Source organism: Bacillus sp. N12A5 (assembly GCF_026790125.1).
GTDB lineage: Bacteria > Bacillota > Bacilli > Bacillales > Bacillaceae > Bacillus.
In genome coordinates this window covers 1-57,671 of sequence record NZ_JALAMR010000017.1, presented here as the reverse complement: position 1 = coordinate 57,671, position 57,671 = coordinate 1, and the positions used below count along the sequence as shown (strand labels likewise).

Sequence of the window (57,671 nt, the reverse complement as noted above, 5' to 3'; positions counted from 1 at the left end):
TCCCTGTACTTACAGTAGCTTTAGCACTTTTATCATTTGATCGTTTGTTCGGTGCTCACTTTTTCACATTGGAAGCAGGCGGTATGCCGATGCTTTGGGCTAACTTGTTCTGGATTTGGGGACATCCTGAAGTATATATCGTTATTCTTCCGGCATTCGGTATTTTCTCTGAGATTATCTCAAGCTTTGCAAGAAAACAATTGTTTGGTTACACAGCGATGGTTGGTTCTATTATCGCCATCTCCGTATTGAGTTTCCTAGTTTGGACTCACCACTTCTTCACAATGGGGAACAGTGCGTCCGTTAACTCTTTCTTCTCAATTACGACAATGGCTATCTCGATTCCGACCGGGGTTAAAATCTTTAACTGGCTCTTTACCATGTATAAAGGCCGAATCAGCTTTACAACGCCTATGCTGTGGGCGCTTGCGTTCATTCCTAACTTCGTAATCGGCGGGGTTACAGGGGTTATGCTTGCGATGGCAGCAGCGGATTATCAATACCATAATACGTACTTCCTGGTATCTCACTTCCACTATGTGCTGATCGCAGGTACTGTATTTGCTTGTTTTGCCGGATTTATTTTCTGGTATCCAAAAATGTTCGGCCACAAGCTGAACGAAAGAATCGGAAAATGGTTCTTCTGGATCTTTATGATCGGGTTCAATATTTGTTTCTTCCCGCAATATTTCTTGGGGCTTCAAGGCATGCCTCGCCGTATTTACACATACGGACCGAATGACGGCTGGACAACATTGAACTTTATTTCAACTGTCGGAGCTTTCATGATGGGTGTAGGATTCTTGATCCTTTGCTATAACATCTACTACAGCTTCCGCTACTCTACTCGTGAAATCAGCGGAGATTCATGGGGTGTGGGACGCAGTCTTGATTGGGCGACTTCTTCTGCGATTCCGCCGCATTATAACTTTGCGGTGCTTCCTGAAGTCAAATCTAAAGATGCATTCCATCATATGAAAGAAGAAAAAACCGAGTTATACCCTGAAAGCAAATTCAAGAAAATCCATATGCCAAGCAACTCTGGCAGACCGTTCTTTATGTCTGTTGCCTTCGGTATTGCCGGCTTTGGACTTGTCTTTGAATGGTACTGGATGGGCGTAGTCGGATTGATCGGAGTCCTGCTCTGCATGGTTCTGCGTTCATTCGAATACGACAACGGCTATTACATTAGTGTTGATGAAATAAAAGAGACGGAAAGAAAGATTTCCGAATAAGGAGGCGTGAGTTATGGAACATGCAGAACACGGCAATTCTAACGCGCCTATGGAATATCAATCTGAAACCGGCAGACTTAATATTCTCGGGTTTTGGATCTTTTTAGGGGCAGAAATTGTGTTGTTCTCAACACTATTTGCAACCTTCTTCGTTCTTCAAAACAGAACAGCAGGAGGTGTCTTACCGGACGAACTATTTGAAGTGAATCTGGTAATGATTATGACGTTCTTGCTGCTTATCAGCAGCTTTACCTGCGGGATCGCTGTTCATGAAATGCGCCGCGGAAGTTTAAAAGGCGTAGTCATTTGGACAATTATTACTCTTCTTCTTGGCGCCGGCTTCGTCGGTTGCGAGATCAACGAGTTTGTCCACTATGTACATGAAGGAGCATCTCTCGGTACAAGTGCGTTCTGGTCTGGATTCTTTGTTTTACTTGGAACTCACGGAACTCACGTAACAATCGGTATTTTCTGGATTACAGGAATTCTGATTCAGTTGAAGAAACGCGGCTTAACTCCGCAAACTTCATCTAAAATCTTTATCTCAAGCTTGTACTGGCACTTCTTAGATGTTGTATGGATTTTCATCTTTACAGGTGTCTATCTCATGGGATTGGGGGGTCTGTAAAATGGCAAACAAATCTGCTGAACACAGTCACTTTCCATGGAAGCACATTGTAGGTTTTGCACTGTCTATCGTTTTGACCCTGCTGGCTCTATGGGTTGCAGTGTATACTGACCTAAGCTCATCAGCAAAACTTTGGATCATTTTCGGCTTTGCCTTCATTCAGGCGGCGCTGCAGCTTCTCATGTTCATGCACATGACAGAGAGCGAAAACGGCGGTATCCAAGTCGGAAACACGCTGTTCGGATTCTTTGGCGCGATCGTTATCGTGCTTGGATCCATCTGGATTTTTGCGGCTCACTATCACCATGGTGACCATATGGATGGAAATCCTCCTGGAGGCGCTGGACACTCAGAGCATTCAGGCCACAACGAATAATACAAAAACCCTCTTCGTTAGAAGAGGGTTTTTATTATTAGCAAAATCCCAAAACGAAATTTTTTTGGGATTTTATCATTTGTTCAGCGTGATTGAAAACCCTTGAAGTCTAGGAAGGACGAGCATTGGAGCACAGCGAATGCAGCAATTCGTGAGCACCAACGCGCAGGACTGACAACGAATGCGAGGGTTTGTCGACACGCTGAAACCCTCTTCGTTAGAAGAGGGTTTTTTGCTGTCCTCAGCTGCTTCGCTTTCTGCGAAGATACGGAAGACCGTAAATGATAAATGCAGCGATATGAGCGACAATGACGTTGACGGCAAACAAGATAATCATGAGAGTATGTCCTAGTGGAGAAAGGCTTTCTGTTGCGTAAAAGTAGAAGAAGACCCACATTAAGATGATTGGCGGAATAGCTGAGAGTGCGACTTTTTTGTTATCAAGCCAAATAAAGAGAGGAGTTGCGCTGGCAACCAATAAGTAAGCAAAAAACATGTCCATCATACCCGTCTCCTTTCATTTTGTGATAACGTTTACAAAAATGAAATAGAGGAACTGAGTTGTGTCTGTTTTGTGGTTGTTTTGTGAACATTCTGTTACAATTATTATACCATGTTTTCCAGAAATTGATACACGTTTTTGAAAAAATGAGTTAGACCTATCGTCTTATTTTTAAACGCTGTAAGATAGGAGAATGTACGGAGCTTTCTTTTTAAAAAAAGGAGGATGCAGATGTATCAGGTAATAAAGCTTGAAAGAGAAGATTGGCGAGAAGTGATCCGCATGTCTGAATATGCTTTTCAGATAGAACTCAGTGATGAGGAACGAGAAGAGAAAGTAAAAGCTTTAGAGAACCATTACATCATCGGAATGAAGGAACAAGAGAAACTCTTCTCTAAGCTTCACATTATTCCCTTTTCTGTCATGCTTGAGGAGCAGGAGATGAAGATGGGAGGTATTGCTGGGGTGGCAACCTGGCCTGAATACAGAAGAAAAGGAACAGTAAAGGAACTTATTCGGAACGCTCTCACGGTCATGAAGAAAGAAAACCAAACCATCAGCTTTTTGCATCCGTTCCTAATCTCCTTTTACCGCAAATTTGGCTGGGAACTTTGTTTCTATCAAAAACGTCTGACTTACCTTAAAGAACAATTGCAAAAGCTAGGTGATACCTCTGGATACATGAGGAGGCTTCAAGAGAATGAAACAGATGCAGTGAATGCCATTTATAATCAGTATAGAACGAAGCATAATGGGCTAATGAAACGTTCAAAGGAGCACTGGACAGAGAAGATCGATGGTATGAAGGCTATGTATATCTCTGAAGGTGGAGTGTTTTGTGGATATCTTGTGTATGACATTAAAAATAAAACGATGCGAGTTAAAGAATTTGTTTATTTGAACAGGGAGGCCCAGAGAGGCTTGTGGAATTTTATTTGCCAGCATGATTCGATGCTAAATGAAGTAGAACTGACTGTACAAATGGAGGAAGATCTTGATTTTTTAACTGCCGAACCCCGGGTCAAACAAGAGATATATCCTTATAGTATGGCGCGCATCGTTGACGTTGAAGGTTTTTTACGGGAATATCCAAAATCTCGGCTGACAGCTCCCTTTGACTTTAAGGTGACGGATCAATGGGCCCCGTGGAATCGACAGACTTTCCGTGTCGAGTCCCAGCAGGTGCAGATCATTCCGGAAGAGTCATCTGACCATCTAATAGAATGCAGCATATCTTCTTTAACCGCTTTCTTCCTAGGTGCCAGGAGTGCTCGTTTCCTTTTTGAAACAGGCATGATAAAAGGACCGGTATCGGAAATCAAACGGCTTGATGACGAATTTCAATTAAAACCTCCATTTCTTATGAATTTCTTTTAACCCCTTTTATAGTGGGGTTTTTTTCATTTGAAAAGTTTTGTGTCATTCGAAACGTTTTGGTTTATGATACGTCATATTTCGTGTAGCTGAAAAAGCGCTGTAGATGCGCAAAAAACATAAAAGGAAACGAGCTTCACGTGTCATCTTGATCGAGGTTCATGTATAATAAACATTAGTGATTTTCCGATGAAAATGTAAGGCGGGATAGAATGGGTCGATATAAGAAACAGCAAAGCCCCTTTTACCAGGGGGATTTGATTTTTATATTTGGTGTGTTTTTTATTATAAGCGTAGTATCAATTTATGCTGCTGGTCAATTTGGACAGTACGGGAACACGGATTGGATACAGCAAATTGTGTTTTATTTATTGGGAGCTGTTGCCATCACAGTCCTTTTGTACTTTGATTTAGAACAGCTTGAAAAATTAAGTTTATATATTTTTATCATTGGTATTTTATCTTTGATTATTCTTAAGATTAGTCCTGAGTCCATCGCACCTGTCATTAAAGGCGCAAAAAGTTGGTTTAGGTTTGGGAGAATAACCATACAGCCGTCAGAGTTCATGAAGGTTGGTTTGATTATGATGCTAGCTTCAGTCATCGGAAAAGCCAATCCTAAAGGAGTCCGGACGCTTAGAGATGATATTCACCTGTTATTAAAGATTGCGGGTGTCGCAGTTATCCCTGTTGGTCTTATCCTGATGCAGGATGCTGGGACTGCGGGAATATGTATGTTTATCGTTCTTGTAATGGTTTTTATGTCAGGGATCAATTGGAAACTGATAACAATCATTGCTGGTTCAGGTATCTTACTCATTTCATTAATTTTATTAGTAATGATAAACTTTCCCGACGCTGCTAAATCAGTCGGAATACAGGAATATCAAATTAAGAGGGTTACTTCTTGGGTTTCTGATTCAAATGACACACAGAATGATGATAGCGGGTGGCAAGTTGATCAAGCTATCATGGCTATAGGATCTGGTGGCATTTTAGGAAATGGCATTTCTGATTTAAAGGTTTATGTTCCAGAAAGTACAACTGACTTCATCTTCTCTATCATAGGTGAATCCTTTGGATTTTTAGGCTGTGCCTTTGTCGTCATCATGTTCTTCTTCTTAATCTACAGGCTTGTCGTTCTGATTGACAAAATACATCCGTTTAACCGTTTCGCTTCTTTCTTTTGCGTTGGCTATACAGCATTAATTGTGATACACACATTCCAGAATATCGGAATGAACATCGGTATTATGCCTGTTACCGGGATTCCGCTGCTGTTTGTCAGCTACGGGGGAAGCTCTACACTTTCCACGCTGATTGGCTTCGGGATTGTGTATAATGCAAGTGTGCAGCTGACGAAATACAGAAGCTATCTCTTTAATTCTTAAGATAAAGACAGCCTTTAGAGGCTGTCTTTTTTTGTTTAGAGCATTTCGCTTTTGAGTTCACTTTTTTTCGGATATGATAAAAACAGATAAGGAGGTTCTTGTGATGAATAACACAATTGAAACCATTTTGAATCATCGGTCCATCCGGTCTTTTACAGATCAGCTTTTGACTGCTGAGGAAATTGATACATTAGTGAAAAGTGCACAGGCTGCGTCAACGTCCAGCTACGTACAGGCATATTCAATTATCGGGGTTTCCGATCCTGAGAAAAAACGCGAGCTGTCTGTGCTTGCCGGAAATCAGCCTTACGTTGAGAAGAACGGGCACTTTTTTGTGTTTTGTGCGGATTTGTACCGCCATCAAAAACTGGCTGAGGAAAAAGGCGAACATATTTCTGAGCTGCTCGAAAATACGGAAATGTTTATGGTGAGCTTGATTGATGCGGCGCTGGCAGCGCAAAATATGAGCATTGCTGCTGAATCTATGGGGCTGGGCATTTGCTATATCGGTGGTATTCGAAACGAACTGGACAAGGTGACAGAGGTGCTGCAAACGCCTGACCATGTGCTTCCGCTTTTCGGTCTGGCAGTGGGCCATCCTGCCAACCTATCCGGCAAAAAACCGAGATTGCCAAAACAGGCGGTCTATCATGAGAATACGTATAATGTGAACACAGACGATTTCCGCAATACGATGGATGCGTATGATCAAACCATTTCTGATTATTATAGAGAAAGAACAAACGGCCAGCGTGTGGAAACGTGGTCTGACCAGATTCTGAACTTTATGAAGCAGAAGCCGCGTACGTATTTAAATGACTATGTGAAAGAAAAAGGTTTTAATAAGAACTAAAGCAAACCTCTCCGGTTCGGAGAGGTTTTCATGTTTCACGTGTAACATATTCCGACAAATAGAGACATGTTGTCACAAATAAATGGCGAATGATCGGGAGACAATGATAAGCATGTGAGCGGCTTTGGAGAAAAAATAGGGGATCAGTGATACGATGAGAATGAGGTGGTAGGGATGATTTCATTAAGTATATTAGATCAATCTCCGGTATCAGAAGGCAGCTCTGCAGAAACAGCATTGCAGCAAACCGTTGCGCTTGCGCAAGCTGCTGAGGACCTTGGATATAAGAGATTTTGGGTGTCTGAACACCATTTTTCAAAGCGGCTGGCAGGATCAAGCCCAGAAGTGCTGATTAGTCATATAGCGGCGAAAACGGATCGAATCCGTGTTGGGTCAGGCGGCGTCATGCTGCCGCACTACAGCGCTTATAAAGTAGCTGAGAATTTCCGTGTGCTGGAAGGGCTGGCACCGGGAAGAATTGATCTGGGGCTTGGCAGAGCACCAGGTGGAATGCCGATTGCATCATGGGCGCTGAATGACGGCGGGAAGCGGAATGCCGATCAGTATCCGCAGCAAATCGAGGAGCTGACCATGTATTTGCATGATTTGGCGGATGACAAACATCGTTTTCCGAATCTGACGGCAGCGCCGCATATTTCAACCGCACCTGATGTGTGGCTGCTTGGCTCATCTGGAGAAAGCGCGCTGCTTGCCGCTGATTCGGGTGCTGGCTATATGTTTGCCCACTTTATCAATGGGGAGGGCGGTGAGGATACAGTCAGGCAGTATAAAAGACGATTCAATCCGTCTGTATTAGGAGACACGCCCCGAGCGGCAGTCGCTGTTTTCGTTCTTTGTGCTGACACGGAGGAGAAGGCAGAGGAGCTTGCGGCTGTGCTTGATTTTACGCTTTTAGCAGGGGAGCAGGGCATTCCTTTAAAAGGTGTTCCTTCGTATGAAGCTGTTCGGAAAAATACGTACTCCCCTTATGAACAGAGACGTATTGCTGATAATCGAAATCGAATGATTGTCGGCACGAAAGAACAGGTGAAGGAGCAGCTGCTGGCTTTGAGTAAAGCGTATGGAACAGAGGAAATCATGGCGGTGACCATCACACACCATTTTGAAGATAAGCTCCATTCTTACCGCTTGCTGCAGGAGGCATTTGCGAATTAATAGCTGAAAAAGCCCCGCCGAATCGGCAGGGCTTCTTATTAATCAATGGTAAAAGGCTCTTCCGTCAGAACCTGGCTTGATTTGCCTTTGTTCGCGGCATAGGCGAGCAAGTAATATTCTCCGGCCGGAAGCTTTGTTCCGCCATTAATCGTGCCGTCCCAGTCAAAGTACTGATAGCCTTTATCTTGATTTTTATAGATGCCGGCTTGGCCCGCAAAATCAAGACTGCTGTCATAGACGAGGAACGCCAGCTCTTCTGCTCCCGCAGGAAGGTAGGTTTCAATTTGATAGGTGCCTTGTTCAGATCCTTCGCTGACGGAGACAGATGTTACCCTCGGATAATCAGGCTCTTTGACGATCAGCAATGTAGGCACCTTAGCAACGGTTTTTCCGCCTTCTCTGACGATAACCGTTCCTTCATAGGTGCCGGCTTTTGTTTTCTTTGTATTGACCTTTACTTTTGCAGTGGCTTTTCCGGATTTATGTGCCGGAATCACAACACGGCTTGTACCAGATGTGGAGATGCCGCTGCCTTCAAATGAGTATTCAAGTGTGTATGACTTTCTAATGGAAGATTGGTTTTCAATCGTAAAGGTTTCTTTTTTCGTTTCATTTCCGTTTTCCTTCATGAATGTGCCATATGAATAGCTTCCAGGTGAGACGAGTGAGTCAGCTTTGATTGCATTCATGATTCTCGCACTGCCTGCGCCTTGGGCATTATGCGGATACACTTCTCCGTCGCCATCCTTTAAGGTGACAGCGGTGTTCATGATGGCGGCTTTGATCTGTTCAACGCTCCACTTTGGTTTGGCTTGTTTGATAACGGCAACCGCTCCGGCAATATGAGGAGATGCCATGCTTGTTCCTTGTTTTGATCCGTAGCCGTAAGGGTGGCCAGGATCATGTGTCGGAATGGTGCTGACGATATTGACGCCCGGCGCGGAAATATCCGGCTTAATCATCCACGTATCCATTACAGGGCCGCGGGATGAAAAATCAGCTACTTGCTCACCAAGCGCTTTTGAGACCGTCAACTTGAATGTTGTTTTCGTCTCGCCTGCTTTCAGGGCGCTGACGAGTTTTTCGCCGTCTTCTAATGAAAGCTTAATCGTTGGGACAGACATGCCCGGCACATTGGCTTCAATTTCCCCAGTGAGGTTGTTATACACAACCATGCCGATGGCGCCGGCTTTTTTTGCATGATCCGCTTTATCCACAAACGCAATGCCGCCCCTTTTGACAACGGCGACTTTGCCTGTCAGGTCTTTTCCTTCAAAATCCTTTTCCTCGCCAATTCCTGCTTCAACAAGCTCAACTTCTTTGTTATTGAGCGCTTTGACATCGTCCTCTTTGTTATAGCCCATCACTTTTGCTGAAGAATAGGAGCCGAATGTGACGGCGTATTCATTGAGCGGCAGCTGAGTCGCACCGACAGAAATTGCTTCTCTTGAAGTGCCTGGTGATCCGACTGTCCAGCCGTTCGGTCCGCTGTTGCCGTTTGACGTTACTGCGACAACACCTTCTGACATGGCCCAGTCAAGCGCTGTGCTTGTCGCCCAGTCCGGGTTGTTTAATGAGTTTCCAAGAGACAGGTTCATCACATCTGCTCCGTCCTGTACAGCGCGTTCTACTCCGGCAATGACATTTTCCGTTGTGCCGCTTCCGCCAGGGCCAAGAACACGGTAAGCAAGAAGTGTGGCATCAGGCGCTACGCCTTTAATCGTTCCGTTTGCGGCAACAGTTCCGGCTACGTGTGTGCCATGGTCAGTTGCTCCGCCCCTCGGATCGCCTGTTGGTGTTTCTTTTGGATCGTAATCATTGTCTACGAAATCATATCCTTTATATTGTCCGAAATTTTTCTTCAAATCAGGGTGATTGTATTCAACCCCTGTATCAATAATTGCCACTTTGACTCCTTTTCCTGTGTAGCCTAAGTTCCATGCGTCGTTTGCTCCGATATACGGTGCGCTGTCATCCATTTGCGGTGATACGGCGTCCTCGGAGATTGTGACGTCTTTATCCTTCATATGATCTGTTTTATATGTGACGTTCGGGTATACTGCCTTTACGTCTTTTACCGCGAGAAGTTTTGGAATCTCATTAGCTGGGAGTTTCATAGAAAAGCCTGAGAATACCTGTTCATATTCCCGGTTTACTTTTCCGTTTTTCACCGCTTTAACGGCTTTGTTTTTTGCTTTGGTGCGGGCGGTTTTCAGCTTGCTTTTCGTTTGGCTTTCTCCCGCTTCCTTCGCCTCTGCCAAGGATTTTTCTTTTAATTCCACAATAACGGTTGTTTTTTTGCTTGTTGTCATATCGATATCACCGAATATCTCGGCTTTTTCCAGGTCAGCCGATGTTTTTGAAGAAGCCGGCGCTGCCTTGACGCCCGTCATACCTGTGGATAACGTAAAAAATAAAACAAAACTTACAAGCAGAAAGCGAATGATCCCTTTTTTCAATGTGTTTCCCCCTTTGTATTTAGAAAAATGGTGAAGATCTAGTATATATTTCTTGAAAATTCAAAAAAGTCCTTGTGTCATTTGGACCATTTATTGGATTTTGCTTGTGTATAACGAAGGAGTTATACACAGAACCCTGTGTATAAGTGAATAAACCTGTGTATATATATAGTTGGGAATGTATGTTCCTATACAAAATATAGAAGGGGTTTGTGGACATGTGGATATCTATTGTGATTAAGTTGTTCTTATCTTTGGGATAACCTGTGTATAAAGTTTTTAAAACAGTTCTCCAATTTTCATTTCAATTCTTTCAGCTTTCAACAAAACTTCTAAAAACTAGTTGGTTTTTTCACTCATATTGTGACAAAGAATTCTCTTCCCACGGTCTATCATAGAGTCATGAGTTTTGCTAGAGCCGCTAGTTTGCGAGAAAAGAAATCGGCCGTCTTTTCCCGCGGGCTCGGCTGAGAAAACGGGCTGCTAAAAAGGCTGCCTGCCAAAAAGAAGCGGAGGGATGTTTTTCTATGAAACGTTTGCTTGTATCTTTACGGGTGTGGATGGTCTTTTTGATGAACTGGGTGACGCCGGACAGAAAAACTGCGGCTGCCGCGGTCTATTCGGCTCAGCGTACATACCAAAGAAAAGCGGCGGTGCAGGCCGCAGGGCTTGTTTCGTTTTATGAATGGCGGATGGCTGTGAATGAGGAAGAAAAGCAGAAAGCAAAAGCCGCCGCGCTTTATAAAAGAAGATGTCTGCAAGCCTTCAAGGAATCGCCAAAACAGGAGAGAGCGGGCCCGCATCTTTACATGGCGGTCAAAAGGAGGTAAAATCCCAGTCAAAAGCAAATTGGCGGGAGAGATAGCCTCTTGAAAATCTATAAAGTATTAAACAACAATGCGGCTTTAATAAAAGAGGATGATCAGGAAAAAATTGTGATGGGACCTGGAATCGCTTTTCAAAAAAAGAAAAATGATCTCATCCCTATGAATAAAGTGGAAAAGATCTTTGTCGTGCACGACGAGAATGAAAAGTTCAAACAAATCCTGCAAACGCTGCCGGAGGAGCATATAGAAATAGCTGAGGATATCATCAGCTATGCGGAAGGAGAGCTCGCGGCGCCGCTGAGCGATCACATTCATATCGCGCTTTCTGACCATTTATCCTTTGCGATCGAAAGGGTTCAAAATGGGCTGCTTGTGCAGAATAAATTGCTGCATGAGATCAAGGCGCTCTATAAAAAAGAATATGAGATCGGCCTCTGGGCGATCGGACACGTAAAAGAGACATTGGGCGTGTCTCTTCCTGAAGATGAAGCGGGCTATATTGCCCTTCACATCCATACGGCGAAGATGGATGCGGAGAGCATGTATTCAGCGCTGAAGCATACGACCATGATTAAAGAAATGATAGAGAAAATAGAAAACTATTTTAATCGAAAGGTGGATGAAAACAGCATTTCCTATCAACGCCTTGTCACGCATTTGCGATACGCGGTCAGCCGGTTGGAATCAAATGAAGCGCTCCATCGTATGGACGAGGAGATGCTTTATTTCATCCAAAAAAAGTATTCATTTGCCTATCAATGTGCGCTGGAGCTGGCGGAGTTTTTGAAAAATGAATATCAATTACATTTGCCGGAGTCCGAGGCCGGCTATATCACGCTGCATGTCCAGCGTCTTCAAGATCTCTCGGAATAACCGCTTTGACTTGCAGGGAGTCTTCTCTGGAAGTTTTTTTTTATTGATCGGGATTCAGCGTATAGTACATCTAGCCCATCATTACCATTCCCGCGGTCAGATTGCCTAGCGTCACAGGAATTAAGTTTCTGACCGCTCCCAGCAGTGTCACCGTATCAGGATGATCGATCAAAAGTGAGATGGCGACTGTGCACATATTGGCAATGCTGTGCTCAAAACCAGAAATAAAGAAGCAGAAAATAAAAAGCATCATGGCAAACAGCTTTGCTCCTTCACCTTTGAGGGACATCGGAATGAAAAAGGCGAGGCACACAAGCCAATTGCACAGCATTCCTCTGAAAAACAGTTCAAAAGCGGGCGGCTCCATTTTATGCTCAGCCAGATGAATCAAAAAGGAATGTACAGAAGCCTCTTCAAAAAGTCCTGTTGCGCTGATCAGCATGGCAAACAGGAGGGCGCCAATCAAGTTGCCGGCATAGCTTGATATCCACAGGTACAGGGAGTCGCGCCAGCGGATTTTTTTTCGGAGCGCGGTATAGGTGAAATAAAAGGTGTTGCCGGTAAATAAATCTCCGCCTCCGTAAGCAATCAGCAGAATAGCGGCTCCGAATGTGACAGCTGCTGCCGGAAACCAAATGGAGAATCGGCCATAGAGAAATAGCTGCCTGTTTTGCTTGCGGCTGTAATGCCGAAACCGATAAACATGCTGGCCAAAATCGACCGAAGCAAATAACGGGTTTTGCTTGAATTGAATATATTTTGTTTTTTCAAAGCGTACTGTTCAACCTTTTGCAATGCTTGAGTCTCCATGGCCTTTTCCTGCTTTCTATTATGATTGAGCATAGTATAGCATGATATTGTGAATTGTTTCACAAGTAATTTTTACGAATTTTTGTCTACATGTTTTATCAAACTTTTTAACTAAAAAACAGTTGACGAAAACGCTGTCATGTTTTATGATGAAAGCGTATTCTCAATCTGAATAAGCGGGATTGTGACTGGTAAAGCAGGCAAGACCTAAAATTTGCGTAAATGAAAAAGGATCACTGTGTCCTTTATTCGTTGGCGAATTTTAGGTCTTTTTTGTTTTAATAAAAGGGGGAGAAAAAGATGGACTACAAAGAGACTGCAAAACGCCTCATTGAGCTTCTCGGGGGGAAAGAAAACATTATCAGCGCGGCTCATTGTGCAACAAGACTGCGTTTAGTGATTAAGGATGAATCAAAGATAGATCAAGCACAAGTAGAAAATCTTGATGGCGTCAAAGGCGCTTTCAGCAGCTCTGGCCAGTACCAAATCATTTTCGGAACAGGCCTTGTCAATAAGGTGTATGATGCTTTTTCGAAGGAAGCGGATATTGATCATGAAGAACATGTAAACCATCAGGATGCGGCAAAAGAGAAGCTAAATCCTGCTGCGAGATTTGCGAAAACGCTTTCTAATATATTTGTTCCAATCATACCGGCTATTGTAGCCAGCGGCCTATTAATGGGATTACTGGGTATGATCAATGCGTTCCATTGGATGAGCAAGGACTCAGCACTGCTGCAGCTGCTTGATATGTTTTCAAGTGCAGCATTCATTTTCTTGCCGATTCTCATTGGAGTAAGCGCTTCAAAAGAGTTTGGCAGCAACCCTTACTTGGGAGCAGTTATCGGGGGAATCATGATTCATCCGACTCTCTTGAATCCATGGGGGTTGGCGGAAGCAACACCTGATTATATGAATCTATTCGGATTCGATATCGCGCTTCTCGGCTATCAGGGTACGGTCATTCCTGTTCTGCTGGCGGTTTATGTGATGAGCAAGGTAGAGAAATGGACAAGAAAAGTGGTTCCTCACGCGGTTGATTTGCTTGTTACACCTTTTGTTACAGTGATTGTCACCGGGTTTGTCGCTTTTATCGCGATTGGCCCTCTGGGCAGAGCCCTTGGCTCCGGCATTACGGTTGCTTTAACGTATGTATATGACCATGCCGGTTTTGTTGCGGGGCTGATTTTTGGGGGCACGTATTCACTCATCGTGCTGACAGGCGTTCATCACAGCTTTCATGCGATTGAGGCAGGCCTTATTGCAGATATAGGCAAAAACTATCTGCTGCCGATCTGGTCTATGGCGAATGTTGCACAGGGCGGCGCCGGCCTTGCTGTCTTCTTTATGGCGAAGAAGGCAAAGACAAAAGAAATTGCGCTTCCGGCTGCATTTTCCGCTTTTCTCGGCATTACTGAGCCTGTCATATTCGGAGTCAATCTTCGCTACCGAAAACCGTTTATCGCCGCGATGATCGGAGGCGCATTGGGCGGTGCATACGTTGTCTTTACACATGTTGCCGCAAACGCTTACGGGTTAACGGGTATTCCGATGATTGCCATCGCGGCTCCGTTTGGCTTCGGCAACCTGGCCAACTATCTGATTGGAATGGCGATTGCGGCAGTATCAGCGTTCATTGCAGCGCTTATCATGAAGATTAACGAGGATGAGGAGAGGAAAAAATGACAGTACATGATCAGGAGCTTCGGCGCCGAGCTTATGAGGAAGTGGATAAAAAAGAGCCGATTGTTAGCAGCGATCCGTACCGCCAGCATTTTCATATCATGCCCCCGGTTGGCCTGCTGAATGACCCGAATGGCGTGATTTATTGGAAGGGCAGCTATCATGTGTTCTTTCAATGGCAGCCATTTCAGACGGGGCACGGCGCGAAATTTTGGGGCCATTATACGACACAGGATATGGTGAGTTGGAAGCGGGAAGAGATTGCGCTTGCCCCGAGTGATTGGTTCGATAAAAACGGCTGCTACTCGGGCAGCGCTGTCACAAAAGACGGTCGGCTCTATCTATTTTACACAGGAAATGTCAGGGACCAGGACGGGAACCGGGAAACGTATCAATGCCTTGCTGTGTCTGACGACGGACTGTCCTTTGAGAAAAAGGGTGTCGTCGCCCGCCTCCCGGAAGGATACACGGCGCATTTTCGTGATCCGAAAGTATGGGAGCATGAAGGAACATGGTATATGGTGATCGGTGCGCAAACGGAGAGTCTGCAGGGACACGCTGTGCTGTTTGCTTCTGATAACCTGACAGAGTGGAGATTTCTCGGCCCGATAGCTGGCGCGGGCTTTAACGGGTTGGACGATTTCGGATACATGTGGGAATGCCCTGATTTGTTTTCCCTTCAAGGGTCAGACGTGCTGATCGTCTCGCCTCAAGGGCTTGAGGCTGACGGTATCCGTTATCAAAATGTGTATCAATCAGGTTATTTTATCGGGCGTCTTGATTATAGCAAGCCTGAACTAAGGCATGGGGATTTTACGGAGCTTGACCAAGGTTTTGATTTTTACGCACCCCAAACACTTGAAGACGATCAGGGAAGGCGGATTATGTTTGCATGGATGGCTGTGCCTGATCAGGATGAAGGGTCCCATCCGACGATTGACTATCACTGGATTCACTGTATGACGCTGCCGAGACAGCTGACGCTATCAGGACAAAAGCTGATTCAGCAGCCGCTGCCTGAGCTGAAAGCCATGCGCAGGAATGAGAAAAAAATACACATCAACATGCATGGATCATCTGGCACGCTGCCAGTTGAAAACCCTGAAAGAGCTGAGATCTTGCTTGAAGACATTGACACGGAGACTGGTTTTTCAATCAGTATTCGCGGAACAGCTGCGTTTTCCTTTCATAAGGACGAGGGGATTGTGACACTGGAGCGGACGAGCTTCGATGGAAAAGGAACAGAAGCGAGACATTGCCGCATCAAGGATTTGCATACCGTGCACATGTTTATCGACGCGTCATCTGTGGAAGTCTTTATCAACAACGGAGAAGAGGTCTTCAGTGCGAGATATTTTCCTTTCCCGGGAAATCATGAAGTGACAGCCAGTTCCACCGGCAAAACTGAAATGAACGTCGGAATTTGGACCCTTATGTAGAAAATCCTTCTATTTTCTTATGTGAAATCTGTGCCATCTGTGCTATTCTTCAACGATAACCTACTATTTTTTTCTGTAAAAGGAGTTGTTTTCTTGAATATACATGAACAGAAGATAACACCGGAATGTTTAGAAAAGGCTGCGGACCAAGTTGAAGATAAGCGGGAAGAATATAAGGATGTGCTGCTTCAGCTGAAAAAAATGCTTGGCGGAACAACGCCGCACAGTGAAACGGCGGAAATTCTTGCCCGGGCATATGAGCAAATGAAGGAATATGCACTTTTTGTTCAGTCGATAGAAGCATTTTTGAGGCAATCTGCGAACAATTTAAAAATCAAATAAACAGGCTGCCGACCGGATCGGCAGTTTTTTTCTGTGAAAGTTTTCAGTCATATAAAAAAGGCTGTCCTGCTGGGACAGCCTTTTTTGATTATGTTTATAATTGTTTATTCAGGCGCAGGGCAGAATGCTTCGTAGGTCCGACATACTGGTTTAGCGGGAAGGATTCTTTAATGGCAGCAGTAATGAATTCTTTCGCTGCGTAAATGGCTTCTTTGACTTCCGCACCTTTGGCGAGCTCCGCTGTCACGGCTGCTGAGAACGTACAGCCAGCTCCGTGTGTATAAGGCGTATCAATCATTTCACTTTCAAGAACTTCCGCTGTTTCTCCGTCATAGAGAACATCAACCGCTTTTTCATGTTTGAGTTTGCCTCCGCCTGTAATGACGACATATTGAGCGCCGAGCTCATGAATTTTTTTCGCTGCTTCGATCATATCGTCAACTGTTTTTAATTCATCCATGCCGCTGAGCTGGCTGGCTTCAAACAGATTCGGCGTAATGACAGTGGCAAGGGGCGCTAATTGTTCACGCAGGGCTTGGGCGTGCTCTGGATAAAGAACCTCATTAGCTCCTTTGCAAACCATAACCGGGTCAATTACCACATTTTTCAATTGTTTTTCTTTGATCGTTTTTGCCGCAAGCTCGATAATGTCAACGGTTGGCAGCATTCCTGTTTTCATGGCGTCCACACCGATGCCGTCCGTAATGGTTGCCAGCTGGGCGCGAATTATATCAGTATCGATCGGGAATACCTGGTGGTCCCAGCTGTTGTTCGGGTCCATCGCAACGACCACTGTTAAGGCGGTCATCCCGTATACGTTTTTTTCTTGAAATGTTTTTAAATCAGCTTGTATCCCAGCACCGCCGCTGGAATCAGAGCCGGCAATGGTGAGTGCTTTATGCATAGACATGTTTTGAACCTCCATCGTGTTTTGTCTTTCATTATAGTTAGATTTTCTCTGTATCACAATATAGAAGGTCTAAAGGAATCATTTGACAATACCCAAGGGCTTTCGTAAAATGCTACATAAGAAAACTAGGTAGGGGTTTTGTGATGTTAAATCGTGAACTGGTTAAGGGCAGCACCGTTATATTGGTATTGACGCTTTTGAACGAGCGGCCGATGTACGGCTATGAGCTTGTCAAAGAAATGGGAACACGCAGCGGAAATGAACTGCAGATGAAAGAAGGGACCCTGTATCCTTCTCTCCATAAGCTTGAGCGCCAAGGATTTATTTCGTCATATTGGGAGAAGCAGGAGAAAGGGCCTGACCGCAAATATTACCGGATTACAAATGAAGGCAAAGAGGTGTTGGCGGAACGCACGAAGGAATGGAGCGTTTTTTCGGCTATGATGGACCGAATGCTGAAGCGGGGCGGACAGAATGGATAAAGAAGCGTATTTATCTGAAATCAAAAACGGGCTTAAGGAGCTTTCAGAAGGCGAGGCAGTAATAGAAGAGATTGAGAGCCACATTGAACATCATCTGCTTCATTCTCTTCAAGAAGGGAAAAGTGAGGCGGAAGCTATGCAAACGTTACTACAGGTATTCGGAACGCCTGCTGACATTGTTTCTTCGTTTAAAAAAGAACAGCCTGTCACGTTCCGTGCATTTTTGTGTTTCCATCTTTTCTGTAACAGTGCATTATTTGCTGTCGGCACCGCCATTACGATGATGCATGTCTGGCTTGAATCACCCGTTGTTTATGCAGTATGGAAAGGCATTTCTGTTTCTGTGTGGCTGATCTTAGCTGCATATATCATCTACTGGGTGCTGATTGGGTATCAAGGGGTGAGGGAGTTTGGCAAACGCGGAGAACAGCTTGTATTGCATACGATTTTAATTTGCATGGTGCCAAATGTCATCTTTATGCTTGTTTTTCTTTTCAATGTGATTCCTGCCGCGTTGTTTCAATCCTTGCTGACGCCCTGGCTTGTAGGAACTTGTGTCTGTGCAACGCTGTTATTTCCATTATTCGGCCGAATGGGCTGTTATATTGGCAGGCGTAAGCTTGCCTGATTTTTTTGGTATATACATAGAATTTCTATGTAAGGAAGGTGTATGTCATGAGGATTAGCTCTTGTTTATATGGTTTTGTGGCTCATGGAGCAGTATTTTTGTTTACTGGCGGCTACATGCTCTTGGCTATGTTAGCCAGCTTGCCTTTTGTTTTTCTGCTTGATCGGCTGCCTGATGTTGTATTTACAGCCGGTGCCATTCTTATGCTGTTATGTACATATGCTTACGTCTGGTTTTGGGCGGTCCGGTTTGCGTATAACCAAAAAATGCGTCTGTTCGAGGTTCAATTGGGGTCCTTTGTGTTGCTGGCCATCATGATATCTTTGTTTTTATTAGATGGATCCAGTATGAAAGACATCGTAAGGAATTGGGACGATGCAGGCTGTGCTCTTGTTCCGCCGGCTTTTACATTTTTGTGTCTTTCTTATGCGCTGGTGCTGCTTCCGGTCTATCAATCTAAGCTGTGGCATCTCATTCTTCCGAATGGCGTCCGGCTGAAGGATCTTTTTCATGTCCTGGGAGATCTGATACTGATCATGGTGCTTCTGATCGGAGCCACTTTGCTGTTTCTATCATTTTAGTTTCCCGTTTCAGTAGGATATTCCCACTGATCTCCCGTCCAATATATGTTTTAATAGTACATGACTATGAAAATGAGAAGGAGAGCATCATGAAGATTTCTATCGTAATTGTGACCTATAACCGAATTCCGGCTTTGTGTGAGCTTCTGGAGTCGATTTCGCAGCAGACCATGAAGCCCTATGAAGTTATTATTGTGAATGATGCCGGGGAATCGGTCGTGCCGGTCAAAGCACTGTATCCGGAGCTGCCAATTGCTGTCATCAATTTAGAAAAGAACTCGGGGCATGTGGCTGCAAGAAATGCCGGTGTAAAAGAGGCGTCAGGCGATTGCATTATGCTTTGTGATGATGATGATTTCTTTACGCCGGGACATATGGAGAGAATGGCGAAGGAAATAGAAACGGCCGATTTTGTTCATTCTGATGCGGAAATTGTCTCGTTTGAAGAGAAAAACGGAACAAGATACCCAGTTTCCCGGAAGCTGTTTGCTTATACCGCTGACTATGAGGATATGAGAGTGTTCTCTACATACGTGCCGTCGGGCAGCATGTACAGACGTTTTCTGCATGATGAAATCGGGTATTTCGATGCTGATGTGCACAATTATTGGGACTGGGATTTTTATTTGCGCGCGGCTAAGGATTATCGGGTGAAGCGTGTCCCTTGTGCCAGTGTGATTTATGCCTTTAGTGACGCGGGGGACAATCAGTCGGCCGATCTTGGCGCCAAGCGGAAACAATATTTGGACCGTTTAAGTGAAAAGCACGGACTCGGGGAACTGCCGACGAAAAACTTTGCCGTTCTGCTTGAAGAGCCTGAGATGAAAAGACGGGAAGCAAAAAGTGAAATTGTATGGGATGGCAAGCCTGTCTATTCCAGGCTTCATCGTTCGTAAGGGAGGCCTGACTCTTGAAACAGCTTTTACAGGACAGCTGGTGGAATCAGCTGAAGGAAGAGTTTGAGAAACCGTATTATCAAGAACTCAGAGAAATGCTGAAGCGGGAATACGCGGAGCAAACGATTTATCCGGACAGCCGGGATATTTTTAATGCGCTGCATTATACTTCATACGATGATGTGAAGGTGGTCATTCTCGGCCAAGATCCGTATCACGGGCCTGGACAGGCTCAAGGGTTGAGCTTCTCCGTAAAGCCGGGTGTAAAGCAGCCGCCTTCATTAAAAAATATCTTTCTTGAGCTGCAGCAGGACATCGGGTGCAGTATCCCGAATCACGGATCGCTTGTCAGCTGGGCAAAGCAAGGGGTTCTTTTACTGAATACTGTGCTGACAGTAAGGCGCGGACAGGCGAATTCCCATAAGGGAAAAGGCTGGGAGCGTCTGACGGACCGGATTATTGACGTGCTGAATGAAAGGGAGCGGCCGGTGATCTTTATTTTGTGGGGCCGGCATGCCCAAATGAAAAAAGAACGGATCGACACGTCTAAGCATTTTATCATTGAATCGACGCACCCCAGCCCGTTTTCGGCAAGGAACGGATTTTTTGGAAGCAGACCGTTTTCCCGGGCGAATGCGTTCTTGGAGAAAATGGGAGAGGCGCCGATTGATTGGTGTATAAAGGATTTGTAAAAAGCGCAGATACTCTGCGCTTTTTTATTTAAGTATGTTCCGAATCATTCGCAGCCCGTTTTTGGAGGAAGGATAACGAAAAGCGAAGTCGAAGCGGTTCGTTTGTTTGACGACGCTTTTTTTGTGCGTAAATGTGTTAAAGCTGTCAAATCCGTGATAGCTGCCGATGCCGCTTTCTCCGACGCCTCCGAAAGGCAAATACGGTGTCGCGACGTGCATTAGCGTATCATTGACACAGCCGCCGCCAAACGAGAGTTTCTCTAAAACAGCTTGCTCGATTTCTTCGTTTGTGGTGAAGACATATAAGGCGAGCGGCTTTGGGCGCGTTTGGACTTTCTCGATGACTTCGCCGATATCGACGTATGTAAACAGCGGAAGAATCGGCCCGAAGATCTCCTCCTGCATCACCGGAGAGTCATCCTTCACTTGATCAAGAATGGTCGGAGCTATTTTGTGATGATCAGGATCAGATTGCCCGCCTGTAAGCGGGACTCCATCATTCAGAAAGCTGAGCAGCCGCTGATAGTGGCGCTCGCTGACGATTTTGCCGTACTGCGGATTCCGTTCGGGCTGAGGGCCGTAAAATTCACTGATCACCCGCTTCATTTCTTCTGTGAGCTTCGGTTTGATGTCTTCGTGGACAAATAAATAATCCGGTGCGATGCAGGTTTGTCCCGCATTAGTGAATTTCCCGAAGACAATGCGTTTGGCGGCAAGCTGTATGTCAGCATCCTTATGGACAATGCAGGGGCTTTTGCCGCCGAGCTCCAAGGTGACGGGAATTAATTGTTTGGCGGCAGCCTCCATGACGATTTTTCCCACAGCGACGCTGCCGGTAAAGAAAATATAGTCAAAGGGCTGCTGTAATAATGTGGTGCTGACGTCGGGCCCGCCTTCCGCCATAGCGACATAATCACTCGGAAAAACGCTGCTGATGAGTTTGGAAAGAATAGCGGAAACTGCCGGCGTATATTCTGATGGCTTGAGAACAACTGTGTTTCCGGCCGCAATGGCGCCAATCAAGGGAGAAAGCGCCAGCTGCAAAGGATAGTTCCAAGGCGCAATCACCAAAACGGTTCCATACGGCTCAGGGATAATGATGCTTTTGGAGCCTAAATGGGTCAGCGGTGTTTTGACACGTTTCGGCTTAGCCCATTTTCTCAGCCGTTTCATCACAAAGCTGATTTCCTCCAACACGATTCCGATTTCTGTCGTGTATGCCTCCTGTTCGGATTTGTGGAGATCCTGATAGAGAGCGGCTGTTAAATCGGCTTCATGTGTTTTGATGGTTTGTTTCAGCTTCTGTAACATGTCCAGTCTCGATTTGAGCGATCTTGTATGCCCCGCCGCAAAATAGGCTTTGTGCTTGCTGACGATAGAGGGGATGGTGTTCATTCCGTTTCTCCTTTTTTGTGAGGTAGGTGATTTATTATGTGAAAAATCTCTTCTGCTTGTCAAATACGCAAGGTTTGGCAGAAAAAATAACAAACTCATATCTGCGTTTACTGCAGGAATTTGATAAAATGCAGGAAGATGACAATTATTTTTTGGAGGGTTCTTGATGAACATTCATATATCTGCTTTGATTCAAAAGATGGAAGATGAGCTGAAAAAAGCAAAAACGGCTGAACGGGATGAGGAGCTGAAGCGTTCCGTAGCGGTTGTCCGGTCTTTGTGTGACGTCGTACTGGATCAGCCGGAGACCGCGAACGCGCCCCGCATACAGCCGAGCGTTACGCCAAGTCCTGCCCCGACGCCATCGACAGACCAGCTGATGATGGAAAAAATGATGGGAAGCGCGGGATTAAACAAATATCGAAAGCAAGAAAAAGAGAAGCAGGAAGAGGACGGAAACGGAGAATCTTTATTTGATTTTTAAAGAGAGAGGTTGAGCTCACGTGAAATTGGTTCTTGGCGCGCTGCAGTGGACAGCGTTTATCATTGCTGCGGCGATTGTTGTTCCGGTGGCGGTTGCTCAGTCGTTTCATTTGGATCACTCGGATTCTGCGAGATTGATTCAAAGCACTTTTTTTGTACTGGGAATTGCCGCCGTCATCCAGTGTTTGAAAGGCCACAGGCTGCCGATCAATGAAAGCCCTGCCGGCTTGTGGTGGGGAGTGTATACAATCTACGCAGGGCTGACGGGAACTGTGTTTGCGACATATGGGGACACGCTGCGCGGTTTGCAGGGGGCTCTGCTTGTAAGCGCTGTATGTTTCTTTTTGTTAAGTGTCTTCAAGGTCATTGACCGGCTTGCAGCCTTATTTACACCGGTTGTCACGGGTGTCTATTTATTGCTGCTTGTGATGCAGCTGAGTCAGCCCATCATAAAAGGAATTCTTGGAATCGGCTATCGAAAGGACGGTGTGGACGGGCTTGTATTTGGCCTGGCACTTGTTGTGATTGCCGCCGCCTTTATGATGACAAATTCGAATATCATGTTTTTGAAGCAATATTCTATTTTATTGGCCCTGTTCGGGGGTTGGGTGCTGTTTGCGGCTGCCGGAGCGGCAAAGCCGATGGAAATGCCGGACCGGCTGTTTCAGCTGCCTTCTCTGTTTCCTTTTGGCACCCCGTTATTTAACAGCGGTCTTATTATCACCTCAATCTTTATTACGATCTTGCTGATCGTGAATATGCTGGCAAGCATGAAGGTGGTGGACATTGCTGTAAAAAAATTCGGCAAACAGCCGGATGGACAGCACCACGAACGCCATGCCGGTTTTGCCGCCTCATTCAGCCATCTGCTGAGCGGTTTGACGGGGGCTATTGCACCAGTTCCGATTTCTGGAGCCGCGGGTTTTATTGAGACGACGAAAATGTTTTCTAAAAAACCGTTTATGCTCGGCAGTATTCTGGTTGTCGCAATCAGCGTGATCCCGTTTTTTATGAATGCGTTTGCGAGTCTGCCGTCACCCGTTGGGTTTGCGGTAAACTTTGTTGTGTTCTCCGCAATGGGCGGTCTGGCCTTTGCAGAATTTGATTCGTATGAGAAAGAAGAATTGAAAAGGGTGCGGTCTGTGATCGGCATCTCGCTCCTGACTGGGGTCGGTTTCATGTTTGTTCCTGACACTGCATTAAAGGATTTGCATCCGGTAGTGATTTCTCTGTTAAGCAACGGGCTCGTCCTAGGGACGCTTGCTGCAATAGCGGCAGACCAGTTTCAGCTTTGGCGCAGGAGAAAATCCGACAATCTCGTGTCATCGGAGAACAAACGTTGAATTTTGGTACAGGTGCGATAAGATAAATGATATGAGTTTAACGAAAAGGCGGGAGAGACAGATGAAAGTTTTTATCATATTAGGGGCCATAAACGCTATGCTTGCCGTGGGGCTCGGCGCATTTGGCGCTCATGGATTAGAAGGGAAAATTCCTGATAAATACCTTCAGGTTTGGCACACAGGTGTGCAGTATCATATGTATCATGCTCTTGGGCTTTTCGTTGTCGCGTTTCTCGCCGATAAATTATCCGGCATCGGCAGTGTCACGACAGCCGGCTGGCTGATGTTTGCGGGAATTGTGCTGTTTTCCGGAAGCTTATATATCCTCAGTGTGACGCAAATCTCAATCCTCGGGGCCATTACTCCGCTCGGCGGTGTGGCGTTTATTATTTCTTGGATAATGATCGTTGTCGCAGCCGTCAAATATCTATAAACAAAAAAGCCAATCCTCATCAAATGAGTGATTGGCTTTTTCTTTACCTTGGCGAATAAGATGCCATGGAATATGGATATGTGTATGCAATTTCTTCATCAAATGTGACGTAATCAAGGTAGATCGTCAAGAGCAGGTAGCGTGTTCCTGATTTCGGATCGCTGATGATAATGTGATCACGGCCTGCTGCTTCAATCACGCCCCGAAAGATCTTTGAGCCCCATTCTTTGCTGTTTTCGAATGTCATATAAATCGTCGCCGTTTTTCCCCGGTTTAGGCGCAAGATGTTTTCAATGTAAGACTCTTCGACAGGCAGCATGCCCGGGACGTTTTGGCCAGGCGCTGACGGTGTCGGCCCGGATGGGATTTGAAACCCGCCTCCCTGCTGCTGGCCCGGGAATCCGAAGCCCTGCTGGCCTTGCTGCCCCTGCTGCATTGGCATCATTTGCTGCATCCCCATCGTCTGCATTTGTGGGCCTTGGCCTTGCTGCGGGTACGGATTGGCCCCGTACTGAGGCTGATACCCCTGCATATTATCATATGCCTGCATTTGCTGATATTGATTTTTTTTCGGTTTCATATCGTTCCTCCTTTTTATGAAAACCATTCAAAACATGTTCCGGATGTATAGGTGAACGCTCCGCGATGACTCACCTCCGATGGAAAACGATCTTATTCGCTGGTGCGATTTTTATCTCTTTCACCTTATGAGGCTAAAGCGTGGAATATGCGGAAAAAGAACAGTCGACAGCACAGATTTTGAACTGGGCAGCTGCTGCTTTTATTAGACATACACAAACTTTTCGCATATTGGTTTGTATCCCTAGCGCAACTTGAGCATAAGCAACATAAGATAACGATAGTTTCAGGTGTGAAGTTCCAAGAAGGAGGTGTAGGATTTGCCGAAAGTATCAGTCATTATGACGAGCTATAACAAAAGCGATTATGTGGCAAAGTCCATTTCCAGCATACTCTCACAAACGTTTTCTGATTTTGAATTGTTTATTATGGATGATAACTCCAATGAAGAGACGCTGAATGTCATCCGCCCTTTTTTGAAGGATAACCGAGTGCGTTTTTATCAGAGTCATATATCTGGAGTGAAGGAAAGAACAGAAAAAACGAGATACGCGGCGCTGATCAACCAGGCGATAGAGATGGCGGAGGGTGAATATATCACCTATGCAACGGATGATAACATCTATATGCCGGACCGGCTTCTGAAAATGGTGCAGGAGCTTGATGCTCATCCAGAAAAAGCTGTGATTTACTCAGCCTCCAAAACCTATCATTTAAATGAGCATCGAGACATTGTGAAAGAAACTGTCCGGCCTGCGGCTCAAGTGACGTGGAATGCGCCTTGCGCCATCGATCATTGCTCGGTGATGCACAGGTATTCAGTGCTTGAGAAGGTAAAGGAGAAGTTTGGCTCCTATTGGGATGAAAGCCCGGCGTTTTACCGTATTGGGGACGCCCGATTCTTTTGGAGAGTCAATCATTTTTACCCGTTTTACCCGCTGGCTGAGGAGCTGGATCTAAATTATATTACCGACCAATCGATTCACTTTCAGCTGTTTGAATCAGAAAAAAATGAATTCGTCAGGAACCTTCCGCCGCAGCGCAATTGCCGCGAGCTGCGTGAATCATTAAAAAAGCTTGGAATGGGGTGAGAGCTTGTCGGCCTATTTAAGCAATTATTGGGTGCTGTACCGGAAGTATGTGGAGCTTTTTGACAAACTTCGCTACAAAGGGATTCCGCTTGCGCTTATCAGTAATTTTTATCAATACATCAGCCCTGAGCTGCGGGTGATGATGGAAGAAGAACCGGCGTTATTCGGATCGGTGGATCAGCATATCGATGAGGGACAGATTCAGCCGTTTTTTGAAGAAAGAATTCAAAACATCACTCAAACAAATGACAAACCTGTAAAAGGGAAAGTCATTTTGCACTTTGATTATCTACGTTTTTCAAACGAAAATTACTATCAATTTGATCCTGAAAAAACGGTTGTTTTGGCCAGATGGAGTTTGCCGCATTATTGTGATCTGCCTGTGATCAGCAAGCGAGAAATGGCGGAATCATGCCAAAAGGGCGACTCGAAGCCATATCTCGAAACCGCCTGTTCGATTCTCGCCACTTATGACGATCATCCGGCATTCGGTGATCAAGCGTTTCGCGACCGGCTTTTCAAAGACATTCCTTTATTCATCGAGGCCATTGATACAGTTGATGCGCTGTTTGAACAGGAAAAGATTTCAGCTGTTGTTGTCGGAACGGCAGAAGATATTTACAGCAGGGTGCTCGCTCTCATGTGTCAAAGGAGAGGGGCCGTCAGCATTTGCCTTCAACATGGCGCATTGATGGGAGATGAAGCCTTTATTCCTGTATTTACAACCTATCAAGCTGTTTATGGTGCGTATGAAGCAGAGTGGTTTATACGAAAAGGCTGTAAACCCGAGAAGATTCTCGTCACGGGACATCCCCGCTTCGATCAGATTTTTAATAGAACGCCTATGGATATGTCCATATTCTATCGAAAACTTGCTTTTCATCCGGCTAAAAAAATTGTGCTTATTGCCACCCAGCCGTTTTCAGAAGATTTTTACGCCGGTGTGCTGGAAGGGCTATCTGATCAGAAGCAGCTGCAAATCATCATCAAACCCCACCCGTGGGAAATCGGAAAAAACAAGCTTGATCTGTATCACGCTGCGGCGAAAAAACATAAAGCATGCAGAGTCATCAAAAAGGAGCTGGAGCTTTATGATTTGCTGCCGTATGCTGATGCCGCAGTGACGCAAACCTCAACAGTCGGACTTGAAGCCATGCTGTTTCAAAAGCCTGTGCTGATCGGAAAATCGACCGGAAATCGCTCGTATCCGTATTATGAATCTCTTGGCGATTTTATGTTTGACCAGCCGGATGAACTGGCACACACCTTGGTTGAGGTTCTTCGAAGTCCCGCCGTGCATCAAAAAGCAGAAGAGGCGCGCCTGGCATTCATAGCGGCTAATTATCCGGTGGCAGAATCAACAAATGCTTTACTTGCGCTACTGAAAGCCAAAACAGGAGTTGATTACAGGCGGGAAGAAACTGAATAAAATGATAGGAGCGCAAAGAAATGGTACAAAAGAGAAACCAATTTCTCCCTTACTCATTGCCGTTAATCGGTAAGGAAGAAATTCAGGAGGTTACAGAAACGCTTGAATCGGGATGGCTCTCCAAAGGCACGGAATTCGGGTTCCAGAAAGCGGATTTCCCGATCGCCATGAATGACTATAAACGGTCCCTGTCGATCCCGTTCTCTGACGAGGATGTACATGATGTCATAAAAGCTGTGCAGGATATTGTAAAAGGGGCTGGTTAAGGGTGTATACGGTCAAAGAAAATGTATCCAAAGAGGCGGTTGAGAAATTCCTTCAAAGCAGGAAGCAAACACTGGATGTTTCGTACCAATTTTCCCTTGGCCTTTTTGAAAGCAGCAGACTCCAAGGCATCTTGCTTTACGAAAATTCTCTGTGGGAAAGTCAGGTGCTTCATAAGAAAGTTATGAGCGTCAAACTACTTGCGGCAAACAGCACCGGGCAATTGAAGAGGCTGTTTCAAGCCTTTTATTCTGTACGCCAAATGGATGAAACTGATTTTATCTCTGTTCGTGTCCCGGCGGAAGATATCGGTGCCGCGCACGTGATACAGCAGCAGCCATACTCTTACTTTGTCGGCGGTTTGCTTAAGATGGCGAAGTACCCGTCTTTTTATGACAGAACACCGCCATTTTTCGAACTAGGCCCGACTGAGCCCGAAGACACAGAAGCGATATGTCAGCTGGCACGGGACTCGTTTGCAAAAAGCAAATATTTTCAAGATCCTTATCTCAGCCGTGAAGCAGCAAACAAGATCTTTCAGGAGTGGACAAGAAACAATCTCAATGGAAGGGCGGCTGTCAATATTGCCGCTACGCACAACGGCGAGGTCATCGGCTATCTTCAAGGCCTGTCAAGAGGTGATGAATGTACTGTCGATTTGATGGCTGTAAAGCCCGAATTTGAAGGAAAACGTATCGCGTTTCATTTATTGGCGAATTTCATAGAACAACCGGAGACACAGAAGCATAAAACGGTAACAGCGGAAACGCAGCTTCATAATGTAAGAGCGATTCGCCTTTACGAAAGAATGGGATTCACCGCTGAACAGTCGTATTACGATTATCATATTTGGCCGGGCAGGAGAGCGAAATAATGAGCGTTTCAACTCTGGATTTAGGTTGCCTAGGCTTGAATGATCAGGCCTTTGATTTGATGAATAGAGCACGATGAAATTATTCTCTGGGAAATAAAACGCAAAAGGCCTAATCTGCTTTTGTTAGATGTTCTAGGCGCGCCCGCGTTAAGGAAAAGCTATTCTTCAAGATTTGTATGATCAAAAGGTATAAAAATGCATGTAAGGAAGTGTTAATGTGAAAGGTGTTATTTTAGCCGGTGGAAACGGCTCGCGCCTTATGCCCTTAACCAAGGCCGTTAACAAGCATTTGCTTCCGGTAGGCCCGTATCCGATGATTTACTGGTCGGTCATGAAGCTGGAGGAAGCCGGTATAAAAGATATTTTGCTCATCAGCCAAAAAGAGCATATGCCGCAATTTTATAAACTGCTTGGGAACGGGGAAGAGCTTGGCGTTACAATCACTTATCAGGTTCAACCAGCCGCATCGGGCATTTCGGATGGGCTGTCTTATGCAAAACGCTTTACGAAAAAAGAGCCTTTCATTTTATTATTAGGTGATAATATATTCGAAGATTCATTAAAGCCTTTTACGGAGCGCTTTGAACAGCAGGGTAAAGGAGCAAAGGTGCTGCTGAAAGAAGTTGATGATCCGGAACGCTTTGGGATTGCTGAGATTGATGAGAAAAACAAGCGGATTCGTTCCATTATCGAAAAGCCAGCACATCCGCCGACTAACCTTTGTGTAACCGGCATTTATATGTATGATGCGGAGGTATTTTCGTATATTGAACAAATATCACCGTCAAAGCGAGGTGAGCTGGAAATCACCGATGTGAATAATCTATACATCGAAAACAGCCAGCTTACGTATGATGTGTTATCAGGCTGGTGGGTAGATGCCGGAACTCACGAGTCGCTTCATCTCGCCTCCCAGCTTGTACACAAGGCTTTACAGAAAGGACAGGACGAAAAGTGATGGCAAAATCATATTTAGTTACGGGCGGGGCCGGCTTCATCGGGCTCACGTTTACAAAGCTCATGCTGAAGGAAACGGATGCGCGCATAACCGTTTTAGATAAACTGACGTACGCAAGCCACCCGAACGAAATGGAAAAATTAAAGGAAAACAGCCGATTTCGCTTTATAAAAGGAGATATCAGCGTTCAGGAGGATATCGACCGGGCGTTTGATGAGACCTATGATGGCGTGATTCACTTTGCTGCGGAATCGCATGTGGACAGAAGCATTTCCCAAGCGGAGCCGTTTATCACCACAAATGTGATGGGGACATATCGTTTAGCTGAAGCGGTCTTGCAGGGAAAAGCCAAGAAGCTGATTCATATTTCAACAGACGAGGTGTACGGAGATTTAGAAGCGGATGACCCCGCGTTTACTGAAACGACGCCGCTTTCTCCTAATAACCCTTATTCAGCCAGCAAGGCAAGCTCTGATTTGCTCGTGTTATCGTATGTGAAAACCCACAAGCTCCCGGCCATTATTACACGATGCAGCAACAACTACGGCCCTTATCAGCACAGCGAAAAAATGATTCCCACGATTATCCGCCATGCGAAGCAAGGGCTTCCGGTTCCGCTGTACGGCGACGGTCTTCAGGTCAGAGACTGGCTGTTTGCGGAGGATCATTGCCGCGCCATCAAGCTGATTTTAGAAAAAGGAACTGACGGCGAGGTGTATAACATCGGCGGCGGAAATGAACGCACGAATAAAGAGCTGGCGAGCATCATTATGAAGCATCTGGGCTGTGAGGAATTGTTCGCCCATGTGGAAGACCGAAAAGGGCATGACCGGCGTTATGCGATCAATGCATCAAAGCTGAAAAACGAACTGGGCTGGCAGCAGGAAGTGCCGTTTGAAGAAGGCATTGTGCGTACGATTCGCTGGTATACAGACAATGACCGATGAGAAGGTGATCCGATTGACAAAGGTTTTGGTGACTGGTGCAGGAGGACAGCTTGGCCTGGAACTGTGCCGCCAGCTGAAGCAAGCGGGATATGAGGTTATTGCGTTAACAAAGAAGATGATGAACATCGCTGACCAGCGCTCCGTAAGGCATTCGTTTGGCCATTATCAGCCGGATATCGTGGTCAATACTGCTGCGTTTACGTCGGTTGACAAATGCGAGGAGGAACTTGATAAAGCCTATTTGATTAACGGAATCGGCGCTTATTATACAGCGCTTGAGGCAGCCCGCATCGGAGCTCAATATGTTCATATCAGCACGGACTATGTATTCGACGGAAAAGGAACCCAGCCATACAGGGAAGACGATCCCCTCGATCCGAACACCATCTACGGCAAGAGCAAAAAGCTCGGAGAAGAACTGATTCGATTAGCGACAAAAGACAGTACGATCATCAGAACATCGTGGGTGTACGGACATGGCGGCAGCAATTTTGTTCATACCATGCTGAAGCTTGCTGAGACAAAACAAGAGCTTCGGGTTGTTAGCGATCAAATTGGTTCGCCGACGTATACGAAGGATTTAGCAGAAGCGGTTATCAAGCTGTTTAGCCATCCGCCGGGCATCTATCATGTCAGTAATTCAGGCATATGCAGCTGGTATGAGTTTGCAAAGGCAATTATGGAAGAAAGCGGGCTGGAAACAGCCATTTTGCCTGTCACAACAGAAGAATACGGGAACAAAACGCCCCGTCCGGCTTACTCTGTACTGAGCCATCAGGCCATTGAAGAAGCCGGCATTCGCCCCCGCCATTGGCGGGAAGCGCTACGGGAGTATTTGCACGAAAGGAGCAGTGCTCGTGATTGATGGAGTCAAGGTAAAAAAATTGACGAAGCATAGCGATGACAGAGGCTTTTTTGCTGAGCTGGTCCGGGATGATGAGAATCTTCTTGAGCGTTTCGGGCAGGCCTCTTGGTCGAAAAGCTATCCGGGTGTGATTAAAGCATTTCATTATCATGAGAAGCAGGATGATCTGTGGTTCTTTCCAACCGGCCACGCCCAGGTTGTCCTATATGATCTTCGAGAGGGCTCAAAGACAAAAGGAGAAACGGACGTCTATTATATGGGCGAGGACAACCCGATGCTGTTATTGATCCCAAAGGGGGTGGCCCACGGATACAGAGTGCTGGGAGAGACGCCGCTGACGATTATCTACTTCACCACCATGTCGTATAACCCGGATCAGCCTGATGAAAAAAGAATCCCGTGGAATGATGAGACAATCGGTTTCAACTGGAACACTGAATTTAGATAATAATAGGCACGTGATCAATCGAAGAGCAGAGGCATCTTCGACTTTTTTTGCCCTTTTTTAAAATAGGATAAAAGAAATAAATCGACAGGTATAAGTTACTAGAAAAAGAGAGAGAAATCGTTCATTTGAACCTTGTATAAACAGGAAGGAATTCTCAAAGAAATTCCAGTGTTAATATTCCTCAAAAAGCATTTACTTCCAAGGAAAATGATGATAGATTAATTTTTAAGAAAAAGAATTGGTAATTCGCGAATTACGAAAAAACGCTTTTTCTGCAGAGGACGCTCTGGCCAACATTAAACAATCAATTGAGGGGGAAATGTCATGTTAAAAAGAACTTCATTCGTATCTTCATTATTAATCAGTTCAGCTGTCTTACTATCAATCTTGCTTCCTTCAGGCCAAGCTCATGCACAGTCTGCATCAATCGAGGCAAAAACGATTAACAACACAAAAGAGTGGACTACTTCTGATATTGAAGTGACATATAAACCAAATGCGGTGCTTTCTCTCGGCGCGATAGAATTTCAATTTCCTGACGGGTTCCATGCAACAACAAGAGATTCAGTGAATGGAAGAACGCTGAAAGAAACACAGATTTTAAATGATGGAAAAACAGTTAGACTCCCGCTTACACTTGATTTGTTAGGCGCATCCGAATTTGACCTCGTCATGGTGCGCAAAACCCTTCCGCGCGCAGGCACTTACACGATTAAAGGCGATGTGGTAAACGGTTTGGGAATCGGCAGTCTTTATGCTGAAACGCAGCTGGTGATTGACCCTCGTTAATGAATAGATTAGATCAGAGACTGAGATGTTTTCAGTCTCTTTTTTTGTTGATGAAAAAACTGGTACGAATCTTGCATGATGATAAGGGTGAATCCACTGAAGAAAGGAATTGGCCGGCTGAAATTTTAAAGCGCTTACATTTTCAAGCGGCCAAAAAACAATGAGGTGAAAAAGATGTCAGCAAAGCAAGTCGCGAAAGATGAGGAAAAAGAAGCTCTTAACTTATTTCTGTCTACCCAAACCATCATTAAGGAAGCCCTTCGGAAGCTGGGCTATTCGAGTGATATGTATGAACTCATGAAAGAGCCGCAGAGAATGCTCACAGTCCGCATACCAGTCAAAATGGATAACGGCAGTGTCAAAGTGTTCACAGGCTACCGGTCGCAGCACAATGATGCGGTCGGTCCGACAAAGGGAGGCGTGCGTTTCCATCCTGAAGTCAATGAAGAAGAAGTAAAGGCATTATCCATTTGGATGACGCTTAAGTGCGGGATTGCCAATCTTCCTTACGGCGGCGGAAAGGGCGGTATTATTTGTGATCCGCGGACCATGTCATTCGGAGAACTGGAAAGGCTGAGCAGAGGGTATGTCCGTGCCATCAGCCAGATCGTCGGCCCGACAAAGGATATTCCGGCTCCTGATGTGTACACCAACTCGCAAATTATGGCGTGGATGATGGATGAGTATAGCCGGCTGCGTGAATTCGATTCTCCTGGTTTTATCACAGGAAAACCGCTCGTTTTAGGCGGATCGCAAGGCCGGGAAACGGCCACGGCACAAGGTGTCACGATTTGTATTGAAGAGGCGGTTAAGAAAAAAGGGATCAAGCTGCAAAACGCGCGCATCATCATACAGGGCTTTGGAAACGCGGGAAGCTTTCTGGCCAAATTCATGCATGATGCCGGCGCGAAAGTGATCGGAATCTCGGATGCCCATGGCGGGCTTTACAACCCGGACGGCCTTGATATCCCTTATTTGCTCGATAAACGGGACAGCTTCGGCATGGTTACCAACTTATTCACTGACGTCATCACAAATGAGGAGCTGCTTGAAAAGGATTGCGATATTTTAGTGCCGGCCGCGATCGCCAATCAAATCACAGCCAAAAACGCACACAATATTCAGGCATCAATCGTCGTTGAAGCGGCGAACGGCCCGACAACCATTGATGCCACTAAGATCCTGAACGAAAGAGGCGTGCTTCTCGTGCCTGATATTCTGGCAAGTGCCGGCGGCGTCACGGTTTCTTATTTTGAATGGGTGCAAAACAACCAAGGATACTATTGGTCAGAAGAAGAGGTTGCAGAAAAACTGAGAAAGGTCATGGTCAATTCGTTCGAAACGATTTATCAGACAGCGGCAACACATAAAGTGGATATGCGCTTGGCGGCTTACATGACGGGCATCAGAAAATCGGCAGAAGCATCGCGATTCCGCGGATGGGTGTAAATTCGGAGGGGGGAGATATCCCCTCTGTCGCAAAATAATTTTGCGTTTATCTTTTGCGAGAAAAGGAAAATCTGCAAAAAATATTTGCATTCCGTAACTAGAAAAAGAGAAAGATGTTCTTCTTTCAGACAAATTTCTGTACATTTCAACAAGTTTTTTCAGGAAGAGACAATATTTTGGCATGATTTTTGCATTTTTATTCATGCGAAAACATATATCATATTTTCATGACATGAGGGGGACTACATATGACAGTTTCATATGCGCAAGAACCATTTACTGATTTTACGGAAGCGAAGAATAAAAAAGCATTTCAAGAGTCATTGGCATTTGTAAACACACAGCTCGGCAAGCATTATCCGCTTGTCATAAATGGAGAAAAAATCGAAACGGACCGCAAAATTGTTTCCATTAACCCGGCTAATAAAGAAGAAGTGATTGGGTACGCGTCTACTGCGGATCAAGAGCTTGCAGAAAAAGCGATGCAAGCCGCATTGCAGGCTTTTGAATCATGGAAAAAACAAAGACCGGAGCACCGTGCGAATATTCTCTTTAAAGCAGCGGCGATTTTGCGCAGAAGAAAGCATGAGTTTTCAAGCTATCTTGTGAAGGAAGCGGGAAAACCTTGGAAGGAAGCAGATGCGGACACAGCTGAAGCGATAGACTTTTTGGAGTTCTACGCGCGCCAAATGTTAAATCTCAAGGAAGGGGCTCCCGTGAAGAGCCGTGCTGGCGAGTTCAATCAATACCATTACGAAGCGCTTGGCGTCGGCATTGTCATTTCTCCATTTAATTTCCCGCTAGCGATTATGGCAGGAACAGCGGCGGCAGCCATTGTGACAGGTAATACAATTCTCTTAAAACCGGCTGATGCGGCGCCTGTCGTAGCTGCAAAATTTGTCGAGGTCATGGAGGAAGCGGGCCTGCCAAACGGCGTTCTCAATTACATCCCGGGAGATGGAGCGGAAATCGGTGATTTCTTAGTGGAGCATCCGAAAACACGGTTTGTTTCATTTACAGGTTCCCGTGCAGTCGGCTGCCGGATTTATGAGCGAGCCGCTAAAGTGCAGCCGGGCCAAAAATGGCTCAAACGGGTGATTGCCGAGATGGGCGGAAAAGACACGGTGCTTGTCGACAAGGACGCCGATCTTGACCTTGCTGCATCCTCTATCGTGTATTCAGCGTTTGGATATTCAGGTCAGAAGTGTTCAGCAGGCTCCCGTGCAGTCATCCATCAGGATGTCTATGATGAAGTGGTGGAAAAAGCGGTGGAGCTGACGAAAACGCTGGCTGTCGGCAATCCGGAAGATCCTGATACGTATATGGGGCCCGTGATCCATGAAGCGTCCTATAACAAAGTCATGAAATACATTGAAATCGGCAAATCTGAAGGCAAGCTGTTGGCCGGCGGCGAAGGCGATGATTCAAAAGGCTACTTTATTCAGCCGACGATTTTTGCAGATGTTGATGAAAATGCACGCCTGATGCAGGAAGAAATTTTCGGCCCAGTTGTTGCAATCTGCAAAGCGCGTGATTTCGATCATATGCTGGAGATTGCCAATAACACGGAATACGGATTAACAGGTGCGCTGCTGACGAAAAACCGAGCGCACATTGAACGGGCGCGCGAGGATTTCCATGTCGGAAACCTATACTTTAACAGAGGCTGTACCGGAGCGATTGTTGGCTATCAGCCGTTCGGCGGTTTTAATATGTCCGGAACAGACTCAAAAGCAGGCGGCCCGGATTATTTAATCCTTCATATGCAGGCCAAAACAACGTCCGAAGCGTTTTGATTTGAGAGAAATAAAATCGTGCGATTCGTTAACGGATCGCACGATTTCAACTTTTTGACCAGGAGGGCAATTTATGCTGTATACAAAAATCAGTCACATGAAACCGGCTGAAAGAGTGGAAGCGCTGACAACTTCTTTGGTCAGTCTCAGCAGTGTGAACGGCACTATCGGGGAAGGGACAAAAGCAGATTTCATCAAAGAAGTGCTCATGAGCTATCCTTATTTTCAGGACAACCCTGATTATGTGTGGGAACAGGCCATTCCTAACGACCCATACAACCGCAAAAATATTTTTGCGTTTATTGAAGGACATGGAGAAAGCCGAAATACTGTGATTTACCACGCCCATCTGGATACAGTCGGAATTGAAGATTTCGGCCCTTTAAAGGATATCGCTTTTGATTGTAAGAAATTGGCCGAGTATTTCAGCCGTTATGAATTTGAACAAGATGTTCAGCGGGATGCCAAATCAGGCGAGTGGATGTTCGGGAGAGGATCTGTCGACATGCAAAGCGGCATCGCCGTTCATTTGGCCAATCTCCTGCACTTTTCCGAGAACCTCGATACATTGCCGGGAAATCTATTGTTTATGGCCAATCCGGATGAGGAGAGTCAGCATTCCGGCATTCTCGCCAGCATTTCAGAGCTGAACCGGCTAAAAAAAGAAAAACAGCTTCACTATCTGGCCGCCATCAATACAGATTTTATTACACCGCTTTACGATGGGGATGAGACAAGATATATTTATACCGGAGCCGCTGGAAAACTGCTTCCTTGCTTTTACATTTACGGCCGTGAAGTCCATGTTGGCGATACACTGGCAGGGATTGACCCGAATTTCATTTCATCTGAAATCACAAGCCGTCTCCACAATAACATTCATCTGGCGGAAAAGGTTGAAGGGGAGTTGGTTCTGCCCCCATCCTGTTTGTATCAGCGTGATAACAAGGAATCCTATAATGTGCAAACGGCTGTCAGCAGCTGCTTGTATTTCAATTGTTTTATTTATGAAAGAACGGCAACGGAGATTATGGATCTTCTTATCGAAGTCACTGAGGAAGCGTGTCGTGACGCAGAACAAAAATTATCAGATTATTATGAAGAATACGCAAAAAGAACCAACCTTCCGAGGAAACATTTATCATGGGCCATTCAAGTCTACAGTCTGGAGCAATATTTAGAAAAGCTAAGAAACCGCGGCGTAGATCCCGAGCAGTGTATCGAGCAGGCATTCAAAGCAAATGAGCATCTGGAGCTTCGTATGAGATGCTTTAAGGCAGTCGAAGAGCTTCAAAAGCTTGACCCTGATCAAGGCGCAAAAGTCATTCTATTTTACGCACCTCCTTACCTGCCGCATAACTATTTGAAAGAAGATAGCGCAAGAGATCAGCTTTTGAAGCATGTGATTAAAGAAGCGGCTGACAAAACCGCTGAATCGACAGGCGAAACCTTTGTCTTAAAAAAGTTTTTCCCCTACTTGGCAGACGGCAGTTTCTTATCGCTGCACGAAACCGATGGCGAAATTGATTCCTTTATCAGGAACTTCCCTGGGTGGAATAGGATTGGGACCATTCCGTTCAAGGATATACGCAAGCTGAATATTCCATCCATTAACATGGGCGTGTACGGAAAAGACGGCCATAAATGGACAGAACGAGTCTATAAACCGTACACATTTCACGTATTGCCTGACCTCATTCAACAAACCACTGTTCACCTTTTGCAAAGCTACCGGATGACCATCACGACACAAGAACCGAAGGGAGAAGGATGATGCAGAATCATAAAAATGAATTGCAGCGCAACATGAAAAGCAGGCATTTGTTTATGATTGCCTTGGGAGGGGTGATTGGCACCGGACTGTTTTTAGGCTCCGGCTTTACCATCAGCCAGGCGGGACCGCTCGGTGCCATTGCCGCGTATATCATCGGCGGATTTTTAATGTATCTTGTCATGCTTTGTTTAGGAGAACTGGCTGTTGCCATGCCGGTGGCCGGTTCGTTTCAGGCATACGCCACTAAATTTCTGGGACCGTCGACAGGCTTTATGATCGGCTGGCTGTATTGGTTCAGCTGGGCGAATACAGTAGGCTTGGAGTTGACGTCAGCGGGTATTTTGATGCAAAGGTGGCTGCCCTCCGTGCCAATCTGGATATGGTGTCTCATGTTTGGCATCGTCATCTTTTTGATTAATGCGATGTCGGTCAGAAGCTTTGCCGAAATGGAATTTTGGTTTTCAAGCATCAAAGTGGCAGCGATCGTATTATTTATCGTAATCGGCGGAGCCGCTGTGTTTGGCTTGATTGACTTTAAAGGCGGTCAGGAAACGCCATTTTTGTCTAACTTTATGACGGATAGGGGGCTTTTCCCGAATGGGGTGCTGGCTGTCATGTTTACGCTGGTCATGGTGAACTTCTCCTTTCAGGGGACGGAGCTTGTCGGCATCGCGGCAGGGGAAAGTGAAAATCCGGAAAAAACATTGCCAAAGTCCATCCGAAATGTCATTTGGCGCACACTGTTTTTCTTTGTGCTCGCGATGTTCGTCCTTGTTGCCATTCTACCGTACAAAACGGCAGGGGTGATTGAAAGCCCGTTTGTAGCGGTGCTCGACCAAATTGGCATTCCATTTGCCGCTGATATCATGAACTTTGTCATCTTAACGGCGATTTTATCTGTTGCCAATTCAGGATTGTATGCGGCGTCACGCATGATGTGGTCACTTTCATCAAACCAGATGGGCCCGTCTTTCCTCACCAGGCTGACAAAAAAAGGCGTGCCGATGAATGCCTTGCTGATAACGCTCGGCATTTCAGGCTGTTCCCTGCTGACTAGTGTCATGGCTGCAGAAACGGTGTATTTATGGTGTATCTCAATCTCCGGTATGGTGACAGTTGTCGCGTGGATGTCTATTTGCGCGTCGCAATTTTTCTTTCGCAGACGTTTCCTCGCTGAAGGCGGAAACGTGAATGACCTGGAATTCAGAACGCCTCTTTACCCGCTGGTTCCCATTCTCGGATTTGGCTTATACGCCTGCGTATTGATTAGCCTTATTTTCATTCCCGATCAAAGAATCGGCTTGTACTGCGGTGCCCCGATCATTATTTTCTGCTATGCGTACTACCATCTGAGCATCAAAAAACGCATACATCATCAACCGATAGAAAAAGAACAGACAGAAGCACAATAGAAAAAGCTCTCCGGACTGCCGGAGAGCTTTTTTTAAGCTTAAAATCCTCTGGATTTTAAAATGGAATATACAAATCCATATCGAGATCTAAATGAAAAATATAAAAAATGTTAAGTTTACATTTGAATTGTAAATGATGAAAAAACAATGCTAAACTATAATTCAACTTGATGATAAGAAGATAATGGAAGAGGTGTTTTAAGGGAGAATGAACAGCAAACAAAATCATGACATCGAAACAAAACATCACTTTCCGCTATTTTTAGCACTGGCTTTAACGATGGGAGTATTTGCAGCCGGATCTGAAGAGCTTGTGATCTCGCCGCTGCTGCCGGATTTAGCAAAAGCCTTCAACTCAGATGTCAGCGTCCTTGCGTTATCTATTAGTATTTACGGCGTTATGATTTTTATCGGGGCGCCGCTTCTGGTTCCATTAGGCGATAAATACTCCAGAGAACTGAGTTTACTGGCCGGACTTTTGATCTTTATTATAGGAACAGTGATATGTGCTTTAGCCCAAAATATCTTTTTCTTCTTTTTAGGCCGGGCGCTTTCGGGATTGGCTGCCGGCGCGTTTGTGCCGACCGCTTACGCAGTTGTCGGGGATCGTGTTCCTTATACATACAGGGGCAAGGTGATGGGACTGATCGTGTCAAGCTGGTCGCTGGCACTGATTTTCGGTGTGCCGCTCGGATCATTTATCGGCGGCGTCCTGCATTGGAGATGGACATTTTGGATTTTCGCCTTAATGGGCGTTTTAGTTGTTCTGCTGATCTTGCTTGAAATGCGCCGCCATGCCGAACATAATAATAGCGGCAAGGAAGAAAAAGAAGAAACGGCTGGAACATTCCGGGATGCGTTGAAAGTCCCGCGTGTACCGGTTTATATCACGATCACCTTTTGTAATATGATTGGTTTTTACGGTATGTATTCCTTTTTAGGCTCCTATCTTCAGGACATTTTTACCGGAGGAAACACAGCAGCGGGCTTATTTATCATGATTTACGGCATCGGGTTTTCCATGAGTGTCATTACAGGAAAGGTAGCCGATCGCATCGGAAAAATGCGCTCCCTTTTGATTGCACTGGGGGTCATCAGCGTGCTCCTGGCCTGTTTAGCATATGCGCCGGCATCAATGATTCTGTTAATCGTTAGCCTTTTTATTTGGGGGTTAATGCAAAGCTTAACGGTGACGCTGCTCAGCACCATCTTGAGTGACTGCTCAGAGCGTCATCGCGGGAAAATCATGGCGTTTTACAGCCTCGCCTCGAATCTGGCTGTGACATTAGGCTCTGCTTTGATGGGACCTGTATATGTGGGCTACGGCTATGCAGCTGTCGGATTGATTTGCGCCGCCATTACAGTGCTCGGATTTGTCCTTAGTGTATTCGCATATAAAAAGTACGGCAAGCATGAACAGAAAGCGGATCATTCCTTATCCCAATAAACAAAGTTTCTAAATTCCTATAGTAAAAAACCCTTTCTTAAGGGTTTTTTTGTTTGTATGGGAACAATTATCAATATTTTCTAAAAACATTGACAGTTCGATTGACGCTGGATAAAATTTACTTAAAATTTTAAAAGATTGGTTGGTGCTCATGATTATATTGGATAATAGCATTCAGACAAAAAACAGAACTGATTCACTATCCAAACTGATTACAGTCAACACGCTCGGCCCTGAGGGGACAAGCAGTGAGTACGCAGCAAAACATTTCATCTCCAATTTTACTCTTCTACAGGGGCTGAACAGTAAATTGTCCTTGCATGATACATTTGAATCTTGCATTGAAAGAACGCTTCAAAGCCCGCTGGAATATACCATCGTCCCACACGCTTACGACGGCATTAAGCATTTCTACATGAGGCCGGATTTGCAGCTTTTGCAGATCTTCAGGTGCGATACACCGATGTACGGCCTGGCTGTTCGTCCTGGTTTTGAATACAGCCACGATATGCTTGATTCATCAATTATTGTTTCACATCCATCACCTATTAATTTAATAAAATATTTTACCCGCAAAGATGTACGTTTCAAACTAGTTAATTCGACCAGTCAAGCTGCAAGAAAAGTAAAAGAGGGCCTGTATGACATTGCCTTAACCAATGAGCTTGCACGGCAAAAGTACGGGCTCACATTTGTGACAACATTTAAAAGCATTCCTATGAGCTGGTCATTATTCGGAAAAGGAGACATTAATGATGAAAACTAAAGAAGACATGCAGGAGCTATATTTCCCGACACCGAAATTAATAGAATGGGAAAACGGAGTGAGACAGTATTCCACCGTGCGAGGTGATACTGAAGTATTAATGTCTTACGTCCCGCCGCATACCAACGTTGATCCCCATCAGCATAAGGAAGTCCAAATCGGCATGGTCGTTTCAGGCGAGCTGATGATGACGGTCGGAGATGTGACGAGAAAAATGACGGCCTTGGAATCTGCCTACATCGCGCCTCCGCATGTGCCTCATGGGGCAAGAAACGACACAGACCAAGAAGTCATTGCCATTGATATCAAGCGGCTGAAAGCTGATGAAACATATACAAGTCCTGAGGACTATTTTTTGGATATTTTTAAAACAAGAGATCTATTGCCTGGCATGGAAGTCACGTTCTTTGTTGAGGACTGGGTGGAAATCATGCTGGCCAAAATCCCTGGAAATGGCGGAGAAATGCCTTTCCATAAACATCGGAATGAGCAAATCGGCATTTGCATCGGCGGCGGTTACGACATGACGGTCGAAGGCTGTACAGTCGAGATGAAATTCGGCACAGCCTATTTCTGTGAGCCTCGGGAAGACCACGGCGCCATCAACCGTTCAGAAAAGGAATCAAAATCGATTAATATCTTCTTCCCGCCGCGCTACAACAGAGCAAAATCAAAAAAAATAAAGGCGGATCAATAATCATGAACCTCATCGATAAAACTGTCCTCATAACAGGAGGCGCATCAGGCATTGGTTATGCTGCGGTCCAAGCTTTTTTGGGCCAGCAGGCAAATGTGGTTGTGGCGGACATTGACGAGGCTCAGGGAATAGCAATGATCCGGAAAGAAAATAATGACAGGCTGCACTTTATACGAACGGACATCACAGACGAAGCTGCCTGTCAGCAAGCTGTTCAATCGGCGATCGATACTTTTGGAGGGTTGGATGTATTAATTAATAATGCGGGCATCGAAATCGTTGCGCCCATCCATGAGATGGAGCTCAGCGATTGGAACAAGGTCCTGCAAGTCAATTTGACCGGCACGTTTTTAATGAGCAAACACGCACTCAAGCATATGCTTGCTGCCGGCAAGGGCAACATCATAAATACGTGTTCTGTCGGCGGGCTTGTGGCATGGCCTGATATTCCTGCCTATAACGCCAGCAAAGGAGGCGTTTTGCAGCTGACACGGTCAATGGCCGTTGATTATGCGAAACATCAAATTCGCGTCAACTGCGTATGCCCAGGGATTATCGACACACCGCTAAATGAAAAATCATTCCTTGAAAATAATGAAGGCACACTAGAAGAGATCAAAAAAGAAAAGGCAAAGGTAAATCCGCTGCTGAGGCTTGGGAAACCTGAAGAAATTGCAAACGTGATGCTGTTTTTAGCCTCAGATTTATCTAGTTATATGACCGGAAGCGCCATCACCGCAGACGGAGGATACACCGCACAATAGAGAAGGAGTGTTTTACATATGGAGAGAAAAACAGTATTGGTCATCGCTGATCTTGGAGGCTGCCCGCCGCACATGTTTTATAAAAGCGCTGCTGAAAAATATAACCTGGTCAGCTTTATTCCAAGACCTTTTGCAATTACAGCCTCTCATGCAGCACTGATTGAAAAATACTCGGTCGCGGTTATAAAAGATAAAGACTATTTTCAGAGCTTAGCTGATTTTGAACATCCGGATTCTATTTATTGGGCGCATGAGGATCATGACAAGCCTGAAGAAGAGGTCGTCGAGCAAATTGTCAAGGTTGCCGAAATGTTTGAAGCGGATGCCATCACGACAAACAATGAATTATTCATTGCCCCGATGGCAAAAGCCTGTGAACGTCTGGGCCTGAGGGGTGCCGGCGTGCAGGCTGCCGAAAATGCCAGAGATAAAAATAAAATGAGAGACGCTTTTAATAAGGCTGGAGTCAAATCAATTAAAAACAAACGGGTTACCACTCTTGAAGATTTCCGTGCTGCACTTGAAGAGATCGGCACACCTCTTATCTTAAAGCCTACATACTTAGCGAGTTCAATCGGCGTAACGCTGATTACGGACACTGAGACGGCAGAAGATGAATTTAACAGAGTTAATGATTACCTGAAATCAATTAACGTGCCAAAGGCGGTCACATTTGAAGCGCCGTTTATTGCTGAAGAATTTTTACTGGGTGAGTACGGAGACTGGTATCAAACAGAAGGGTATTCCGACTATATCAGCATAGAAGGCATCATGGCTGATGGTGAGTATTTCCCGATCGCCATTCATGACAAAACGCCTCAAATCGGATTTACAGAAACATCACACATTACGCCGTCCATTCTGGATGAAGAGGCGAAAAAGAAAATTGTCGAAGCTGCCAAAAAGGCAAATGAAGGGCTTGGACTGCAAAACTGCGCAACACATACAGAGATCAAGCTAATGAAAAACAGGGAACCGGGTTTAATAGAATCAGCAGCCAGATTCGCCGGCTGGAATATGATCCCTAATATTAAAAAGGTCTTCGGCGTCGACATGGCGCAATTATTATTAGACGTTCTCTGTGTTGGAAAAGACGCCGATCTGCCGGACGGATTATTAGATCAAGAGCCTTATTATGTTGCCGACTGCCATTTGTATCCGCAGCACTTCAAACGAAATGGGCAGATCCCTGAAACTGCTGAGGATTTGGTCATTGAAGCGATCGATATTCCGGACGGACTCTTAAAGGGTGATACTGAAATCGTTTCTTTTTCGGCTGCAGCACCAGGCACGTCAGTTGATTTGACACTGTTTGAAGCTTTCAATTCCATCGCTGCATTTGAACTGAAAGGCAGCAATTCACAGGATGTGGCTGAATCAATCAGACAAATTCAGCAGCATGCAAAGCTGACGGCAAAGTATGTGCTGCCAGTATGAAACAGCTGAAGCCAAACTCTAAATACTTGCTATACGGGCAGGCGCTATCGTTTATGGGAGACTATTGTGTTCTCCCTGCCCTGCTCATTTTGTCTACATATTATCATGATTATTGGGTGACATCGGGGGTCATCGTGGTCAGAAGCATTCCAATGGTGTTCCAGCCATTTTTGGGGGTTCTGGTCGACCGGTTAGACAGAATTAAGATCATGCTGTGGACGGATATCATCAGAGGCATCATCTTTTTGGGGCTCACATTTCTTCCAAAAGGCGAGTATCCGCTGATTTTTCTGGCTCTGCTGTTTATATCCTATGGGAGCGGTGTGTTTTTTAATCCGGCCCGTCTCGCTGTCATGTCATCCTTGGAATCAGATATTAAAAGCATCAACACGTTATTTGCAAAAGCGACGACCATCTCGATTATCGTTGGGGCAGCTGCCGGAGGGCTTTTTCTGTTAGGCGGATCTGTAGAGCTGGCTGTTGCTTTTAACGGTGTGACGTACTTGATTTCGGCCTTTTTTATCAGCCTCATTAAGCTGCAATTTGTGCCGATTCAATCTGAAAACATAAAAGAGGCCTTCCAGTCTTTTAAAGAAGGTCTCAAGGAAATCAAAACCAATGCTTTCGTATTAAACGCCATGTTTACGATGATTACAATGGCTTTGCTGTGGGGGATTGTGTACAGCTATTTTCCGATTGTCAGCCGCTTTCTGGGTGATGGGGAAATCGGCAACTTTATTCTCACGTTCTGCATCGGCTTCGGCGGCTTCATCGGAGCGGCGCTTGTCAGCAAATGGGGCTTTAACAACAATAGAGGCCTGACGTACTTTGCCGTTTTGTCCATTGTCTCGCTGGCGCTGTTTTTATTCACGCCGATCTTCGCTGTCTCTGTCATCGCCGCTATCCTCTTTTTCATCGCGATGGAATATGGGGAAGTGCTCGCAAAGGTGAAGGTTCAGGAGAACGCGGCAAACCAGATCCAAGGGCGCATTTTTTCGGTGGCGGAAGCGTCGATCGGGTTATGCATTTCTGTTGGTTCAATGTTAATCAACGTCTTAAACGCTCCGGTCATTATGGGGCTGATTGTTGTGATCGTAAGCGGATTGTTTTTGCATACGAAGCTCGTCAACAAATCGTTTTTGGAACGGGATAACAAAACGGAGCAAAAAGGAGTCTTTTAGATGGAAATAACACCGTCCGACGTCATCAAGACACTGCCAAGGCAAGAGTTTTCTCTCGTTTTTCAAAAGGTGAAGGAATTGGAAAAAACGGGTGCGCACATCATTAATCTCGGACAGGGAAACCCTGACCTTCCCACTCCGCCGCATATTGTGGAGGCTTTGAGGGAGGCGTCTCTAAACCCTTCGTTTCACGGATACGGCCCATTCAGAGGTTATCCTTTTTTGAAGGAAGCCATCGCTGCTTTCTATAAAAGAGAATATGGGGTGTCAGTCAATCCTGAAACAGAAGTTGCGCTCTTCGGGGGCGGGAAAGCCGGCTTGTATGTGCTGACACAATGCCTGCTCAATCCGGGAGACATCGCCTTGGTTCCAAATCCGGGCTACCCTGAATACTTATCAGGGATTACGATGGCGCGGGCTGAGCTTCACGAAATGCCGCTGTATGAGGAAAATGGCTATCTGCCGGATTTTGAAAAGATTGATCCTGCTGTGCTGGATAAAGCGAAGCTCATGTTTTTAAACTATCCGAATAACCCGACGGGAGCTGTGGCTGATTCGGCTTTTTATGCCAAAGCGGCTGCTTTTGCGAAAGAGCATAACATCCATTTGATTCATGATTTTGCATACGGCGCGTTTGAGTTCGATAAAAAACCGGCCAGCTTTCTTGAGGCAGAGGACGCCAAAGCTGTCGGAGCAGAGCTTTATTCATTTTCAAAAACATTTAACATGGCCGGCTGGAGAATGGCGTTTGCGGTCGGAAATGAAAAGATCATTCAGGCCGTCAATGAATTTCAGGATCATGTATTTGTCGGCATGTTCGGAGGATTGCAGCATGCGGCGAGCGCAGCGCTTTCGGGAGATCCGAAGCAAACGGAATCCTTGAAACGAGTCTACGAGGAACGAATTGACTTTTTTACGGAGCTGTGTGAAAAGGAACTGGGCTGGGAGATGGAAAAGCCAAAAGGAACCTTTTACGTATGGGCTGAAATTCCGAAAACGTTTGAAACATCTTACCAATTCTCTGATTATTTGCTAAAGCATGCCCATGTTGTTGTCACACCGGGCGAAATATTTGGGAGCAACGGAAGAAGGCATGTCAGAATATCAATGGTGTCGAAGCAGGAGGATCTGCGGGAATTTGTCATGCGGATTCAAAAGCTGAACCTGCCGTTTGCATCATTACAAGAAGTATCCCGCTAAAAGCGGGATTTTTTTATATGCTTTTCATGCTTCCGCCGTCAGCAGAAATTTGCTGGCCCGTGATGTAGGATGCTTCCTCAGAGGCGAGAAACGCTGCAAGCGCTGCGGTTTCTTCAGCTGATCCAACCCGTTTCATCGGAATCCCGGAAGCGACCTGTTCCTCTGCTTCCTGTTTGGATATGCTGTTCTTTTTCATTACATTTTCCACAAATTGATGGTAACGGTCTGTAGCGATAAAACCAGGATTCAGGCAGTTGACAGTAATGTTGTGAGGAGCAAGCTGGATGGAAATATTTTTACTGGCGTTAATTAAAGCGGCATTCATCATACTGTTTGTGAACATATTGGCGCCGGGTTCTTTCCACAGATTTCCGACAATGTTGATGATTCTGCCAAACTCATTTTGTTTCATTAGTGAGGCAGCACGCTTGATAGCGTCAATATAGGCAACGGTCTTTTGTGTGAACGTTGCCGTCATATCCTCTATATTGCAGTTCTCAAATGTGTCAGGCGCGCCGCCCGGGATATTATTAATCAGAACATCAAGCCGTCTGCATCGAGATTCGATTTCTTGAAAGATGCCGGCTCTTGTATGCTGGTCAGACATATCGCCTGCAAGGACAATGACACTCGCCTCAGGATGCTTGGCCAAAATGTCTTGTTTGACAGGTTCAATATTATCCAATTTTCGTGAATTAATGACAAGAGAAAAATGCTGATCTGCTAATTTCAGAGCGATTGCTTTCCCGATTCCCTGACTGGCTCCCATAATAAATGCGGTTCGTTTTGACAAATAACTGCACCCCTTTGAAAAAAATGGATTATTATCTACATCGTAAGAAAAAACGAAGAAAATAGCAAATTTTATTTAAATTCTGATAAAGGAGGATTGAAAAACTCCCGCCGATTTGGGCGGGAGAGATGTTATACATATAGGAATTGAGGAAGTGTATCAAGCGAAAGGTGGTTGCCGACAAAAAATGAACCGAATTCGCCGTAGCGAGCGCTGACTTCGTCAAAACGCATTTCATACACAAGCTTTTTGAATTGAAGCACATCATCACTGAATAATGTCACGCCCCACTCGTAATCGTCAAAGCCGACGGAGCCGGTGATGATCTGTTTGACTTTGCCTGCATAGCTGCGGCCGATTAAGCCATGGCTTCTCATCAAGTTTCTGCGTTCCTCCATTGAAAGCATGTACCAGTTGTCGTTGCCGGATCTTCTTTTATCCATTGGATAGAAGCATACATATTTGGATTCCGGCAGTTCAGGGTAAAGGCGTGCACGCACATGCGGATTTTCGTAAGGGTCGCCGTCGCCGCTTGCCAAGTAGTTGCTCAGCTCTACCACTGATACGTAGGAGTAGGCCGGAATGGTGAACTCAGCAATTCTTGATTTGTTGAATTCAAGCTCAATTTGATTTAATTCTTCCATTGTAGGGCGAAGAATCATCAGCATAAAATCAGCTTTTTGGCCGACGATGCTGTAAAGAGCCTGCGATCCTTTTCCTTCTTTTTGAACTGCGCCCCATTTTTCAAGCAGCCCGGTGAATTCATGTATGATCGATTGGCGCTCATCGCTGGACAGCAGCTTCCAGGAAGTCCAATCCATTGTGCGGAAATCATGAAGCGCATACCAGCCGTCAAGCGTTTTTGCCGCTTCGTTTGTCATTTGCTGTTCACTCATTTATCTTCACTCCTATTATCTTTTCATGATTGCCTTCACTATACCATAGTTTATCCGATTCTACTGTGGAGAAACCTTGAACATCCCTTCCGTATAACTCCATAAAAATAGAGGAACCTATAAGGGAAGATTGAGTCACTTAAATTAGTTAGAAAAATAAGATTTTTTCATGAAAGCGCTATAATGAAAGTTGGCTGTTTGAATTTGATTGGAAGAAGAGTATGCTAGTAAAAGAAAGCGTTTTTGTAACTTTTTGAGGAGGTTTTATTGTGGCAGATTTATTTTCAACAGTGCAAGAAAAAGTAGCTGGAAAAGACGTTAACATTGTATTTCCTGAAGGCTTAGACGAGCGTATTTTAGAAGCGGTCAGCAAGCTTGCAGGAAACAAAGTGCTGAATCCGATTGTGATCGGCAATGAAAATGAGATCCAAGCAAAAGCAAAAGAATTGAACCTTACGCTGGATGGCGTTAAGGTTTATGATCCTCATACATATGAAGGCATGGAAGACCTTGTACAAGCATTCGTAGAACGCCGTAAAGGCAAAGCGACTGAGGAACAGGCCCGTAAAGCTTTATTAGACGAGAACTACTTCGGTACAATGCTGGTGTACAAAGGCCTTGCAGACGGACTTGTAAGCGGAGCGGCTCACTCAACAGCCGACACTGTCCGCCCGGCTCTTCAAATCATCAAAACAAAAGAAGGCGTGAAAAAGACTTCCGGCGTGTTCATCATGGCTCGCGGAGAAGAGCAATACGTATTCGCGGATTGCGCGATCAACATTGCGCCTGACAGCCAAGATCTTGCCGAGATTGCGATCGAAAGTGCCAATACGGCAAAAATGTTCGACATTGAGCCTCGCGTGGCAATGCTCAGCTTCTCTACAAAAGGCTCAGCAAAATCTGATGAAACAGAAAAAGTAGCGGATGCTGTGAAAATCGCGAAAGAAAAAGCGCCTGAACTCACACTTGACGGCGAGTTCCAATTCGATGCTGCATTTGTTCCAGCTGTAGCTGAGAAAAAAGCGCCGGATTCCGAGATCAAAGGGGACGCTAACGTATTCGTATTCCCAAGCCTTGAAGCAGGAAACATCGGCTATAAAATCGCTCAGCGTTTGGGCAACTTTGAAGCGGTAGGACCAATCCTGCAAGGTTTAAATATGCCTGTAAACGACCTTTCAAGAGGATGTAACGCTGAAGATGTTTACAATCTCGCATTAATTACAGCGGCGCAAGCACTGTAATAACAATGAAGACGGTGGCAGCTCTCTTTCGGAGGGCTGCCTTTTTTTCGCCGGTATAGCCTGCTTTACCAGGATCTATGATATGAGTACAATAAAGAAAACTGATGATTACCATATATTTTATGAATGACAGGGGTGGGGTTTTTGTATTATGACGTGCTGAAAACGTTTATAGCGGTAGTAGAAGAAAAAAACTTCACAAAAGCGGCGGAAAAGCTGATGATCTCCCAGCCCAGCGTCAGTCTGCATATCAAAAATCTTGAGAAAGAATTTCAAACGGCTCTCCTGAACCGGTCACCAAAACACTTTACGACAACGCCGACAGGGGACATTTTATATCAGAGAGCAAAGCAAATGGTATTTCTTTACGAGCAAGCCAAGGCAGAAATCTACGCACATCATCACTATGTCAAAGGCAAATTGAAAATAGCTGCCAGCTTTACAATTGGAGAGTATATTCTTCCGCCACTTTTGGCCCAGCTGCAAAAGCTGTATCCAGAGCTGAATCTCGATGTCATGATCGGTAATACAGAGGAGGTCAGCGAGCGTGTGCGGATGCTTCAGGCTGATATCGGGCTGATTGAAGGACATACAAACGAGAATGAACTGGAAATTGAACCGTTCATGGAGGATGAAATGTGCATTGCCGCGCCAAATCAGCATCCGCTGTCTGGACGGAGCGATATTTCGATCAGTGAATTGCAAAACGAAGCATGGGTGTCTAGGGAAAAAGGCTCCGGGACGAGGGAATATCTTGATCATGTGCTCAGCTCGAACGGACTGAGGCCGAAATCAATGTTCACCATCAGCAGCAATCAAGGTGTAAAAGAAGCGGTGATCAATGGCATGGGGCTGTCGGTTCTATCCAGAAGCGTGCTGCATAAGGATTTGCTCCATCGTGAAATTTCAGTTCTCCATATAAAAGATTTCTCGTTAAAGCGCAAGCTGTCTTACATCCATTCTCCTCTCATGGAGAATACAAAAAATAAAGAAATTTTCATTACGATGCTGAAAAGCAATTATCAATCACAGCGGCTGAAATGATATAATAGTTTTCGTTCATAAGCCTAACATGAAAGGGATTTACATAGATGGCAAACCAACCGATTGATTTACTGAAGCAGCCGACATGGAGAGTCATTGACCAATCCAGTCTCGGCCCTTTATTTGATGCGAAGCAATCCTTCGCAATGGATGATACGCTGTGCATGTCCGTCGGAAAAGGCGTGTCGCCGGCGACAGCGCGCTCATGGGTTCACCACGATACAATTGTCCTTGGAATACAGGATACACGCCTCCCGTTTTTGCAGGACGGCATCTCCTTGCTGGAGAACGAAGGCTACCGTGTAATCGTACGCAATTCCGGCGGTCTAGCTGTCGTTTTGGATGAAGGTGTTTTAAATCTTTCGCTCATATTCGAAGATGAAAAGAAAGGCATCGATATAGACAAAGGATATGAAGCGATGGTTGAGCTGATGAGACGGATGTTGAAGCCATACAAAGCAAAGATCGAAGCCTATGAAATTGAAGGGTCTTATTGTCCCGGCAGCTATGACCTCAGCATAAATGGCAAAAAATTCGCAGGCATCTCTCAAAGACGAGTTCGCGGCGGAGTTGCTGTTCAAATTTATCTTTGCGCAGATAAAAGCGGCAGTGAAAGGGCCGACTTGATCAGACGGTTCTACCAAGCGGCGCTGAAGGACAAACGAAACGATAAAAAAGGCGTGTATCCGGAAATACGTCCGGAAACGATGGCGTCCTTAAGCGAGCTTCTGCAGACAGACATCTCCGTACAAGACTTAATGTTCGCTCTATTGACGGAATTAAAAGCGTTGAGCACCCATCTTTACTCAGCCGGACTGTCCATTGATGAGGAAATGGAATTTGAGAAAAACCTCGTCCGGATGGCTGAGCGGAATGCAAAGGTATTTGGGTGAACGTTCTTCGCATGCCAGCCGTTTCCGGCCGGCATGCATTTTTATTTTAATCGGCATTTTATCCCCAACAATCTTATTTTCAGATAAATCCTTCTTGCATGCAGATAACCCTGACAAAAAGAAAAACGATAAAATGAAGTCAGCATCCATATACAAAGGAGAGAGGCAGATGAAGGGGAATTTTTACAGCCTGTTTGTGCTGCTCGCGGCTTTTTTCTGGGGGACAACGGGAACCGTTCAGGCATTGGCTCCAGAAAGCGCTACACCGCTGGCATTTGGAGCGTTCAGGTTATTAATAGGGGGAAGTGCCATGCTGCTTGCGGTTTGGATCAGCCGAGAGCTTCACGTGAAAAATTGGTCATGGCCGCTCGTATTATCCGCTGCAGTTTGTATGGCGTGTTACCAGCCCCTGTTTTTCACAGCTGTTAAAGAAACCGGAATCGCAGTGGGAACGGTGATTGCCATCGGCAGCGCGCCTGTCATTGCCGGGAGCCTGGAGTGGGCGGTATTGAAAAAACGTCCGCGAAACTCCTGGTGGATCGCGACTGTGCTGGCTTTGGCGGGCTGCTGGATTCTGTTTTCCGACGGGTCCAATGTTCGGATTGATGCGGGTGGTGTTCTTATGGCACTTGGAGCGGGTGCTTCTTTTGCGGGCTATACGCTAATCAGTAAATGGATGATGAAAACTCAGCCTCCGCGAGCTACATCTGCCGTTGTTTTTATGATTAGCGCCATCTTGCTGACGCCGCTATTATGGCAGTCAGATATCTCGTGGATATTGACCCCCAGAGGAATGGGAACGAGCCTTTACATCGGGTTAATTGCAACATGTGCCGCTTACTTTTTGTTTGTAAAAGGGCTTACCGGTGTTCCGGCCTCAGCGGCGGTCACGCTGTCTTTGGCTGAACCGCTGACGGCCTCATTGCTGGGTGTGTTTTTCATAGGAGAAATGCTTTCACTTTCCTCATGGCTTGGCATTGCGCTGATGATGCTGGGGCTGCTGGTCATTTCCGCTGCGCCTCGGAAACAAAAAACGGCCGAGGCGGCTCACATGTCTTAATAGATTCGCATAAGTTTGGCCTCATTTTACAAGAATAGCGGAGCCAGCTGCAAAATAATAAAATCCTCTTTTCTCAATGGAAAAGGGGATTTTGCACATGGAGAAAATCCCAAAATCAGCTGCTGTTTTGGGATTTTTCTAACTTATTCTGCCATTTTTTCTAAATTGCCGTTCCGGTCCATTTTGAAGGACGGAGAGGCATGTTCATCTTCTTCAAATAAAACTAGCTTTCTGGCTCTATTCATAATTTTCACCAAGGTTTCATAATCTTCTTGGATTGTTTTTTGGTCTTTTTCAAGCTTTTGAACTTCAGCCTCAAGCTGTTCCGTTTTGCTTTGCAATTCCTGATTTTCTTTCTTTAAACGTTCATTTTCCATTTTTAATGCTGATGATTGCTCGTGATTGCCTTCGTAATTCTGCAGGAAGCGGATCACATCATTCATCGTCATCTCAGGTGCCGCTGCAGGCGTTTGAGGAGACAATAAGTGTGATAGACTAGCTAACTCTTCCTTAAAGCTTTCATCCACAAAAGGCATATGTTCGCCTGACATTAAAGGCTGCTGCTCCTTTTCGACAGCTGGCGCATCCGTTTTGGCCGGTTCCTCCGCGGCGGTTTCTTGTATGATTTCAGGATCAACCGCAGGAGGCTGATATAATAGTCTTTTTTTTGCAGGCTGCCCGTTTCCGAGCGCTCTCATCCGCTGTTTTCGCTGTTTTTTCGCAAGCTGAAGCGCTTTTTCATATTGATGGCGGACGACTGCATTCCATCTGAATCCGCAGGCTGCAGATGTCCGGTTTAATTTATCGCCGACTTCTTCAAAGGCGTTCAGCTGAGTGCTGCCCTCCCTCACATGCCGAAGCACTGTTTCGGCTAAAAGCAGATCATTTTCCTCTGACCAAGCGTCTTGTCGCTGTTTTGTCATTTATCTCAACTCCCATTTTTCTTTTCATGGTATTAGAATGTCCAGTTTGGAAAATATTTATACAAGTTGGCTGAAAGAATAGGAGATACGAAGGGTGGAGCGGCTTGCAGGAACAGTCGAATCCTTGTAAAATGAAGAGTGATGTGATTTTTTTGAAAAGCAATTTTAGGTTATTCACATAGATGAACATAGAAATGAAGGGAAGCGTACGTCATGGCTAATGAATTTCGAGTGTGTGATGATTGCCAAGCCACTAATATCAAAACTTTGCTGCCGCGTTTAAAAGAAGTGGACCCTGATGCAAAGGTTGAGATTGGATGCCAATCTTATTGCGGGCCCGGACGGAAAAAATCATTTGCATTTGTGAACAATCGCCCGCTGTCAGCTCCGACAGAGGATGAGCTGATTGAAAAAGTAAAAAAGAAAATTAAAAAGTAAAAACATATTTTTACATAGCCTCGGCCCTCAGGTCAGGCTTTTTTGCTTCACATCATGTGTTTTTCTTAAAGGTGGAACAAATCGCCGGGCAAATTCAAGGATGTTTTCAAAGAATAGAGTCGATATAATAGAAACACGGCTAAAAAAAAGAGGGAATGACGATGGCGTATCCAAATGGAAAATTATCAGAAGAAAAAGTGTTTAAAGATCCGGTGCACCGCTATGTTCATGTACGGGACAAGCTGATATGGGATTTGATCGGAACCCGTGAATTTCAGCGTCTTCGCAGAATTAAGCAGCTCGGCACGACGTATTTGACGTTCCATGGCGCTGAGCACAGCCGGTTTAACCATTCTCTTGGTGTCTATGAAATTGTGAGGAGAATGGTTGATGACGTCTTTAAAGGCCGCTCTGAATGGGATGACAGTGAGCGCGAACTCTGTCTGGCCGCGGCGCTGCTTCATGACCTCGGGCACGGGCCGTTCTCGCATTCATTTGAAAAAGTCTTTCACCTTGATCACGAAGATTTTACAAGAGCAATCATATTGGGGGACACAGAGGTCAACCAGGTGCTCAGAAAGGTGAGTCCGGGTTTCCCGCAGGATGTTGCTGAAGTCATTGCCAAAACATATAAAAACAAGCAAGTGGTCAGCCTGATTTCGAGTCAGATAGACGCAGACCGCATGGATTACCTGCAGCGCGACGCTTATTATACGGGCGTCAGCTACGGCCATTTTGATATGGAGCGGATTCTTCGGGTGATGCGCCCGCGCGAGGATCAGATCGTCATTAAAGAAAGCGGGATGCACGCTGTCGAAGACTATATTATGAGCCGCTACCAAATGTACTGGCAGGTGTATTTCCATCCTGTGACAAGAAGCGCAGAGGTTATTTTAACGAAGATTCTTCACAGGGCTAAGCAGCTGCACGATGAAGGCTATGTTTTCACTCACGCTCCGGTTCATTTTTATTCTATCTTTGAAGGGAAATTGACACTGGAGGATTATGTAAAGCTGGATGAATCTATTATTTTGTATTACTTCCAGGCCTGGGAGGATGAAGAAGATCCGATTTTATCCGATTTGTGCCGCAGATTCATTAACCGCCAGCTGTTCCAATACGTTGAATTCAATCCGAACGAAGAAATGTCGGCATATTTTGAGCTGACTTCATTGTTCAAAGAGGCGGGAATTGATCCGAGCTATTATTTGGTCGTCGATTCTTCTTCAGATCTGCCATACGATTTTTACCGTCCGGGAGAGGAAGAGGAGCGTCTGCCGATCCATCTCTTGACGCAAAACGGCCACATTAAAGAGCTGTCCAGACAGTCAGCTATTGTGGAATCCATCTCCGGGAAACGGCGGACGGATCACAAGCTGTACTACCCGAAGGATCTGATTTGTGACGGGTCTGAACATCCGGAAGCGAAAATGAAAATCCGGCAGCTGCTGGGACTGACATAGAAATTGGAAAGAAGGAAAAAGGAGATGTCGGGAATTTGTTGAAAGAACATGCAAAACTGATGAAGGTGTTCTCGGATTCTGGAGAAATCATCGGGCGAAAGAAGCTGCAGAAAATGATTTATATCGCAAAGAAAATGCAGTTTCCTTTCTATGAGAAATATGATTTTCACTTTTACGGACCGTATTCAGAGGAACTGACGCTCCAAATTGAAGAGCTGTGCAACCTTGGATTTCTGCATGAGGTGAAGGAAAAAAAAGGCGGCTACTTTCAATACCGTTATTCGCTGACTGAGACAGGCTCTGCGTTTTTAGACCATGCTGATCTGGATATGCCGGATATCAAAGATTATATCGACAGTGTAAACAGCCGTTCATCACGGTTTTTAGAACTGGTCTCCACGATCCTTTACTTTGACGGGCTTGAGGCCGAAGAGAAGAAAGAAAAAGTCTTTACAATCAAAAGCAAGCAAAAATATACAAATGAAGAATATGACGAAGCGCTTCAATACATAGAAGAACTGAAGCAGATTTGTTAACCATACGAAGCAAAAGAAATGATCCGTTTCTTTTGCTTTTTTTATTGACAAAAGCTGCTAATGGATCTATTGTGGATAATAGTTATCTATAATGAAACAGGAGTGAATATGATGAAAATGAAATCAGGGATGGAGCAGGCGGTTTCCGTGCTGCTGTTACTGTCACGGCTGCCCGTACAGGCTTCTTTAACGTCAGAGGCCATCAGCCAGCGTTTGCGCGTGTCTCCGTCTTATTTGAAGAAGCTGATGAGGACTTTGGTTCAAGCCGGCCTGGCAGAATCCATCCCGGGGACGAAGGGCGGTTTTACCCTTGCGAAGCCTTTGACGGACATGACGCTCTATGATGTTTATCAAGCGGTCGAGGGCAGAGGTACGATGTATCAGGGGAAAGGCCTGCTGCAATCCGTATTCGAGGGTGAAAGTCACTGTGTGCTGGAGACAGTCATGGGGGAAATCGAGGAGAAATGGGCCAATCTCATGAGAGAAGAATCTTTACAGCATGTCATGGACAGAGTTGGGGAATTGTATGATCTTGAAAAAATAGATGATTGGGTAAACGGGCAATTGAAGGGGCAATTCCAATGAAGCACAGCGGGCATCTGCAAAAATCTTCTGAATCATCAACAAGCATGTCTGTGCTAATCGTGCTCGCTCTTGGTTTTCTCATGGCTACTCTTGATGTAACCGTTGTAAATGTGGCGATGGCTGATATGCAAAACGCTCTTTCGATGTCACTTTCAGGTGTGACGTGGGTTGTGGACGGATACATCCTTACGTTTGCGTCGCTTTTGCTGGCGGGCGGAGCCTTGGCTGACCGTTTCGGCTCGAAGGCAATATATATATTGGGCTTAGCCGTTTTTGTTCTGGCCTCCTGTCTTTGTGCTGTATCGATCAATGGCGAGATGCTGATTGCCGGACGCCTCATACAGGGAATAGGTGCGGCTTTGTTTATGCCAAGCTCACTCAGCCTTTTGGCTGCCTCTTACCCTGATGAGCGGGTGCGCACGCGAATGTTTGGACTGTGGGCCGCACTTGTTTCCACGGCTTCAGGCCTTGGGCCTTTTATTGGGGGTGTGCTGGTGCAGTTGGCGGGCTGGCAGAGTATTTTTCTGATCAATGTGCCGTTAGGGGCTGCTGCGATCATTTTAGCTTACCAAATACTCGACCGCGTACCGGGAAAAAGCAGCCGCATAAATATCACGGGGCATCTGCTTGGAATGGCGGCTCTCGGTTTTCTTTCCTTTGCATTGATACAGGGACCTTCTGCAGGCTGGCGCTCGTCTGTGATTCTCGGAGCATTCGCGGGCGCAATTTTGGCATTTGTGCTGTTTTTGCTGCGGGAATTCTCTGCGGAAACACCCATTCTGCCGGCATCTTTATTAAAAAATGGCCGTTTTTCAGCTGCTCAATTCATCGGGTTTCTGTTGAACTTCGCCCTTTTCGGCGGCATGTTTATGCTGAGCCTTTTTTTGCAGGAAGCAAGAGGCGCAAGCTCCTTTATGGCTGGCGTTGAGCTGCTGCCGATGATGGCAGTATTCGTGATCGGAAATCTGCTGTTTGCCCGTCTGGCGAACCGGTTTGAAGCAGGACAGCTTATGTTTATGTCAATGGCGGTCAGCTGTATTATTGCACTGCTATTATTTGTTCTGGTTTCTCCAGATTTTCCATATTGGCAGCTGGCGGTTTTGATGTCTGTCATGAACCTTGGCACCGGTATTGCGGTTCCTGCCATGACAACTGTGATCATGCAGGCTGCCGGACCAAAGCATGCGAATATCGCGGGTGCGGCCTTGAATGCTAACCGGCAAATCGGAGCCTTGGTCGGCGTAGCGGTTTCCGGAGTGATCATTCATCTGTCCGCCACTTGGTACACCGGAGCCGGGTTTACGTTTTTGATGATGGGAGCGGCGTACAGCCTCTCCGCATTGCTTGTATGGCTATTTCTGTCCGTTCATAACGGGACTGCCGCGTCAGAAAAAATGTAAATCACAGATTGCGCTTTGTGGGAATATATAGTAAGATATAAAAAATTATTGAAACAACAGGCACTGATAAGGACATGAGATGCTTTTTACGGTTTCCAGAGAGGGAAGGACAGCTGAGATCTTCCTAACGCAGGGAAAGCAGCTTACCGCCTTTGAGCCGTATCGGGGAAATCAAGTATCCGATACCGTCATGCTGCGTTACAGCACCGAGCCGGCAACATAGCGTTTGTCGGGAATTTGGGTGGAACCACGGATATAAACACATTCGTCCCTTTTAGAGGGATGGGTGTGTTTTTTTATTTGAATTGAATACATGTGAAGAAAAGGACATGAATGATATTTACGGTTTTCAGAGAGGGAAGAAAAGGTGAGAGCTTCCCAGCTTAGGGATATCATTTACCGCCTTGGAGCAGCATTGGGG

The 57,671-nt window shown here is 45.6% G+C and carries 56 protein-coding genes, 2 pseudogenes and 1 other annotated feature (1 of these 59 running past the window's edge); of the genes and pseudogenes, 49 read left to right on the top strand and 9 right to left on the bottom strand.

All coding sequences use genetic code 11. The features are described from left to right. The 3 genes in view from qoxB to qoxD are tightly spaced (at most 13 nt apart) and all read left to right on the top strand, a layout consistent with a single transcriptional unit that may run on beyond the window. A protein-coding gene (qoxB, locus tag MOC09_RS17310; RefSeq protein WP_003222173.1) for a cytochrome aa3 quinol oxidase subunit I crosses the window boundary here: on the top strand, positions 1-1,235 show its 3' portion. It extends 715 nt beyond the left edge of the window; only the last 1,235 of its 1,950 coding nucleotides appear in the window; its start codon lies off the left edge, out of view; it ends in the stop codon at positions 1,233-1,235. 13 nt (positions 1,236-1,248) lie between these two features. Then, the gene (qoxC, locus tag MOC09_RS17305; protein ID WP_003236031.1) at positions 1,249-1,863 is read left to right on the top strand and encodes a cytochrome aa3 quinol oxidase subunit III; all 615 of its coding nucleotides are present in this window, start codon (positions 1,249-1,251) and stop codon (positions 1,861-1,863) included. A 1-nt stretch (position 1,864) separates the two neighbouring features. Beyond that, entirely contained in the window at positions 1,865-2,239 is a 375-nt protein-coding gene (qoxD, locus tag MOC09_RS17300) for a cytochrome aa3 quinol oxidase subunit IV (RefSeq protein ID WP_072183250.1), read from the top strand. A 241-nt stretch (positions 2,240-2,480) separates the two neighbouring features. On the opposite strand, the gene ywcE is transcribed toward qoxD, so the two are convergent. Then, positions 2,481-2,744, bottom strand: a complete 264-nt coding sequence (ywcE, locus tag MOC09_RS17295; protein ID WP_268359801.1) for a spore morphogenesis/germination protein YwcE — start codon at positions 2,742-2,744, stop codon at positions 2,481-2,483. A 228-nt stretch (positions 2,745-2,972) separates the two neighbouring features. Here ywcE and MOC09_RS17290 point away from each other — a divergent pair, with 228 nt between their 5' ends. The 4 genes from MOC09_RS17290 (at position 2,973) to MOC09_RS17275 (ending at position 7,535) form a co-directional block, all read left to right on the top strand. After that, positions 2,973-4,118 carry a GNAT family N-acetyltransferase gene (locus MOC09_RS17290; RefSeq protein WP_268371292.1) on the top strand — a complete coding sequence of 382 codons (1,146 nt, stop codon included), beginning with the start codon at positions 2,973-2,975 and terminating at the stop codon, positions 4,116-4,118. Between the two features lie 209 nt (positions 4,119-4,327). Continuing rightward, positions 4,328-5,506 carry a cell shape-determining peptidoglycan glycosyltransferase RodA gene (rodA, locus tag MOC09_RS17285; RefSeq protein WP_268359799.1) on the top strand — a complete coding sequence of 393 codons (1,179 nt, stop codon included), beginning with the start codon at positions 4,328-4,330 and terminating at the stop codon, positions 5,504-5,506. A gap of 103 nt (positions 5,507-5,609) precedes the next feature. After that, positions 5,610-6,359 (top strand): oxygen-insensitive NADPH nitroreductase, encoded by a 750-nt coding sequence (nfsA, locus tag MOC09_RS17280; protein WP_268371290.1) that lies wholly within the window; start codon positions 5,610-5,612, stop codon positions 6,357-6,359. A gap of 174 nt (positions 6,360-6,533) precedes the next feature. Beyond that, complete coding sequence (locus tag MOC09_RS17275; RefSeq protein ID WP_268371288.1) at positions 6,534-7,535, top strand: LLM class flavin-dependent oxidoreductase; 1,002 nt, start codon at positions 6,534-6,536, stop codon at positions 7,533-7,535. A 38-nt stretch (positions 7,536-7,573) separates the two neighbouring features. On the opposite strand, the gene vpr is transcribed toward MOC09_RS17275, so the two are convergent. After that, positions 7,574-9,994 (bottom strand): serine protease Vpr, encoded by a 2,421-nt coding sequence (vpr, locus tag MOC09_RS17270; RefSeq protein ID WP_268358857.1) that lies wholly within the window; start codon positions 9,992-9,994, stop codon positions 7,574-7,576. 527 nt (positions 9,995-10,521) lie between these two features. Here vpr and MOC09_RS17265 point away from each other — a divergent pair. Together MOC09_RS17265 and sacT are read left to right on the top strand one after the other, a co-directional pair. Further along, positions 10,522-10,824 carry a hypothetical protein gene (locus MOC09_RS17265; protein ID WP_003222155.1) on the top strand — a complete coding sequence of 101 codons (303 nt, stop codon included), beginning with the start codon at positions 10,522-10,524 and terminating at the stop codon, positions 10,822-10,824. 39 nt (positions 10,825-10,863) lie between these two features. Further along, positions 10,864-11,694, top strand: a complete 831-nt coding sequence (gene sacT / locus MOC09_RS17260) for a sac operon transcriptional antiterminator SacT (protein WP_268371287.1) — start codon at positions 10,864-10,866, stop codon at positions 11,692-11,694. A 70-nt stretch (positions 11,695-11,764) separates the two neighbouring features. Here the strand turns inward: sacT and MOC09_RS17255 are convergent. Then, positions 11,765-12,504, bottom strand: a pseudogene (locus tag MOC09_RS17255) (formate/nitrite transporter family protein). 300 nt (positions 12,505-12,804) lie between these two features. On the opposite strand from MOC09_RS17255, the gene scrA reads away from it, so the two are divergent. From scrA to MOC09_RS17240, 3 genes are all read left to right on the top strand, one after another. Beyond that, complete coding sequence (gene scrA, locus MOC09_RS17250) at positions 12,805-14,190, top strand: PTS system sucrose transporter subunit IIBC (protein ID WP_268358863.1); 1,386 nt, start codon at positions 12,805-12,807, stop codon at positions 14,188-14,190. Beyond that, positions 14,187-15,626 (top strand): sucrose-6-phosphate hydrolase, encoded by a 1,440-nt coding sequence (gene sacA, locus MOC09_RS17245; RefSeq protein ID WP_268371285.1) that lies wholly within the window; start codon positions 14,187-14,189, stop codon positions 15,624-15,626. The genes scrA and sacA overlap by 4 nt, the downstream gene beginning before the upstream one ends. 93 nt (positions 15,627-15,719) lie before the next feature. Further along, entirely contained in the window at positions 15,720-15,968 is a 249-nt protein-coding gene (locus MOC09_RS17240) for a hypothetical protein (protein ID WP_268358867.1), read from the top strand. Between the two features lie 94 nt (positions 15,969-16,062). On the opposite strand, the gene MOC09_RS17235 is transcribed toward MOC09_RS17240, so the two are convergent. After that, positions 16,063-16,878: a bifunctional hydroxymethylpyrimidine kinase/phosphomethylpyrimidine kinase gene (locus MOC09_RS17235; RefSeq protein ID WP_268358869.1), complete on the bottom strand. Its 816-nt coding sequence runs from the start codon at positions 16,876-16,878 to the stop codon at positions 16,063-16,065. 143 nt (positions 16,879-17,021) lie between these two features. Between MOC09_RS17235 and MOC09_RS17230 the strand changes: the two genes are divergently transcribed. The 5 genes from MOC09_RS17230 (at position 17,022) to MOC09_RS17210 (ending at position 20,157) form a co-directional block, all read left to right on the top strand. Beyond that, complete coding sequence (locus MOC09_RS17230) at positions 17,022-17,360, top strand: PadR family transcriptional regulator (RefSeq protein ID WP_268358871.1); 339 nt, start codon at positions 17,022-17,024, stop codon at positions 17,358-17,360. Then, positions 17,353-17,988 carry a permease prefix domain 1-containing protein gene (locus MOC09_RS17225; protein WP_268358872.1) on the top strand — a complete coding sequence of 212 codons (636 nt, stop codon included), beginning with the start codon at positions 17,353-17,355 and terminating at the stop codon, positions 17,986-17,988. Before MOC09_RS17230 ends, MOC09_RS17225 begins: the two co-directional genes overlap by 8 nt. Positions 17,989-18,035: 47 nt before the next feature. Further along, entirely contained in the window at positions 18,036-18,569 is a 534-nt protein-coding gene (locus MOC09_RS17220; protein ID WP_268371283.1) for a hypothetical protein, read from the top strand. Positions 18,570-18,658: 89 nt separating this feature from the next. Further along, complete coding sequence (locus MOC09_RS17215; protein ID WP_268371281.1) at positions 18,659-19,465, top strand: glycosyltransferase family 2 protein; 807 nt, start codon at positions 18,659-18,661, stop codon at positions 19,463-19,465. A 14-nt stretch (positions 19,466-19,479) separates the two neighbouring features. Then, positions 19,480-20,157 (top strand): uracil-DNA glycosylase, encoded by a 678-nt coding sequence (locus tag MOC09_RS17210; protein ID WP_268358876.1) that lies wholly within the window; start codon positions 19,480-19,482, stop codon positions 20,155-20,157. Between the two features lie 24 nt (positions 20,158-20,181). On the opposite strand, the gene MOC09_RS17205 is transcribed toward MOC09_RS17210, so the two are convergent. Further along, complete coding sequence (locus MOC09_RS17205; RefSeq protein WP_268371279.1) at positions 20,182-21,552, bottom strand: aldehyde dehydrogenase; 1,371 nt, start codon at positions 21,550-21,552, stop codon at positions 20,182-20,184. Between the two features lie 166 nt (positions 21,553-21,718). On the opposite strand from MOC09_RS17205, the gene MOC09_RS17200 reads away from it, so the two are divergent. The 3 genes from MOC09_RS17200 (at position 21,719) to MOC09_RS17190 (ending at position 23,811) form a co-directional block, all read left to right on the top strand. Continuing rightward, positions 21,719-22,036, top strand: coding sequence for a YwdI family protein (locus tag MOC09_RS17200; protein WP_268358881.1), 318 nt, complete (start codon positions 21,719-21,721; stop codon positions 22,034-22,036). Between the two features lie 19 nt (positions 22,037-22,055). After that, positions 22,056-23,378, top strand: coding sequence for a purine/pyrimidine permease (locus MOC09_RS17195; RefSeq protein ID WP_268371277.1), 1,323 nt, complete (start codon positions 22,056-22,058; stop codon positions 23,376-23,378). Positions 23,379-23,439: 61 nt separating this feature from the next. Next, positions 23,440-23,811, top strand: coding sequence for a DUF423 domain-containing protein (locus tag MOC09_RS17190; RefSeq protein WP_010332332.1), 372 nt, complete (start codon positions 23,440-23,442; stop codon positions 23,809-23,811). Between the two features lie 43 nt (positions 23,812-23,854). Here the strand turns inward: MOC09_RS17190 and gerQ are convergent, their stop codons facing one another. Then, on the bottom strand, positions 23,855-24,391 hold the full coding sequence (gene gerQ, locus MOC09_RS17185) for a spore coat protein GerQ (RefSeq protein WP_268358885.1): 537 nt from the start codon (positions 24,389-24,391) through the stop codon (positions 23,855-23,857). Between the two features lie 319 nt (positions 24,392-24,710). On the opposite strand from gerQ, the gene spsA reads away from it, so the two are divergent. The 20 genes and pseudogenes from spsA to bacF all read left to right on the top strand — a co-directional run bounded on the left by spsA (position 24,711) and on the right by bacF (position 45,978). Next, positions 24,711-25,481 carry a spore coat dTDP-glycosyltransferase SpsA gene (gene spsA / locus MOC09_RS17180; protein ID WP_268358887.1) on the top strand — a complete coding sequence of 257 codons (771 nt, stop codon included), beginning with the start codon at positions 24,711-24,713 and terminating at the stop codon, positions 25,479-25,481. A gap of 4 nt (positions 25,482-25,485) precedes the next feature. Next, positions 25,486-26,910, top strand: coding sequence for a CDP-glycerol glycerophosphotransferase family protein (locus tag MOC09_RS17175; protein WP_268371274.1), 1,425 nt, complete (start codon positions 25,486-25,488; stop codon positions 26,908-26,910). A 20-nt stretch (positions 26,911-26,930) separates the two neighbouring features. Continuing rightward, a pseudogene (locus tag MOC09_RS17170) lies at positions 26,931-27,038 on the top strand (hypothetical protein); the annotation flags it as partial. Positions 27,039-27,178: 140 nt separating this feature from the next. Continuing rightward, positions 27,179-28,048 carry a GNAT family N-acetyltransferase gene (locus MOC09_RS17165; RefSeq protein WP_268371272.1) on the top strand — a complete coding sequence of 290 codons (870 nt, stop codon included), beginning with the start codon at positions 27,179-27,181 and terminating at the stop codon, positions 28,046-28,048. Positions 28,049-28,265: 217 nt separating this feature from the next. Further along, entirely contained in the window at positions 28,266-29,006 is a 741-nt protein-coding gene (locus MOC09_RS17160) for a sugar phosphate nucleotidyltransferase (RefSeq protein ID WP_268371271.1), read from the top strand. Next, complete coding sequence (gene rfbB, locus MOC09_RS17155; protein WP_268371269.1) at positions 29,006-29,953, top strand: dTDP-glucose 4,6-dehydratase; 948 nt, start codon at positions 29,006-29,008, stop codon at positions 29,951-29,953. The genes MOC09_RS17160 and rfbB overlap by 1 nt, the downstream gene beginning before the upstream one ends. Before the next feature lie 13 nt (positions 29,954-29,966). Further along, on the top strand, positions 29,967-30,818 hold the full coding sequence (rfbD, locus tag MOC09_RS17150) for a dTDP-4-dehydrorhamnose reductase (RefSeq protein ID WP_268358898.1): 852 nt from the start codon (positions 29,967-29,969) through the stop codon (positions 30,816-30,818). Beyond that, complete coding sequence (locus MOC09_RS17145) at positions 30,811-31,266, top strand: dTDP-4-dehydrorhamnose 3,5-epimerase family protein (RefSeq protein ID WP_268371268.1); 456 nt, start codon at positions 30,811-30,813, stop codon at positions 31,264-31,266. The genes rfbD and MOC09_RS17145 overlap by 8 nt, the downstream gene beginning before the upstream one ends. A 324-nt stretch (positions 31,267-31,590) precedes the next feature. Beyond that, the gene (gene bslB / locus MOC09_RS17140) at positions 31,591-32,055 is read left to right on the top strand and encodes a biofilm surface layer hydrophobin BslB (RefSeq protein WP_268358902.1); all 465 of its coding nucleotides are present in this window, start codon (positions 31,591-31,593) and stop codon (positions 32,053-32,055) included. Between the two features lie 174 nt (positions 32,056-32,229). Then, on the top strand, positions 32,230-33,504 hold the full coding sequence (gene rocG, locus MOC09_RS17135; protein WP_268371266.1) for a glutamate dehydrogenase: 1,275 nt from the start codon (positions 32,230-32,232) through the stop codon (positions 33,502-33,504). Between the two features lie 248 nt (positions 33,505-33,752). After that, entirely contained in the window at positions 33,753-35,300 is a 1,548-nt protein-coding gene (gene pruA, locus MOC09_RS17130) for an L-glutamate gamma-semialdehyde dehydrogenase (RefSeq protein WP_268371264.1), read from the top strand. A gap of 73 nt (positions 35,301-35,373) precedes the next feature. Then, positions 35,374-37,074 (top strand): M20/M25/M40 family metallo-hydrolase, encoded by a 1,701-nt coding sequence (locus MOC09_RS17125; RefSeq protein ID WP_268371262.1) that lies wholly within the window; start codon positions 35,374-35,376, stop codon positions 37,072-37,074. Beyond that, a complete protein-coding gene (locus MOC09_RS17120) occupies positions 37,074-38,486 on the top strand; it encodes an amino acid permease (protein WP_268358910.1) in 1,413 nt (470 codons plus the stop codon). Before MOC09_RS17125 ends, MOC09_RS17120 begins: the two co-directional genes overlap by 1 nt. 208 nt (positions 38,487-38,694) lie before the next feature. Then, positions 38,695-39,933, top strand: coding sequence for an MFS transporter (locus MOC09_RS17115; protein WP_268371260.1), 1,239 nt, complete (start codon positions 38,695-38,697; stop codon positions 39,931-39,933). A 151-nt stretch (positions 39,934-40,084) separates the two neighbouring features. After that, the gene (gene bacA, locus MOC09_RS17110; protein WP_268358914.1) at positions 40,085-40,699 is read left to right on the top strand and encodes a prephenate decarboxylase; all 615 of its coding nucleotides are present in this window, start codon (positions 40,085-40,087) and stop codon (positions 40,697-40,699) included. After that, positions 40,689-41,396: a 3-((4R)-4-hydroxycyclohexa-1,5-dien-1-yl)-2-oxopropanoate isomerase gene (gene bacB, locus MOC09_RS17105; protein ID WP_268358915.1), complete on the top strand. Its 708-nt coding sequence runs from the start codon at positions 40,689-40,691 to the stop codon at positions 41,394-41,396. The genes bacA and bacB overlap by 11 nt, the downstream gene beginning before the upstream one ends. Positions 41,397-41,398: 2 nt before the next feature. Next, positions 41,399-42,160, top strand: coding sequence for a dihydroanticapsin 7-dehydrogenase (gene bacC / locus MOC09_RS17100; RefSeq protein WP_268358916.1), 762 nt, complete (start codon positions 41,399-41,401; stop codon positions 42,158-42,160). A gap of 18 nt (positions 42,161-42,178) precedes the next feature. Next, positions 42,179-43,597 (top strand): alanine--anticapsin ligase, encoded by a 1,419-nt coding sequence (gene bacD, locus MOC09_RS17095; RefSeq protein ID WP_268371258.1) that lies wholly within the window; start codon positions 42,179-42,181, stop codon positions 43,595-43,597. After that, a complete protein-coding gene (gene bacE / locus MOC09_RS17090) occupies positions 43,594-44,778 on the top strand; it encodes a bacilysin exporter BacE (protein ID WP_268371256.1) in 1,185 nt (394 codons plus the stop codon). The genes bacD and bacE overlap by 4 nt, the downstream gene beginning before the upstream one ends. Continuing rightward, complete coding sequence (bacF, locus tag MOC09_RS17085) at positions 44,779-45,978, top strand: transaminase BacF (protein WP_268358921.1); 1,200 nt, start codon at positions 44,779-44,781, stop codon at positions 45,976-45,978. 13 nt (positions 45,979-45,991) lie between these two features. Here bacF and bacG read toward each other — a convergent pair whose 3' ends face one another. Then, on the bottom strand, positions 45,992-46,771 hold the full coding sequence (gene bacG / locus MOC09_RS17080) for an NADPH-dependent reductase BacG (protein ID WP_268371254.1): 780 nt from the start codon (positions 46,769-46,771) through the stop codon (positions 45,992-45,994). Between the two features lie 131 nt (positions 46,772-46,902). Further along, entirely contained in the window at positions 46,903-47,667 is a 765-nt protein-coding gene (gene hemQ, locus MOC09_RS17075) for a hydrogen peroxide-dependent heme synthase (protein WP_268358924.1), read from the bottom strand. A gap of 269 nt (positions 47,668-47,936) precedes the next feature. Here hemQ and pta point away from each other — a divergent pair, with 269 nt between their 5' ends. The 4 genes from pta to MOC09_RS17055 all read left to right on the top strand — a co-directional run bounded on the left by pta (position 47,937) and on the right by MOC09_RS17055 (position 51,905). Further along, a complete protein-coding gene (pta, locus tag MOC09_RS17070) occupies positions 47,937-48,908 on the top strand; it encodes a phosphate acetyltransferase (protein ID WP_268358926.1) in 972 nt (323 codons plus the stop codon). 144 nt (positions 48,909-49,052) lie between these two features. Continuing rightward, positions 49,053-49,952: a cysJI operon transcriptional regulator CysL gene (gene cysL, locus MOC09_RS17065; RefSeq protein ID WP_268358927.1), complete on the top strand. Its 900-nt coding sequence runs from the start codon at positions 49,053-49,055 to the stop codon at positions 49,950-49,952. 47 nt (positions 49,953-49,999) lie between these two features. Continuing rightward, on the top strand, positions 50,000-50,845 hold the full coding sequence (gene ywfL, locus MOC09_RS17060; protein ID WP_268358928.1) for an octanoyl-[GcvH]:protein N-octanoyltransferase: 846 nt from the start codon (positions 50,000-50,002) through the stop codon (positions 50,843-50,845). 169 nt (positions 50,846-51,014) lie between these two features. Continuing rightward, positions 51,015-51,905, top strand: coding sequence for a carboxylate/amino acid/amine transporter (locus MOC09_RS17055; protein ID WP_268358929.1), 891 nt, complete (start codon positions 51,015-51,017; stop codon positions 51,903-51,905). 143 nt (positions 51,906-52,048) lie between these two features. Here MOC09_RS17055 and rsfA read toward each other — a convergent pair whose 3' ends face one another. After that, positions 52,049-52,828 carry a prespore-specific transcription regulator RsfA gene (rsfA, locus tag MOC09_RS17050; protein ID WP_268358930.1) on the bottom strand — a complete coding sequence of 260 codons (780 nt, stop codon included), beginning with the start codon at positions 52,826-52,828 and terminating at the stop codon, positions 52,049-52,051. A 213-nt stretch (positions 52,829-53,041) separates the two neighbouring features. Here rsfA and MOC09_RS17045 point away from each other — a divergent pair, with 213 nt between their 5' ends. The 5 genes from MOC09_RS17045 to MOC09_RS17025 all read left to right on the top strand — a co-directional run bounded on the left by MOC09_RS17045 (position 53,042) and on the right by MOC09_RS17025 (position 57,250). Further along, positions 53,042-53,266, top strand: coding sequence for a DUF1450 domain-containing protein (locus MOC09_RS17045; protein ID WP_268358931.1), 225 nt, complete (start codon positions 53,042-53,044; stop codon positions 53,264-53,266). A gap of 161 nt (positions 53,267-53,427) precedes the next feature. Continuing rightward, a complete protein-coding gene (locus tag MOC09_RS17040; RefSeq protein WP_268358932.1) occupies positions 53,428-54,729 on the top strand; it encodes an HD domain-containing protein in 1,302 nt (433 codons plus the stop codon). A 35-nt stretch (positions 54,730-54,764) separates the two neighbouring features. Further along, positions 54,765-55,265: a YwgA family protein gene (locus MOC09_RS17035; protein WP_268358934.1), complete on the top strand. Its 501-nt coding sequence runs from the start codon at positions 54,765-54,767 to the stop codon at positions 55,263-55,265. 111 nt (positions 55,266-55,376) lie between these two features. Continuing rightward, positions 55,377-55,850, top strand: a complete 474-nt coding sequence (locus tag MOC09_RS17030; protein ID WP_268358937.1) for an Rrf2 family transcriptional regulator — start codon at positions 55,377-55,379, stop codon at positions 55,848-55,850. Continuing rightward, positions 55,847-57,250, top strand: a complete 1,404-nt coding sequence (locus MOC09_RS17025; RefSeq protein WP_268371252.1) for an MFS transporter — start codon at positions 55,847-55,849, stop codon at positions 57,248-57,250. The genes MOC09_RS17030 and MOC09_RS17025 overlap by 4 nt, the downstream gene beginning before the upstream one ends. A 54-nt stretch (positions 57,251-57,304) precedes the next feature. Further along, positions 57,305-57,526 (top strand) — a binding site (T-box leader). Positions 57,527-57,671: the final 145 nt, after the last annotated feature.

Excerpts from the sequence above, each read along its gene's own strand:
- bacD (WP_268371258.1), top strand. The coding sequence starts at position 42,179 with ATGGAGAGAAAAACAGTATTGGTCATCGCTGATCTTGGAGGCTGCCCG.
- bacF (WP_268358921.1), top strand. The coding sequence starts at position 44,779 with ATGGAAATAACACCGTCCGACGTCATCAAGACACTGCCAAGGCAAGAG.
- MOC09_RS17265 (WP_003222155.1), top strand. The coding sequence starts at position 10,522 with ATGAAACGTTTGCTTGTATCTTTACGGGTGTGGATGGTCTTTTTGATG.
- MOC09_RS17235 (WP_268358869.1), bottom strand. The coding sequence starts at position 16,878 with ATGTCTATGCATAAAGCACTCACCATTGCCGGCTCTGATTCCAGCGGC.
- MOC09_RS17215 (WP_268371281.1), top strand. The coding sequence starts at position 18,659 with ATGAAGATTTCTATCGTAATTGTGACCTATAACCGAATTCCGGCTTTG.
- MOC09_RS17290 (WP_268371292.1), top strand. The coding sequence starts at position 2,973 with ATGTATCAGGTAATAAAGCTTGAAAGAGAAGATTGGCGAGAAGTGATC.
- scrA (WP_268358863.1), top strand. The coding sequence starts at position 12,805 with ATGGACTACAAAGAGACTGCAAAACGCCTCATTGAGCTTCTCGGGGGG.
- MOC09_RS17030 (WP_268358937.1), top strand. The coding sequence starts at position 55,377 with ATGAAAATGAAATCAGGGATGGAGCAGGCGGTTTCCGTGCTGCTGTTA.
- MOC09_RS17040 (WP_268358932.1), top strand. The coding sequence starts at position 53,428 with ATGGCGTATCCAAATGGAAAATTATCAGAAGAAAAAGTGTTTAAAGAT.
- nfsA (WP_268371290.1), top strand. The coding sequence starts at position 5,610 with ATGAATAACACAATTGAAACCATTTTGAATCATCGGTCCATCCGGTCT.
- MOC09_RS17230 (WP_268358871.1), top strand. The coding sequence starts at position 17,022 with ATGTTAAATCGTGAACTGGTTAAGGGCAGCACCGTTATATTGGTATTG.
- rfbB (WP_268371269.1), top strand. The coding sequence starts at position 29,006 with ATGGCAAAATCATATTTAGTTACGGGCGGGGCCGGCTTCATCGGGCTC.
- rsfA (WP_268358930.1), bottom strand. The coding sequence starts at position 52,828 with ATGACAAAACAGCGACAAGACGCTTGGTCAGAGGAAAATGATCTGCTT.
- qoxD (WP_072183250.1), top strand. The coding sequence starts at position 1,865 with ATGGCAAACAAATCTGCTGAACACAGTCACTTTCCATGGAAGCACATT.
- rocG (WP_268371266.1), top strand. The coding sequence starts at position 32,230 with ATGTCAGCAAAGCAAGTCGCGAAAGATGAGGAAAAAGAAGCTCTTAAC.
- bacA (WP_268358914.1), top strand. The coding sequence starts at position 40,085 with ATGATTATATTGGATAATAGCATTCAGACAAAAAACAGAACTGATTCA.
- MOC09_RS17200 (WP_268358881.1), top strand. The coding sequence starts at position 21,719 with ATGAACATTCATATATCTGCTTTGATTCAAAAGATGGAAGATGAGCTG.
- ywfL (WP_268358928.1), top strand. The coding sequence starts at position 50,000 with ATGGCAAACCAACCGATTGATTTACTGAAGCAGCCGACATGGAGAGTC.
- MOC09_RS17205 (WP_268371279.1), bottom strand. The coding sequence starts at position 21,552 with ATGAACACCATCCCCTCTATCGTCAGCAAGCACAAAGCCTATTTTGCG.
- bslB (WP_268358902.1), top strand. The coding sequence starts at position 31,591 with ATGTTAAAAAGAACTTCATTCGTATCTTCATTATTAATCAGTTCAGCT.
- gerQ (WP_268358885.1), bottom strand. The coding sequence starts at position 24,391 with ATGAAACCGAAAAAAAATCAATATCAGCAAATGCAGGCATATGATAAT.
- rodA (WP_268359799.1), top strand. The coding sequence starts at position 4,328 with ATGGGTCGATATAAGAAACAGCAAAGCCCCTTTTACCAGGGGGATTTG.
- bacE (WP_268371256.1), top strand. The coding sequence starts at position 43,594 with ATGAAACAGCTGAAGCCAAACTCTAAATACTTGCTATACGGGCAGGCG.
- qoxC (WP_003236031.1), top strand. The coding sequence starts at position 1,249 with ATGGAACATGCAGAACACGGCAATTCTAACGCGCCTATGGAATATCAA.
- sacA (WP_268371285.1), top strand. The coding sequence starts at position 14,187 with ATGACAGTACATGATCAGGAGCTTCGGCGCCGAGCTTATGAGGAAGTG.
- MOC09_RS17125 (WP_268371262.1), top strand. The coding sequence starts at position 35,374 with ATGCTGTATACAAAAATCAGTCACATGAAACCGGCTGAAAGAGTGGAA.
- MOC09_RS17225 (WP_268358872.1), top strand. The coding sequence starts at position 17,353 with ATGGATAAAGAAGCGTATTTATCTGAAATCAAAAACGGGCTTAAGGAG.
- ywcE (WP_268359801.1), bottom strand. The coding sequence starts at position 2,744 with ATGATGGACATGTTTTTTGCTTACTTATTGGTTGCCAGCGCAACTCCT.
- MOC09_RS17275 (WP_268371288.1), top strand. The coding sequence starts at position 6,534 with ATGATTTCATTAAGTATATTAGATCAATCTCCGGTATCAGAAGGCAGC.
- MOC09_RS17220 (WP_268371283.1), top strand. The coding sequence starts at position 18,036 with ATGAGGATTAGCTCTTGTTTATATGGTTTTGTGGCTCATGGAGCAGTA.
- hemQ (WP_268358924.1), bottom strand. The coding sequence starts at position 47,667 with ATGAGTGAACAGCAAATGACAAACGAAGCGGCAAAAACGCTTGACGGC.
- MOC09_RS17120 (WP_268358910.1), top strand. The coding sequence starts at position 37,074 with ATGCAGAATCATAAAAATGAATTGCAGCGCAACATGAAAAGCAGGCAT.
- MOC09_RS17055 (WP_268358929.1), top strand. The coding sequence starts at position 51,015 with ATGAAGGGGAATTTTTACAGCCTGTTTGTGCTGCTCGCGGCTTTTTTC.
- bacC (WP_268358916.1), top strand. The coding sequence starts at position 41,399 with ATGAACCTCATCGATAAAACTGTCCTCATAACAGGAGGCGCATCAGGC.
- MOC09_RS17045 (WP_268358931.1), top strand. The coding sequence starts at position 53,042 with ATGGCTAATGAATTTCGAGTGTGTGATGATTGCCAAGCCACTAATATC.
- MOC09_RS17190 (WP_010332332.1), top strand. The coding sequence starts at position 23,440 with ATGAAAGTTTTTATCATATTAGGGGCCATAAACGCTATGCTTGCCGTG.
- MOC09_RS17115 (WP_268371260.1), top strand. The coding sequence starts at position 38,695 with ATGAACAGCAAACAAAATCATGACATCGAAACAAAACATCACTTTCCG.
- bacB (WP_268358915.1), top strand. The coding sequence starts at position 40,689 with ATGAAAACTAAAGAAGACATGCAGGAGCTATATTTCCCGACACCGAAA.
- pruA (WP_268371264.1), top strand. The coding sequence starts at position 33,753 with ATGACAGTTTCATATGCGCAAGAACCATTTACTGATTTTACGGAAGCG.
- MOC09_RS17025 (WP_268371252.1), top strand. The coding sequence starts at position 55,847 with ATGAAGCACAGCGGGCATCTGCAAAAATCTTCTGAATCATCAACAAGC.